This window comes from Sinorhizobium mexicanum (assembly GCF_013488225.1).
In the GTDB taxonomy this organism is placed as follows: domain Bacteria; phylum Pseudomonadota; class Alphaproteobacteria; order Rhizobiales; family Rhizobiaceae; genus Sinorhizobium; species Sinorhizobium mexicanum.
Genome location: NZ_CP041241.1, coordinates 620,756 through 677,448, shown reverse-complemented (window position 1 = coordinate 677,448; position 56,693 = coordinate 620,756). Strand labels below are relative to the sequence as shown.

Genomic DNA, 56,693 nt, shown 5'->3' with positions numbered 1-56,693 from the left:
AAACCGGCTGCATGAGCGTCCTCCCGGTATGGCTTTGTCAGTAATGGCTGGATTGCGAAAAGGTGCGTGCGAGTTCGGCCTGGCCTGCGGTGAGCCCGCAATCGACCGGCAGGCAGACGCCGGATATGGCGCTGGCCAGAGGACCTGCCAGGAACTGGACGGCATTGGCGACGTCTTCCGGATTGACGATGCGCTGCAGCGGATACCAGCGCTTCGCCTCCTCGAAGACCTGCGGGTTGGCCGCCGCACGTGCTTCCCAGGCTTGAGTGCGCACAGTGCCCGGCGCCACCGCATTGGCGCGGATCCCGAATTTGCCGTACTCGACCGCGATCAGCCGGGTCAGATGCAGGAGACCGGCTTTGGCAGCGCTATAGGCCGGATGGCCGAAAACATTCATGCCGTTGACGGATGCGATGTTGACCACCGATCCCCGGCTCTCCTTCAGCATGTCCTCGACGGCGCGGAAACAAAGAAATGCCGCCTCGAGATTGAGCGCATTGTCCATGCGCCAGATCTCCGGCGTCGTGTCGTGCAGGCTGACGGCGCGGGCAGCACCTGCATTGTTGACGAGCGTGCGTACCGCTCCGAGCGATCCGGCCGTCGCCGCCATCGACGCAACGCTCGCGGCATCCGTGACATCGCAGGCTATGGCTACGAAGCACTCTTGCGCGCCGAGGTCACGCGCGACCGTCTCCGCCGCATCTCCGTCGATGTCCGCAAGCACGACCACCTCATGGTCATCGGCCAGGCGACCGGCGATCGCGCGACCGATATCGCCCGCTGCCCCGGTGACGATCGCGACGGACTTCTTCATACGGCGCTCCTGTGGCACATCAGTCTCCGAGAAGCTGGCGATCGTCGCCATCCCTGTGCGCCACCAATTGCTGCTTGATGCGCCTCAGCGTCGCCGTCGCCTGTGGCTGGACGCGGTAGGCGACGAGACTGGCGATGATATCAAGCAAGGCCAGATAGGCGATGCGCGTGGATGTCGGCCGATAGATGTTGTTGCCCTCCGGCAGGTCGACCGGAACAGTGATGTCTGCGGCAAGCGCGACGGGGCTGCCACTCTGGGTCAGCGCGATCGTCGGGACCCTGGCTTCGCGCGCGAGCGTGAAGGCACGCACGAGCTCCGCGTTGCGCCCCGACAACGAGGAACCGATCAGCACGTCCGTCGGCTTGGCCGCCGCGGCCATCATCAATTGCATGCTGTGGTCGGAACTCGAGGTGATGCGCAGGCCGAGCCGAAAGAGCCGGTTCTGCAGTTCGCTGGCAACCATCGACGAATTGCCGCCCGAACCGAAGGCGTAAATCATTTCCGCTTTGGCCAGCCGCCCGGCGGTCTCTTCGACCGCGGCGAGATCGAGCGAGCGGTGCAACAGGAAGAGGGCGTTCTGCGCCTTGGTTATGATGTCCTGCGCGACATCGGCCGGCTCCTGGCTCTTCGGCTCGGGCTTGAGGTAGCGCATGCCGATATAGGCCGTGCGGGCCAGTTGCACCTTGAAGTCGGAAAAGCTCTCGCAGCCGAGACGCCGGCAAAAACGGGTCACCGTCGGCGGCGACACATCGGCCTTGCCCGCAAGCTCGATGATCGAGGCGTTCACGGCAAATTCGAAGTCATTGAGCAGGATATCGGCAATGCGGCTCTCCGACTGAGACAGCCGCCCCTTTTCCTCCTGCAGTGTCGCGAAGATGTCCATCGAACGCCCACCCCTTATGATCAGGCGTCCTTCGGCTTGTAGGCGACGCAGTCGATCTCAACCTTGCAGTCGACCATCATCGAAGACTGCACGCAGGCGCGCGCAGGAGGATGAGCGCCGAAATACTCCTGATAGATCTTGTTGAAGCTCCAGAAATCACGCGGGTCATCCAGCCAGACGCCGACCCTGACCACGTGTTCGACACCGTAACCGGCCTCCCTCAAAATGGCCAGAAGATTGCCGATCGCCTTATGCGTCTGCGCGACGATGTTGCCGTCGATGATCTCGCCATTCTCCATGGCGACCTGACCGGAGACGTGCAGCCAGGCATCGGCCTCGACGGCTCGCGCGAACGGCAGCGGCTTGCCACCCGCTCCGACCTGCTCCGCGCCATAACGTTTGATGGACATAGGGACCTTCGTGCAAATTATTTTCTTTATCCGTTGACAAGTCACCACAGAATACGGAATTTGACCAGACAAAATCCGGGTTTATGAAAAGAATTTCAATCCAAGGCGAAACGATGCGGGATCCCTTCCAGAATCCGTTCCCCCTCTCCGATGTTGCCCGGCATCAAATCTGGGACATGCTGGTGACGCGGGATATCGACGCTTTCCTGGCTGCGGACTGGTCGCTGGTCGCGGAAGATTTCGTCGAGGACGGCTTTATCGGCATCGACGGAAGGCGCGAGGAGAGCCCGGACAATTGGCGTCTCTCCTTTCCCTCGCTTGCCGCCTATCGCGAGGAATGGCTGCGCCAGGCGAAGGACTTCGCCGGCCAATCCTTCGCCGAGGATCCGCGCGGGGCGATCTTCGCGACGACCACGCTGGAAGACATCGAGATCAACGGAGACCTGGCGCTGGCGCGCAAGAAGTTCGACGGCGGATTGAAGAAGGCCGATGGCAGCGTTGATGTCATGAAGTGGCAGACGGTCTATTATTGCCGGCTGCATCAAGGCCGCTGGAAGATCTGCGGGTTTACCGGCTACCTGCCCAACCCGATGGGATCGAACTAGGCGAAAAAGGCGACAGCATTGCGAATCTTCACGGCGGCCCTGGCGACCGAGACCAACACCTTCTCGCCGATCTGCATCGATAAGCGGGCCTTTGAGGCTTCGCTATATGCCCCGCCGGGCAGCCATCCGGAGACACCGACGCTTTGCACCGCACCGATCACCGTCGGTCGCCAAGTCGTGGCAGAAAAAGGCTGGCAGTTGATCGAGGGGACGGCCGCCTGGGCGGACCCGGCGGGTCTCGTAAACCGGCAGACCTATGAGTATCTGCGCGACGAGATCCTCGGTCAGTTGCACGCCGCCCTTCCGGTGGACGCCGTCGTCCTCGGCCTGCACGGCGCCATGGTTGCCGATGGCTACGAGGACACCGAGGGCGACCTGCTGACGCGTATCCGCGAACTCATCGGACCGGACGTGCTCCTCTGCTGCGAACTCGATCCGCACAGCCATCTGACCGAGAAGCGCGTCGCCGCGGCCGATTTCTTTGTTTTCTTCAAGGAGTTTCCGCACACCGATTTCGTCGATCGCGCCAAGGATCTGTGGCGGATCGCCGTCGATGCAATCGAGGGCCGCGTCAAGCCGGTCATGTCGGTCTTCGACTGCCGGATGATCGACGTGTTTCCGACATCCCGCGAACCCATGCGCAGCTTCGTCGACAAGCTGATGCGGATCGAGCGGGAGGACGCTGACGTGCTCTCGCTCTCGGTGGTGCACGGCTTCATGGCGGGCGACGTGCCGGAGATGGGCACGAAGATGATCGCGGTGACCGACGGAAACCGGGAGAAGGGCCAGGCGCTTGCCCGCGACCTCGGCATGGAACTCTTCGCCAGACGCGGCACGTTCCGAATGCCGGAGCTCGACGAGCGCCAAGCGGTCGCCGACGCGATCGCCGCGACCGCCGGTCCGGTGGTGATCGCCGACATGTGGGACAATCCCGGCGGCGGAACGGCGGGTGACGCAACCGTGGTGCTGGAAGAACTGCTCGCTAATGACGTCACCGACGCGGCCGTCGGCACGATCTGGGATCCGATGGCCGTGCAGATCTGCATGGCGGCAGGTGAAGGCGCAGAGATCCCGCTACGTTTCGGCGCAAAATCCGCGCCTGGTACCGGCAATCCAATTGACGGGACGGTCAAGGTCATAAGTCTGGTGCGAAATGCCGAAATGCGGTTCGGAGAAAGCTTCGCACCCTTCGGCGACGCCGCGCACATCCGACATCGCGGCATCGACATCGTCCTGAATTCCACGCGCGCGCAGAGCTTCGACCCGAGTCTGTTCTCCGTGATGGGAATTGATCCGCGATCAAAGAAGATCCTGGTCATCAAGTCGACGAACCATTTCTTCGCATCCTTCTCGAAGATTGCGTCGAAGATCCTCTATTGCTCGGCGGGAACGCCCTACCCCAACGATCCGGCGAAGACGCCCTACAGGCGTGCGCGGCGCGACATCTGGCCCATGATCACGGATCCCCACGCGCCGGAACGAGGCGCGGCCTGAACCGCCACCCCGAGGTCACCGGCCCCCTGTTTTCGCTCAGCGAGACCAGATTCACCCCATCCGCTCCGAGGCATAGCTTCCCGGGCTCGGCGGGAAGACGACGACGCGGTTGCCGTTGATGAAGCAGCGGTGGTGGATATGGGCGTGGACGGCACGCGCCAGCACCTGGCTTTCGACGTCGCGGCCGATCGAGACATAGTCCTCGGCACTTTGCGCATGAGTGATGCGGGCGATGTCCTGCTCGATGATCGGACCCTCGTCGAGGTCGGCGGTAACGTAATGCGCCGTCGCGCCGATCAGCTTCACGCCGCGCTCATAGGCCTGCTTGTAGGGGTTGGCGCCCTTGAAGCTCGGCAGGAACGAGTGATGAATGTTGATGATCTTCCCCGACATCTTCTTGCAGAGCGCATCGGACAGCACCTGCATGTAGCGGGCGAGCACGATCAGCTCGGCGCCAGTCTGCTCGACGAGTTCCATCAGCTGCGCTTCCGCCTTCGGCTTGTTCTCCTTCGTCACCTTGATGCAGTGGAACGGGATGTCGTGGTTGACGACCACCTTCTGGTAGTCGAAGTGGTTGGAGACGACGCCGACAATGTCGATCGGCAACGCGCCGATCTTCCAGCGGTAGAGCAGGTCGTTCAGGCAGTGGCCGAAACGCGACACCATTAAAAGCACCTTGGTACGTTCCGACTGGTCGTGAAGAGCCGTTTCCATTGCGAATTTCGCGGCTATCGGCTTCAGCCCTTCCTCAAGCGCCGCGCAGCCGACGCCTTCTTCCGAAATGAAGCTGATGCGCATGAAGAACAGGCCCGTTTCGAGGTCGTCGAACTGCGAGCTGTCGATGATGTTGCAGCCCTGTTCGGCGAGGTAGCCGGAAAGCGCAGCCACGATGCCGCGGGTGGATTTGCAGGATACTGTCAAAACGTAAGTGTGCATCATTCGTCCTTGCTGTCGCGTGTCTGCTGCATGATTCCTTAAGTCGGAATCGATTTAAGGAATCATGCAGCCATTCAAGGTGCTCCCAGCGACCTTTGCGCGTCCGATTGGGCGCGCGGCGCTGTAGGTCTTTGTTTTCACGCATGTCGTTGTTCCAAACCGCTGCACACTTTTTGGCGACATGCATTGGGCCCTACTGCGATGCTTCCCTGGGCGGGCCAATTAAAGGATAAAACCGAGTGCGATACCAAGTGCTGCAGCGACGTTTTTGCGTCTGAAAAGGCGCTCTCGCGGTCATCCTGCGCGCAAGGAAGTCCCCTCCTGCGCATCGAGCTTGCCGAGGAATTCCTCCAGCTCCTGCGGCTCGATCCCGACCATATGCGGATTTTGCGGATAGGCGCCGGAACGAACGTCCTCGGCATATTCGCGGAAGGCCGCGATGCGCTCCTGCTGCAGTCTCGCATATTCGGCGGCAAAATTGCGGTAGACCTTCGCGTGACGAGGGTAATGGCCGCGATTTTGGCCGAGCACGTCTTCCGCGAAAAGATATTGCGCATCGCATCCGGCGCCAGCGCCCATCGAAAGCATCAGCAGCGAGCTCCGCTTCGAGATCGCCGCAGCCACCTCTGCCGGGACGACCTCGATCTCGGCAGCGAATGCTCCCGCCTCTTCGAGCGCCCTCACCTGCCGCCAGATCTCAAGTGCGCTTTCCGCGGTCTTGCCGACCGCGCGGAAGCCGCCGGTCCAGGTCGCCTTCGAGGGGATGAGTCCGACATGGCCGCAAACGGGAATGCCCTCGTCGCGCATGCGTCGGACGATCGAAAGGCTCGCGGCGCAATAGACGGCATCACCGCCTGCTTTTAGCGCCTTGAAGGCCGCGCGGATATAGTCGTCGGCCGTGACATGGTCGCCATATTCGAGACCCGGGAAGGCGAAGACAGACGGTGCTGCCTCCCTGAATTCCGGGCCGAGCAGCGCGGGAGGGACCGAGACGAGATCGATGCGTGCCCTTTCGGCGGCTTCCGCCTCTTCAAGCGTCACGACCCGCAGCATGGTAAGCTGCCTCTGGCCCTTGATCGACAAAAGATCGGCAACAGTCGGGCGGCGGTGTCTCATCGAGATCTCCCTTGAGGAACGCAAGATTTGATTGTTGCGGCTTTCACGCCGCCAGCAGCTTCCTGAGCTTGGTGCCCGGAGAAGCGAGCGCCTCTGGGTCCGGGCGACTGCCGGCAGCGATCAGCATTTCGGCAAGGCGGATGTCGCGGGCAACGGCATTGCCGGGGCCGATGCCGCTTGCGGCGATCAGCCGGCCTTCGCCATCCAGATGAAAGAGAATGAAGGCCCCCTCCTCCATGTCGCGCCGAACCGTCGCCGCCGCGCCGTCGGCAAGGCCGGCGATCTGCAGCGTCAGGTCGTATTGATCCGACCAGAACCACGGCACACTGGAGACGGCATCTGACCCGCCGATCAGGTTGATGGCGACCAGAGTTCCCTGGTCCTGGGCGTTGCGCCACGCCTCGAGCCGCACCCGCCGCCCGCCGTAATGCGACAGCGGGAAGGAGCAGCAGTCGCCAGCAGCATAGATGTCGGGATCTGACGTCCGCAGCGTCTCGTCGACGGCAATGCCGTTGTCGATCGCAAGGCCCGCAGCTTCCGCCAGTTCCGTGTTGGGCACCGCACCAATGCCGACGATGACGAGATCGGCGGAGAGACCGCCGCCATCGGCAAAATGAATGCGCGCCTCGCGCTCGCCACCATCGAGCGCGGCAATCTTCGCGCCACAGATGATTTCGACGCCTTCATGCCGATGCCTTTCAGCGACGACGGTGGCTATCTCTTCCGGCACGCCGCGGGTCAGAAGACGCGGCTGACCCTCGACAAGCGTGACCTCGGCGCCCAGCTTGCGCGCCGTTGCGGCCAGTTCGAGGCCGATGAAGCCCCCGCCAATGATGGCGACCTTTCGGCCCGCCGCAAGCGCTGGCCGGATCGCGAGGGCATCGGCATGGGTTCTGAGGACCCGGATACGCGCGGAGTTTTCGGACGCGCCTGGAAACGCCCGCGGACGTGCGCCGGTTGCGAGCAGCAGCCGGTCATACTTGATCGATCGGCCGTCTCCGAGCCGCACAGCCTTGTCCTCACGGGCGACCCTCTCCACGACAGCATTTGTCAGCACGGTTATCCCGGCCTCCTCGTAGCGCTCGGCGCTCGCGACGTATTTCGGCCCCTCGGCGCCTGCAAGCCCGGCCTTCGAAAGCGGCGGCCGCTCATAGGGAAGATGCGGTTCGGCGCCGATCAATGTGATTTCGCCGTCGAAGCCTTTTTCCCGCAGCGCAAACCCCGCCCGCGCACCGCATTCGCCGGCGCCCACGATGACGATATGTGCCATGCCTTCTCCTCCCTCCGCCGGCTCGACGTTAAGGCAATTGTCGTCAGGAAATCGCGATGAAGACGCTGCCGGCCTCAACCTTTACCGGATAGGTCCGGAGGTTGACGCAGACGGGGGCGCCCCTGGCCTGGCCGGTCTTGTAGTTGAAGCGGCCGTTGTGCTTTGGACATTCGATGATGTCGTCCATCACCAGGCCATCGGCGAGATGAATGTGCTCGTGGGTGCAGAGCCCGTCGGTCGCGAAATATTCATCATCGGGGCTGCGATAGACGGCGAAGGTTCTCCCCTCGTGATCGAAACGGATGACGTCTTCTTCATCGATCTCGTCGGCCGCACAGACCTCGACCCAATTCGCGCTCATGGGTTTCCTCCATTCAATGCAAGGTTTTTGAAGGGTTGTCGTTTTCCACGCTCACTCGGCGGCGTTGATGACCCGATCGCTATGGAACTCTTCGCGATAGGGCTTTGCCGTCGGCGGCAATTCGCGCTTCAGGAAGTAGTCCTCGTTCTTGAGCTGCCTGAGGAAGGCCGGGATCATTTCCAGATAGCCGTGCAGCATGGACGGGTTTGCCGCCGGCAGGTCGTGCCTGATCATCGCGTGCAGCTTCGGCAAGGCGTGATAGGGCACCATCGGAAACATGTGATGTTCGACGTGGTAGTTCATGTTCCAATAGATGAAACGGCTCACCGGATTCATGTAGACCGTGCGGCTGTTCAGCCGGTGATCGGTGACGTTGTCAGCAAGCCCGCCGTGCTGCAACAGGCCCGTCAAGACATGATGCCAGGCGCCGTAAAGCCGCGGCAGGCCGATCAACATCAGCGGGAGAATGGAGCCGAGATAGACCGACAGGGCGATCGTCGCGACATAGATCGCCAGCCAGATGCGGGCGACCAGGATCGCCTTCGGCCGCTCCATTTCCGGAATGAAGGTCTTTTCCGCGGCGCTGATCACGCCGAAAGCGTTTCGCACCATGTCGACCATCGCGTGCCAGACGTCGATGATGCCGAAGAAGTTGAGAACGAGCCGGAGAAGGTCCGGCGGGCGCATGATCGCGATTTCCGGGTCGCGGCCGACGATGACCGTATCGGTGTGGTGGCGGGTATGGCTCCAGCGCCAGGTCACCGGATTGCGCATGATCATGAAACAGGCGATCTGATAGACCACATCATTCATCCACATCGTCTTGAACGCGGTGCCATGACCGCATTCGTGCCAGCGGCTGTCGGATGCCGAGCCGTAAAGGACACCGTAGGCGAGGAAAAGCGGCACGGCCGCCCAAGTATCCCAGAAGTGAATGCCGAGCCCGCCGAACAGCACCATGCTGCCGAGCCAGAGGAAGGTGTCGCAGATGGCCGGCCCATCCTCGCGTTTCATCAATTCCTTCATCTGCTTGCGCGGAATATCGGTGTGATACCACTCCGCCGCGGAAAGGCCCTTGGCGACCGCCGCCGTGGCATCGCGCCCGAGCAGGCTGTAATCTCTTTTCGTCGCGACCGTCGTCATCTCTTCCTCCCGAAGCGCACTCCCGCTTGCGCCCCAAATTCGATGAAGGGAGCGTATGTTGACTTTTGACAATTCTCAATGCAGTCATGATATATTCTCTCAAATTCCATCATAACGACAACCTCATGCTTGAGGGGATAATTTCAAGGAGGGACGCCATGACGAGGAGACCGACGATCGCGGATCTTGCGCAAGCCGCGGGCGTGAGCGTTGCCACGGTCGACCGGGTCTTGAACGGGCGTCATCCGGTACGCGAGGAAACCGCGCGACGGGTTTTTGATGCCGCCAAGGCGATCGGCTATCACGCCGTTGGCCTGCTTCGCCAACGCGTGTTCGAGGATCTTCCGCAATATCGTCTCGGCTTTCTCCTGCAAAAGCCGCAGCAATCTTTCTATCAGGCCCTTGCGAAGGAGATCGAGAACGCGTCGCTGTCGCTGACCCATGTCCGCGCCCTCCCTCATGTGGACTTCGTTCCCAACTCCACCCCGGCGGGCATCACTGAAAAGCTGAAGGCGATGGCGGCGCGCAACCAGGCGATAGCGCTTGTCGCACCGGACTATCCGGCCGTCACGGCAGTGATAGAGGAACTGAAGGAGCGAGGCATTCCGGTTTTCTCGCTGCTTTCCGATTTCGCAGCCGGAGTGCGTGAGGGTTATGTCGGCCTGAACAACCACAAGGTTGGGCGAACCGCGGCCTGGATGATCGCCAAGGCAGCGAACCGCCCCGGCAAAGTCGCAGCCTTCGTCGGCAGCCACCGTTTCCACGGGCACGAACTCCGCGAGATCGCCTTTCGCTCCTATTTTCGCGAGAACGCGCCCGAATTCGAAGTGCTCGACACGATGGTCAATCTCGATACCGCCGAAATCACCCACGAGGCGACCCTCGATCTTCTGCGGCGGCACCCGGACCTCATCGGTTTCTATGTCTGCGGCGGGGGGATGGAGGGCGCGATCTCGGCGATCCGAGAGGAAAAGCTCGAGCGCAAGCTGCTGGTGGTCGTCAACGAGCTCACACCGGAATCGCGCGCAGCTCTCGCCGACGAGGCAGTCACGATGGCGATCGCCACACCCGTTCCCGCACTCGTGCGGGAGACAATCACCCTGATGGTCGGGGCAATCGATCGAGGCGCGGCCGGTGTGCCGGGACAGACCTTCCTGCCTTTCGACATTTTTACGCCGGAGAATATCTGATCCTGTCGGCGGGGGCAGGTGAAGTTCAAGGACGAAGTATGACTTGCCAGAGCAAAGCTACTGTAGTCATGCGTGGGGCCGTTTGAATGCGACGCGCTTTAGTCGCTCGCTTCTATCCCGGTTTTGGCGGGATACGCGGCTTGCCCTCCATTTGAGTGTTCTCCAGGCTCGTTTGGTCTCCCCGTCAGATCATCAAGAAAATCCTGGCACCAGCGCGTAACGTCGTGTTCCAGCAAGTGATCCATCATCGTCTTCCAGCGCTGCTTCCGTTCTTCCAGCGGCATGCTCAGCGCTCGCGCCATGGCGTTCGCGGTACCCTCTATGTCGTACGGGTTGACGAGCAGCGCGCCGTGCAGCTTGCGAGCAGCTCCGGCGAAACGCGAAAGCAGAAGCACACCGGGATCGTCCGGGTCCTGCGCGGCCACATATTCCTTTGCAACGAGGTTCATCCCATCTCGAAGCGGGGTCACGAGGCCGACTTTGCCAAGCCGGTAAAGCCCAGCAAGAATGTGGCGGCCTATCGAGCGGTTGATATAGCGTATCGGGACCCAATCGACGGCACCGATCGCGCCGTTCACCCTGCCGGCCTGTTCGGCAACCATGCGCTGCATGGCTTCGTACTCCGGCACTTCGGAGCGGGACTTCGGCGTGATTTGTAGATAGGTCACATGCCCATGCTGGGCTGGATTGGCCAGGATAAAGCGCTCAAACGCGTCGATGCGCTGCGTGATCCCCTTGGAATAATCGAGGCGATCGACACCGATGATCAGGCTGCGATTTCCAATGCTCTCACGCGTTCTTTTAACCGTCTTGTTGGTCGATGCCTTCTTGGCGAATTCGGCAAAGGCGGCAGTCTCGATACCGATTGCATAGGCGTCGCCCTTGAATACGCGGCCATAGGCGCTGAAGCGACCTCCGCCGAGCTCATCGCCGATGCCCTCCCGCCTGAGACAGCCGGCGAAGTTCTCAAGGTCATGGTCGGTCTGAAAGCCGACGACGTCGTAGTGGGACAGGCCGCGCATGATCTGCTCATGAACCGGCATCGTGAAGAGCACGTCCGCGGGCGGCCAGGGAATGTGGAGGAAGAAACCGATGCGGTTCTTCAAGCCCATCTCGCGCAGCTCTGCCGCGAGAGGGATTAAGTGATAGTCGTGCACCCAAATGACGTCATCGGGTTTGACAAGCGGGGCAAGGCGGTGGGCGAAGAAGCGGTTGACGCGGAAATAGCCGGCCATTTCCTTGCGGCCGTACTCGGCGAGATCAAGCCGGTAGTGGCAGATCGGCCAAAGAACCCGGTTGGCAAAGCCCTGGTAATACTCCTCAAAATCCGTGTCGGTCAGATCCGTCAGTGCATAGGTAATGTTGCCCTGCTGCAGTTGTGCAAGCGGCTGCGGCTCGTGCTCACCGCTCGATTTCCCCGACCAGCCCATCCATATGCCGCCATGCTCTTCAAGGGCGACCTTCAGCGCAACCGCCAGCCCGCCGGCGGGCGCAATACCACCCTTGTCCGGAACGGGTACGCGATTGGAAACAACGACGAGACGGCCCATGCCGACCTCCTTTCGTGCAAGAAAATAGGTCAGGTGCTCAAATATTCAGGCGACCAACACATATTCAGGGAACCAATGCAGCGATGATGCCGCGCAGAGCTTCGGCAGAGGGAACGGTGCCGACCGCTTCGCTCGCAGGCGACGGCGGTCCGACACGGATCGAGTAGCCGCCGAGCCGGTTAACCGTGCGAAACATCGCTTCGTCGGTCACGTCATCCCCGACGGCGATTGCGCGCCTCCCGGCAAAAGGTGGCTGCGCGAGAAACGCCTCGACTGCGTCGCCTTTGTCGGCACGGGCCGGACGGATTTCGATCACCATCTTGCCATGCTGGATCGTCCAGTTTGGCCCTGCCCGGATCAACGCCCGCTCGATCAGCGGTTCAAGCTGGAGTTTTTTGTCCGGAGCAAGCCGGTAGTGCGCGGCGACCGCCGCTCCCTTGTCCTCGATCAGAACACCGGGCCAGTTAGCCGTATCGGCGACAAGATCGGCCTTCAACTGCTCAAATTCCGACGTATCGGCGGCTTTGTGCACCCGGCCGTCTGCATCGCGGCGTTCGGCACCATGAAGACCCGCGATCGGAAAGAGGAATGGCGAAAAAAGCTGCTCGGCATAGCCAAGGTCGCGACCGGTCACGAGTGCCAGGGCACCTCCGAGTTTTTTCGACAAGGCATCGAGGTTCGCAGGCAAAGAAGGCGGAACGACTACTGCGTCCGGCGTTGCGGCCAGGTCAAGCAACGTACCATCGATATCGAGGAACAGTGCCCAGCCTTGCAGATCCGTTGTGAGAGCGGCGAGAACGAAGTCCTCTGCTGAAGCCGCGTCGGGTTTCGAGGCTCTGAGAAACTGCTTCCTATGTGACATGACCCCATATTTAGGTCACAGTCCTCAATCGGCCAACCCTGAGTTTCCACAAAGCGGAAACTTGCTGTCTAAGTGGCGGGACGAGGCAACGCGGTGACTCGCCTGTGATCCAGGCTCTGCGTTCACCATCAATCGACCTCTTTCGAGACTTGGCGCCGCGACGTCGGAACATCGCCCGGCCGCTCACGTTTATCACTCACTCCGGTCTCGGATCAGTTCAGGTGAAGCGTCATACGGGAGGGTTGCGTGGGCAGATCCGCGAACGAGAAAGAAAACGGCGTCCTCCTCACGCATGGGGCCGACGATCTACCGTCGGTCATCGTCGATGACTACAATATCGAACTGCGAAGCTCCGACGGCTTCCTGGGGGACAAGGCCAACAAATATGCCTTTCAGGAAAAGCTCGATGCCTGGCGCAAGCGAGTACGCAACGGTGGCACCGATCCACTCGGGAAGACGCCAACCCGCGAGCTGTCGAAGAAACAGATCGATGCCCTTCTCGTTGGTGACGACAAGGAGGCAGCCGCCATCGTGATGGGAGCGGTTGACGATTTCGCCGGCGAGCTTGCCGATGTTCTCGACAAATTGCTGCACCAGAAGAGCTGGAAGAAAACTGAACGCGTCGTGGTGGGCGGCGGCTTCAGTGAGCGAATCGTAGGCGAACTCGCAATTGCCCGCGCGATGGTGCTGCTGAAGGCCAAGGGCATCAAGATAGAACTCAGTCCGATCGTCCACGATCCGGATGATGCGGGGCTTATCGGTGCGGCGCACCTCATCCCGCCCTGGATGCTCAAGGGGCACAAGGCGATCCTTGCCATCGATATCGGTGGCACCAATATTCGCGTGGGCGTAGTCGAGATGCGCGAGAAGGAAGGCTCTGACCTTTCAAAGGCCAAGGTCTGGAAGTCGGATATTTGGCGACATGCGGACGACAAGCCCAGTCGGACCACGGCGATTGAACGTCTCATCTCCATGCTCGAAAAGCTTATCGCCAAAGCGGACAAGGCAGATCTTGTCCCGGCCCCCGTGATTGGCGTCGCCTGTCCCGGCGTGATCGACGCCGATGGATCGATCGCGCGCGGCGGTCAGAACCTGCCAGGCGGTAATTGGGAAAGCGAGCACTTCAATCTGCCCGCCGAGATCAAGGAGGCCATTCCGCAAATCGGGGACCACGAGACCTTCGTGATCATGCACAACGACGCCGTCGTCCAGGGCCTTTCGCAGATGTCTTTCATGCAGGACGTCTCCGGTTGGGGAATTCTGACGATTGGCACGGGCTTGGGCAACGCCCACTTCACCAACAAGGGCGAACGCGATGCTGATTGAGCCACCCCTGCAACAAATCGCGCGTTCGACCCGAGGCAGTAGTGTCTCGACTGGCGAGAGCGTACACCGATCATAGGAAGGATGGCACTGATGAACCGAAGTGGGCTCTATCTCATTATCGCTGTTCTTGCCGTCGTTGCGATCGGGCTCGGCATCTACGTCTACCGCGAAGAAAACAGGGCGGGCATCGAGATCCGGATTGGCCAGGATGGTGTCTCGGTGGAAGAGAACTGACGGCGTTTCCAGTGTTTGACGGACCGGCGACAGTCATGGGCGGCGAGCAGCCTCAATTTCAGCGACAAGGAAATCGATCGCCGCGAACACGTCCATCGGCTGCCAGTTTGCCGGATTGCGGTAAGTCGGATAGAGCCCGAGCGTTGCGGCCGTGAGTTGATCGACCGAGGGTCTCGCCGAGGCGCGCCGCGTCAAGGCAGCCTCAGCCGCGCCGCTCGCCCGATCATCCGTCAACCCCCACCCCGCATAGAACGGTACCGCGTAGCAGCGCACGGGTATCTTGCGCAGCAAAGCGTCGAAGCCGACCTGGCTCGAAACAGTCCAGACCTCGTCGACAACGTCGAGAATCGAAGCAACCGACACGTGGTCAGCCAGGAGAACGACGCCAGCCGTCCTCGCAGCCCGCTCCGTCATATAGCCCTTCCGGTAACCGGCCATCACGTCCGGATGTGTACGCACGATGCATTGAGCGCCGCTTGCCAAGGCATCGTCGAGCATCCTGTCGAAGGAGTGTCGGCTCCCGAGCGCACGCTCCACCGAGACGTCACCGAAGACCTGGTCGACAAGCAGAATGCGTCTCCTGGTGCTCTGTTCGATCGACGGTGCTTTGTGCGGCAGGTTGTTGTATTTCGACAGCCTGTGTTCGGTCATCCGCTCGCGGATGCTTTCTCCAAGGCTGTCCCAGCCGCCTCCGGCCGTAGCGGCGATCAGCAGTTCCAAGCGCGACGCTTTTCCCCCGTCGACGGGAAGCGCCCGGTCGTCCACGATGATCGAGACCGGCGCCGCTCCCTCCTTGCCAAGGCCGACCGAGCGCAGGAAGCCATCTTCGAGATGCCAATGCGGCAGTCGCCGCAGGCGGGCAACCGCCATCGCACTTTTCGCCGGAGTGCGTCCGCCCCAGGAGACTATTCCCTCGATCCCGGGCGCGAGTGTGGAGCCGAGCGGCATTCCGCCGAAATAGTGGTCGAGCCATGGAAACGCGCTGCGGACAAAGAACGTCGCGCCGAGCCTGGTCCCCTCCGGCGGATACCAGCTCTTGTCGGTCGCGCCAGACAAGCTGTCCATGGCTTTTAGCACAAGCACCTCATTTCATGGCGCCCCGGCGCCGATTGCGTCCTCATTTTCTGACCAAGAAACAGTTTAGACCTAACAATGCAATGGCCGAGCGAGCGCCAGTTGCGGCGGAAGAAGCATTTTTTCGGCCTTTCCGACCGACTCGATTTTCCGGTTCAAATCAACGGCAGGGCTCGGCACGCCAGCGTTCAGGCTTCTCGCATGTTCGATCTCAGTCCCACGCGTTGAAGTATCAGACCATAGTCCCATGCGTCTCAGACTTAGTGCCGATACCCAGTTTTCAGCGCTGCGGTAGTTTCTGCAAATCATGAAAAGGGTGTGGAGTTTCTGTTTTGACTAAGATCTTTGTCGTGGCGATGTCGCTGGTAATGGTTGGCTTCTGGGGTTCCGTCGGCGTTCTGATTTACTCTCTGCTCACGTGATCCGATTAACGAGTATGTCTTATTTTGTAGCGGAACCGGCCGCGGCCCCCTATAGTTTCCCCTGGTAATGGAGGTTGCCAGAGGAGGATCACATGAGCGACACCACTTTCGGGTTCCTGTTAGCGGCTGAATTGTCAGCGTTATTTTGGGCCGCGGTGCTCATGACGGCCTTCTCGGCCTGGTGATCGCCCTCTCAGTTTCATCACTTCGTCGATGACCTCTGTCGCGACACCCACCCGTTCGTGCACGGAGGTCTCTTGCTCCGACGTTTTGCCGCACTCCACGGCGGCGAGAAACTCGCCGGCGAGACCGGCGTGTTACCTTGGAGACTCGACCGTCCAACTCCAATGATGTTTTCATATCACGAGAACTGTTCTTGGAATGCAGCCAGAGGCTGAGAGACAATGGCTTACGATCGGCATGAGAGGCGTTCGCGCCGCATTCAGATGATCAGGTTTTTCGGTGCGCTGTTGCTGCCGGTCATTTTGCTCGGCTCGGCAATCGCCGCGGCCGAGTGGATGGGAAGCACGCTGTAGAGTTGTCGGCGCGCAGCGCGTTCGCCCGTCGGATTGGCCACCGAAACGCGGCGCATCCATTTGGGTGCCATAGCTCGCACATCGGTGGTAAGCCGTTTTGGCGAATGGCAGCTTTCCCGCTCTGGTGGTAAATTTCCATCCAGCCGTTTGGAAAAGCTGACGGTCAGAGGCCTGCGCCGTCGATCTTGAATCGCTGCAGGCCTCGCCCAACCCTTCCCCGTGGTCACCATTCGACATGAGCGTCATCCCGCCTATCGTGGACGTGGACCGACTTCAGCAAAACCCCATCGTCCGCAGGCGGGGTACGCGCACCCGATGCTATCTCCGTTTCGCCAGCATGGTACGGAACACCATAACCGCGAGACCGACCAGGATTGTCGCGGCGATGAAGAGGAACGCGGCGGCAGCAATCGCCGGGCTGATGTTCTCCCGGATGCTCGAAAACATCTGTCGGGCAAGTGTGCGCTGATTGGGACCTGCGACGAAGAGCGTCAGCACGACTTCATCCAATGAGGTGGCGAAGGCGAGCACCGCCCCCGAAAGCACGCCCGGCATGGCAAGCGGCAGGGTGACATGACGGAAGACCGTGGCAGGCGACGCGCCGAGGCTTTCAGCCGCGAGTTCCACACGTTCGTCAATGCCGGCGAGCGCCCCCGTGACGCTGACCAGCACGAAGGGCACGGCGACGACGGTGTGGGCGATGATCACGCCTGCATAGCTGTTGGTCAGGCCAAACCGGGCGAGCAGCACCTGCATGCCGACCCCGAGCACGACAGCCGGCACGACCATCGGCAGCAGGAAAAGCGTGCGGACTGACCCGCGAAACAACAGCAAGCGGCTTCGCAAGCCCAGCGAGGCGGCCGTGCCGAGCACGGTCGCAAGGAGCGTCGTGCCGCTTCCGACAACCAGGCTGTTGATGATCGCCCGACGCCAGGCGTCCGCCGTGAACAACTCCTCGAACCAGCGCAGCGACCAGGACGGGATCGGATAGGTCAGGATGACGCTCGAGGTGAAAGCGAGCGGCAGGATAGCGATGAGCGGCGCGACGAGAAACAGGATCGCAAGCGACGCGAAGGTGAATTTGGCGAGCTTCATCGGCATGGTCAGCGCCTCCCCGGCTCGTCCGCGGAAAACCGGGCATAGACGCTGTAGAGCAGCAGCGTGGCGACAAGAAGCACGATGCCGAGCGCTCCGGCCATGCCCCAGTTGGCCGAGCCCGTGGCGTAGAAGGCAATGATCGACGAGATCATCTGGTCGCCGGGACCGCCGATCAGGGCCGGCGTGATGTAGTAGCCGATCGCCGAGATGAAGACGAGCAGGCCGCCGGAGGCGACGCCGCGCAGGCTCAGGGGCAAGAGCACGCGGAGAAACGCCCGCCAGGGCGGCGCTCCGAGCGAGGCGGCGGCGGGCATCAGGTTCACCGGAATGGTGATGAGCACCGAGTAGATCGGCAGCACCATGAAGGGCAAGAGCACATGGGTCATGGCGATGACGACTCCGGTGCGGTTGAAGATCAGCGCCAGCGGCGCATCGATCAGGCCGAGGCCTCGCAGCAGATCGTTGATGAGGCCCTGTTCTTGCAGCAGGATGAACCAGGCGGCGGTGCGGACAAGCAGCGAGGTCCACAGTGGCAAAAGCACGGCGCCTAGCATCAGGTCGCGCTTCCACCCGGAAAGTGAAGCGGCGATGATCGCGTAGGGAAAACCGATGCAGGTGCAGGCGAAGGTAACCAGCGCGGCGATCCAGAAGGTGCGAACCAGAATGACTCGGTTGACGGACTGGTCGGCAGGCAGATGTTCGATCTGTCCGCTGGCGTTGCGGCCTAGGTCGACGGCGGCAAGCAGGTTACGGTCAGTGAGCGGCGAGAGCGCGTCGGCGATGGCCTGCCAGAATTCCGGCTTTTCCCAGCGCTTGTCGATGGAGACGAGGTCAGCCGGCGGATTGGCCGTATCCTGCAGCGCGCTCGTCGTCTTCGACATCAGCGTGCGGAAGCCGGAGCGGGCGCTGTTGAGACGGCGCACCATGTCGCCGAGCGCCTGATCGTCGCCGACGGCTTTCAGATCGTCAGTCAAGGCTGTCTGCATCGCGATGCTCGGCGGCGACTTGCGGTCCCAATCGCCAATCACCTCGGCGGTCTTCGGCAGAAGGCGCAGCACGGCAGGATCCGAGATGGCCTGCGACATCATGCTGAACAGCGGCCAGACGAAAAAGCCGATGAGGAAAAGAAGCAGCGGCGCCACCAGAAGCAGCGACCGGCCGGTACGCGACCGAGCACTCATGGCGCGATAACCCGGCAATCGCCAGCGGAAAAGGCCGCAAAAACCTTCGTTCCCGGCGGAAATTCGCGCGAGCGGCGGCCGAGCTTGGCGATGAGCGGATGAGCCGCGGTCTCCAACTGCACGCGCAGGTGGTCGCCCTGATAGACGGAGTCGGTGACTTCCATTTCGAGTACGTTGCGCGCATCACCGCGCGTCTCGCTGAGATCGACCCGTTCCGGACGGATAGAGAGATAGACCGGCTGCCCCGACGCGACGGCGCCAGAAAGAGCGGAAACGATATGGGCACCGGAGGCCAGCCGCACGGTCGCCTCCTGCCCCTGTACCGTCTCGACGACGCCTTCGACCAGATTGGTCTCGCCGATGAACTCCGCGACGAAGCGCGTCGCCGGTTCGTCATAGACTTGCCGTGGAGTGCCTATTTGTTCGATTTTGCCCTTGTTGAAGACTGCGACGCGGTCCGACATGGTCAGCGCTTCCGACTGGTCATGGGTGACGAAGACGATCGTCAGGCCGAGCCGACGGTGCAGATCGCGGATGTCGAGCTGCATCTGTTCGCGTAGTTGCTTGTCGAGCGCGCCCAGCGGTTCGTCCATTAACACCACGCGCGGCTCGAAGACGAGCGCGCGGGCTAACGCCACGCGTTGCTGCTGGCCGCCGGAAAGCTGGGAGGGGCGGCGGTCCGCAAACGCCGAGAGCTGCACCATGTCCAGCGCCCGCTTGACACGCTCGGCGATCTCCGCCTTGCTGATACCGCGCATCTGCAGCGGAAAGGAGATGTTTTCGCCGACCGACATGTGCGGAAACAGCGCATAACTCTGGAACACTACGCCCATATCGCGCTTATGGGTCGGCACGCCGTTGATCGCCGTCCCGTCAAGCAGGATCGCCCCCGAAGTCGGTTGCTCGAACCCCGCGAGCATCATCAAGAGCGTCGTCTTGCCGGACCCGGAAGGCCCGAGCAGGCTGACAAACTCGCCTTTTCCAATGCCGAGGTCGAGATTTTCGACCACGCAAAGCGGGCCGTAGAATTTGGTGATGCGGTCAAATCGAATGAATTCGGCCACGGAAGACTCCATGCTAAAGGCGAGGGATGCGTGATGCGGAACGCACCCGGCCATGCAGGAAGAGCGCCCCCGGGGCGCTCTTCGCCACGGATGTTCTTACTGGGCCAGCCAGGCGTTGAAGCGCTGCGTCAGCGTTTCTGCGTTGTCGATCCAGAAATCGACATTGAGTGGAATCGAGTCCGTCATGTTCGCCGGATCGGTCGGCAGGTCCTTGGCGAATTCCGCGGGAACCTTGGCCGCCGCTTCCTTGTTCGGCAGACCATAAGCGACGAATTCCGGCAGCTTGGCCTGGTTCTCGGGTAGGCTGGCGAAGGCGATGAAGTCCTGCGCGACATCCTTGTTTTCCGCGTCCTTGAGCACGACCCAGCTGTCGACGGCGTAGATGCTGCCCGGGAATACGACCTTGAAGTTCTTGCCTTCGGAGCGGTTGATGCCGGTGATGCGGCCGTTGTAGGCCGAGGTCATCGCCACTTCCCCAGAGGCGAGGAACTGCAGCGGCTGCGCGCCAGATTCCCACCAGACGATGTTCGGCTTCAGTTCGTCAAGCTTCTTGAAGGCGCGCGCCACGCCCTCTTCCGTGGAGAGCACGTCATAGAGTTCGTCCTTGGAGACGCCGTCGGCCAGAAGCGCGAATTCGAGCGTGTACTTCGGACCCTTGCGCAAGGAGCGCTTGCCTGGGAACTTCTCGACGTTCCAGAAGTCGGCCCAGGAGGCCGGGCCTTCCTTCAGCTTGTCGCCGTCATAGGCGATCGCAGTCGACCAGACGATGGCGCCGACGCCGCAGTCATTGACGGCGGAATCAAGGAACTTGTCCTTGCCTCCCATCTTGTCCCAGTCGATCTTTTCGTAGAGGCCGTCGGCACAGCCGAGCGCCAGCTCTTCCGCTTCGACCTGCACGGCGTCCCAGTTCGGCGCACCGGCCTTGACCTTCGACTGGATGACGCCGATGCCGCCGTCCCAGGCTTCGTCGAGCACCGGCTTGCCGGCCTTCTCGGAGAAGGGCTTGAAATAGATGTTGCGCTGCGCGTCCTGATAGTTGCCGCCCCAGGAGACGATCGTCAGGTCACGCGCGAACGCCGGCGCGGTAAGGCTTGCGGACAAGACGACGGCGGCTGCCGCCAGAATTCCGGATTTCAGGATTGTCTTCATTGCATTCCCCTTTTCATTGTTTGCAAGGATCGGCTTGAACCGATCCCCGATGACGATCTGATACGGACCTTGAACCTTCGCCCTCGCCTTCGGCGCACGTGGCGATCGCTTTTGGTTTCTCCGGTCGTACGCCGTTTCCCCTGGGCGTCGGCCGAATGATGCTTTGCGATGACTGGCCGTCAACGGGATTCTTCCCGTGATTGACAGCTGTCAAACGTGTTGCCCTCCATTGATGTGGATTTCCGCGCCGTTGATGTAGGACGACGGATCCGTGCAGAGGAAGTAGATGGTTTCCGCGACTTCGCGCGGTTCGCCCAGCCTTTCCATCGGCACTTCCGCTGCCACTAGCTTGTCCGTTCCCGGCGAAAGGATCGAGGTATGGATTTCCCCGGGCGCAATCGCATTCGCTCGGACGCCGCGGCGTCCGAATTCATACGCCATTTCACGTGTCAGCGCGGCAAGGGCCGCCTTGGAGGCGGCATAGGCGACGCCCGCGAACGGATGGACGCGCGATCCGGCAATCGAGGTGACGTTAACGATCGATCCCTTCGCCGCTTCCAGTTCCGGCATGAGCGCACGCGCAATCAGCGCTGTGGAGACGAGATTGACGTTGAGCACCTGCGTCCAGACGTCGGCATCCGTATCGAGCACGCCGAGACGGCCCCTGCCCGGCCCCTTCGGCGAGATGCCGGCATTGTTGACCAGCGCATGCAGTCTGCCGTTTGGAAGGCGCTCACGCACGGTCGCGGCAAGGCGATCGATCTGCGTCAGGTCCGCAAGATCGGCCTGGATGTGGCTTTCGCGGGCAGACGGCCAGGCGCATTCCTCGGAAAATGGCTGGCGTGAAACGGTGAGAATACGCCAGCCCTTCGACTGGAAGAGCTTGACTGTCGCATGGCCGATGCCGCGGCTTGCCCCCGTCAGCAACATGTAGCGGCGTTCTTCGGTCATGCGAGCGTTTCCCCGTTGCTGCTTGATACATCGTAATGAGCGAGTGGTGAAATGCAAGCCTCCTTCGCGCGGATTACGCCCGTCGCACCTCGCGCTTCTCGCCGCGAAGGATCCTCTCGAGGACGGGCTTGCCGCCGAGCAGGATGTCGTCGACGATCGCCATGGAGGCGGCAGCGGAATCGTGCCGCTTCAAGGCCTCGATGACGGGATAGTGGTAATCGATCATTGCCCGCCCGCCGGGCAGGTAGGCATCGGAGATGGACGGTCCCATCTGCAGCCAGAGCCGCCGCAAAATGCCATTGAGGACCGGCATTCCGGCAATCTGCGGCAGCATGAAATGGAAGGCCTGGTTCAGTTCCGTCCCCTTCATGCGGTCGCCTGCTGCAATCGCCTGCTCGTTTTCACGCACAATTCGCTCGAGAATCTCGATCTCGGCGCTCGTCGCTACCTGCGCGGCCGTTTCGGCCGCCAGCCCCTCCAGCTTAACGCGAATGGAGCGAATCTCGCGATAGCGGCTCTCGCTCATGAGCGGGATACGGATGTCGCGCGGCGAGCGAAAAACGATCGCCTCGTCATTGACGAGACGCAGGATCGCATCCCGGATTGGCGTGACACTGGTGCCGAACTGTTCCGCGAGATCGCGGATCTTCAGCCGGTCTCCAGGCTGGAACCGCCCTTGCATCAGCGCATCGCACAGAGCGCCATAGACGGCGCTGTTGAGGTTTTCATGTTCCAGTGTCGTAAATTCAGGCATGGACGGATCCAGGAAATCCAGTAATAAGATACTTGATGCATCTTTTTTGACGTGTTTCAAGTTCGCACCGCCTTCGGCACGCCTGTTCCGCCGAGCGAGGCATTCTTCGGGCCATCCCTGCTTCCACCCGTAACTAGCCCTGGCGAAACGGAAACAGTCGATCGGACGCAGCAAGCAGAGCGCAACGGAGCAAGAATGAAGCAGCAATCGTCGCCCCCGAAAACGGACGCCATGTCGGCCACCTGGGTCGCGACGTCACTCGCCGTCGCCGAGTCTACGGTTGCCGAGATTTACGGCCTGACGGGAACGGCGAAGCAGCTTTCCAGCGAGCGCGACGAAACCTTCCTCTTCACCGGCGAGAACGGGACTGGATACGTCCTCAAGATCGCAAATGCGGCCGAAGATCCGGCGGCGCTCGAATTCCAGAACGGCGCGCTCTTGCATCTGGAGATCGCCGCGCCCGAGGTGCCCGTGCCACGGCTGGTGCGCACCAAGGACGGCGGGCAAAGCCACACGCTCGCAACCGTCGACGGCCCGCGCATCATGCGCCTTTTGAGCTACCTGCCCGGGGAATTGCAGTATCGAACGCTGCCCACAGAGGCACAGAGCCGTAATGTCGGCCGGGCGCTGGCGGAACTCGGGCTGGGGCTCAAGGATTACCGTGGCCACCCGCCGGACGGCAAGCTGATGTGGGACATCTCCCACACGCTGGACCTCGCCGCCGTGGTCGACTACGTCGCGCCCGAGCGCCGCGCGCGGGCCGAAGCGGTTCTGGCGGAATGCGACCGCGCTCTCCCGGCGATCACGGCGCTCACGCGGCGGCAGATCATCCACAACGATTTCAACCCGCACAATATTCTGCTCGATCGGGCGGAACCGACCAAGGTCGTCGGGATCATCGATTTTGGCGACATGGTGCATGCGCCATTGATCAACGACCTCGCCGTCGGCCTCTCCTATCATCTTGCGACGGACAACTGGACGGCGCGCGCGGGCGCCTTCCTCGAAGGGTTTCTTTCCGCACGCAGCCTGGAGCGCGCCGAAATCGAGCTTCTGCCGCTTCTCGCCCGCTGCCGCCTGGCGATGTCCGTCATCATCGCCGAATGGCGGTCCGCGTGCTTCCCGGAGAACCGGGACTACATCATGCGCAACCACACCACCGCTTGGCGGGGTCTCTGCAATATATCCGATCTGACACCGGCCGGGCTGAAACGGCTCGCGCCCAAACTTTCCGAGGACTGAATCGTGTCGATGGTGAATGCTTTCTCGCGCGAAGATTTCGAACGGCTGGACGAGACTGAAAAGGCGCTGATCGCCCGGCGGGAGAAGGTGCTCGGCCCCGCCTACCGTCTGTTCTATGAAAAGCCGCTGCATATCGTGCGCGGCGAAGGCGTCTTTCTTTATGACGCGGCCGGCGAACGGTACCTTGATGCCTACAACAACGTCGCCTCGCTCGGCCATTGCCATCCGCGCGTAGTCGAGGCGATAACCAGGCAGACGGCGCTACTCAACACGCACACGCGCTACCTGCACGAAGGCATCGTCGACTATGCGGAGACGCTGACGGCCACCTTTCCCAAGGCGCTTAGCCAGGTCATGCTTACGTGCACGGGAAGCGAGGCGAACGACCTCGCCGTGCGCATCGCCCGTTACGTCACCGGGGGTACCGGCATCATCGCGACGGAGCTCGCCTATCACGGACTGACGGGCGCGGTAGCCGAGTTCTCGCCCTCACTGGGTGAATCCGTGACACTGGGCCCGCATGTCCGCACAGTACCGGCGCCCGACAGCTACCGGCACTCCCCCGAGGAGATGATGGAAAAATTCGGCCGCGACGTGCGCGCGGCCATCACCGATCTCAAGCGTCACGGGATCAAGCCCGCCATGCTAATCACCGACACGATCTTCTCCAGCGACGGCATTTTCGATGGACCCAAGGGCTTCCTGAAGCCTGCGGTCGATGCGATACACGAAGCGGGCGGCCTGTTTGTTGCAGACGAGGTCCAGCCTGGTTTCGGACGGACCGGCGAAGCCATGTGGGGCTTCGAGCGCCATGGCGTTTTGCCCGACATGGTGACGATCGGCAAGCCGATGGGTAACGGCTACCCAATGGCTGGAATTGTCCTCCGTCCGGAAGTGATTGCCGAATTCGGCACGCGTGCGCGCTATTTCAACACGTTCGGCGGAAATCCGGTTGCGGCCGCGGCTGGAAAGGCCGTGCTCGATACGATTCGCATTGAAGGCCTGCAGCAGAATGCGCTGGAGGTCGGTCGCTACCTGATGAACGGACTTAAGAACCTTTCGGGCACCTATCCGGCAGTCGGCGACGTTCGCGGCTCTGGCCTGTTCATTGGCGTTGAAATCGTGGGCGACCCGGTGGCAAAGCAGCCGGATGCGGCGCTGACGACGCGCATCGTCAATGGGCTGCGAGAGCGCCGCATCCTCATCAGCGCCTCCGGCCCCAACGCCAATGTACTAAAGATCCGCCCACCCCTTGTGTTCTCCCGAGAGAATGCGGACGCGCTGGTGGATGCGCTGGGAGATGTGATGAGAGCGCTTCAGGGGGCCTGAGATGGTCAAACCATCATCACCTACACCGATCGCTTTCCGTGCAGGTCATCGGTAACAAGAGGGGTGATTTATGAAGATTCTACACCCGTGATTCCAATCCGCGCCACCGATATACCCGGCCAGCAGAAGCGGACGTTACCGGAGGTGACCGATCGCCTCAGAGAGAAGCCTTTATCCCAGGCCACAATCGGAAGATCGAGTGCTCGGACACACAGTTTGTGCGGACCAACACTGTGAAGGATGAAGCCCAAACTCTGGTTAAGGGGCATCCATAATGCGTGCGGCAGTGATCGTGTGAGCGGCCCCCTACTCCTTCACCGCGCCCGTCATGGACGAAACGTAGTAATCGACAAAGAAGGAGTAGAGGATGACGACCGGCAGTGAGCCGAAAAGCGCACCCGCCATCAGTGCACCCCATTCGAAGACGTCGCCACGCACGAGCTCGGTCAACACGCCAACGGGGACGGTCTTGTTCTCCGACGACTGGATGAATGTCAGCGCATAGATGAATTCGTTCCAGGAAAGCGTAAAGGCGAAGATGCCCGCCGAGATCAGCCCGGGCACGGCAAGCGGCAAGATGATCTTGACGAGGATTTGCCAGCGCGTCGCGCCGTCGACCAGCGCGCTCTCTTCCAGCTCGAACGGAATCGAGCGGAAATAGCCCATCAGCAGCCAAGTGCAGAAGGGGATGAGGAAGGTCGGATAGGTGAATACCAGCGCCAGCCTGGAATCATAGATCCCGAACTTGAAGACGATGAAGGCGAGCGGGATGAACAGGATCGACGGTGGCACCAGATAGGCGAGGAAGATCATCAGTCCGACCGGCCGCGAGCCGGTGAAGCGCACGCGCTCGATCGCGTAAGCCGCGAACACCGAGGCCGCGAGCGACAGGACCGTGGCGCCGACGGCGACGAGCATCGTGTTCCACAGCCAGCCCGGATAGGACGTCTCGAAAAACAGATACTTGATGTGGTCGAGCGTCGGTCCGACGACCCAGAACGGGCTGTAATTGGTGTAGTCCGTCAGCTGCGCATTCGGCTTCACCGCGGTGATTGCCATCCAGTAGAACGGAAACAGCAGCACGAAGACGAAGACTGCCAACGGCAGGTAGAGCAAGGCGATCCGGCGCGGCAGCCGGTTAAGATAGCTCATGCCCTCCGCATGGTCGGTGAGGACATCGTCCGGGATTTTCGCGGTTGTGTTCAAGGCAAATCTCCTAATCCTGGCCGCCCTGCTGCCATTTGCGGCGCTGCAGTCCGAAGAAGCTGAACATGATCGCGGCAAGCAGGAAGGGGATCATGGCAACGGCGATCGCCGCCCCTTCGCCAAGCTGGCCGCCCGGGATGCCGCGCTGGAAGGAAAGCGTCGCCATCAGATGGGTGGCGTTCACCGGTCCGCCCTTGGTCAGCACGTAGATCAGCTGAAAATCGGTGAACGTGAAGAGCACCGAGAAGGTCATCACGACCGCAATGATCGGCGTCAGCATCGGCAGGGTCACATAGCGGAAGCGCTGCCAGTTGGTCGCGCCGTCGAGCGAGGCCGCCTCCTGCAGCGAAGCGGGGATCGTCTGCAGGCCGGCGAGCAGCGAGATGGCGACGAAGGGAATGCCGCGCCAGACATTGGCGACGATCACCGAAATCCGCGCATTGGTCGGATCGCCGAGGAAGTTGATTGGTCCGTCGATGAGCCCGAGTTCCATCAGCGACCAGGAGATGATCGAGAACTGCGAATCGTAGATCCACCAGAAGGCAAGTGCCGAAAGCACGGTCGGCACGACCCAGGGCAGCAGCACGATCGCCCGGAAGAAAGACTTGAACGGCAGGTTTTCGTTGAGCAGCAGGGCAAGCCACAGACCGAGGATGAACTTCAGGACCGATGCGACCGAGGTGTAGAGCAGCGTGTTGAAGACCGAGAGCCAGAAGACCGCGTCCTCGGCAAGGAAGATATAGTTCTCAAGACCGATGAAGACGCCGTCGCGGCCGATCCGCGTGTCGGTGAATCCGAGCCAGACACCGAGCCCGAGCGGATAGGTGAGGAAGCAGACGAGGAACACCGCGGCCGGCAGCATGAACAGGAAGCCGAGCACATTGTTGTTCTGCATGAGCGAAGCCATGAAGGATGGCGGCCTTCCGGACGGTACAGTGGGCATCGAACTTCTCCGCGGATGATCTCGCAGTTTACGCCGGCAAGAGTCGCCGGCGTCGTTCCGGCTTCGGGCGGCTCGCTCAAGAGCCGCCCGAAACTGGCTAGACGCGATAGTAACGGTTTGCCCGCCGTTCGGCCTCGGTGACGGCGTCTTCCGGCGTCATCTGCCCCGTCACGGCAGTGGCAAACATGTCGACCAGCACGTAGTCCGCCATGACGCCTGCCGAAGCATAGCCGAGCGGTCCGGCATAACCGTTCGGACGCAACGTTTCCGACGCGCGCGCATAGGGCGCGTGGATCGGATCGGAAGTCCAAACCGGGTTGTTGGCGAAGGCCTTCAGCGGCTGGCAGCAATAGGCACTCGACCCCTCGATCCAGGCGTTCATCTGGTCGCCTTCCATCATGAACTTGATGTAGGCCTTGGCCGCTTCCGGATACTTGGTGTGGTTGAAAAGCAGCAGCGAACTCGTCTGATGCAACTCGACGCTCTGGCCGACTGGACCGATCGGGAAGTTGGTGGTGCGGATGTCGGCTGCCAGTTCAGCAAGCGCCGGATCCTTCTTGGCCGCGTAATAGAGCGAAACGCCGTTGGCCGTCAGAGACACCTGGCCCGCCAGGAAGGCGCGGTTGTTGTTGATGTCGAGCCAGCTTTCCGTACCCGGAATGAAAGTCTCGTAAAGTGCCTTGGCATAGTTGATTGCGGCCAGCGTCTCGGGGCTGTTGATGGTGACCTTGCCGCTCTCGTCGACCATCTTGCCGCCGTGGCTCCAGAGCAGCCAGTGGGCATAGTTGTTGCCGTCGCCGACAGCCTTGCCGTGCGGGAAGCCGGCCGGCGTCCCCTTGGCCTTCATGGCCTTGCAGAGTTCGAGGAAGCCTGCCGTGTCCTTCGGGAATTCGCTGAAGCCTGCGGCCTTCATATGGCTGTCGCGATAGCAGATGGCGTTGCCGATCGCCGTCAGCGGCATGGCGATGAACTGGTCGCCGTGGCTCGCATAGCCCTTCACGCCGTCATACCAGCCGCCATATTTGCCGCCGAGATAGTTCGCCAGCTCCGTCAGGTCGACGAGCTTGTCGGGATATTGATGTGCATCGTCGAACCAGCACATCACCATGTCGGGACCCGAACCGACATTCGCCGCAACCGCGGCCTTCGGCCGGATATCTTCCCAGCTTTCCTTGTCGATACGAACCTGAACACCGGTTGCCTCGGTGAACTTCGCGGTATTGGCAAGCCAGGCGTCCTCGTCGCCCTTGACGAAAGGCGTCCAGCGCAGAAGTCGCAGGCTTGCGCCCTCCTCCGGCTTGTAGCTCGGCTCGGCGGCCTGCGCGAAGGTCGGGCGGATGCCGAGCGGCGAAAGGCCCGCCATGCCGGCAAGGGCAGCCGAGGCTGCGAGGAAGTCACGTCTCTTTATTGGCATAATACTCCTCCTTGAAAAGCGGGAGCACATCCTTCCGGCATTCACCGTCCCGCTTGGCGAATGCGGCGGCAGTGATGCCCAGCCCCTGCCGGACATCTCCGCGCGACGGCTACCGAAGGCTCCTCTTTCCCTCGGCGGCCTCTCCGTGCGGCATCAACCGAACAAGCGTTGTCCGCTCTCGGAGTCGAACAGGTGAACATGGGCGGCATCGATCGACAGGCGGATCGTGTCGCCCGGTTTCGCGTTCACTCTTTCGCGGAAAACACAGGTGACGTCGCTGCCTCCGAGCCGGACGATCATCTGCGTCTCGTAGCCGGTCGGCTCTATCACCGCGATCTCGGCGGGCAGTCCGCTCGGATCCAGGGCCATGTATTCAGGCCGAAGCCCGTAGACCAGTTCCCGTCCGTTGGCTGCCGCGGCGGGGCGCGCCACCGGGAGCGCCGTGCCGTCCGCCGTCACGAACGCATCGCCGTCGGCCGGATCGAGCCTGCCCTTGATCATGTTCATCGCCGGCGAGCCGATAAAGCCGGCGACGAACAGATTGGCCGGGTTGTCATAGAGATCGAGCGGGGCGCCGATCTGTTCGACGATGCCGTCATGCATCACGACGATCTTGTCGGCCATGGTCATCGCTTCGATCTGGTCGTGGGTGACATAGACGGTGGTCGTCTTGAGGCGCTGATGCAGTTCCTTGATCTCGGCGCGCATGGCCACGCGCAGCTTTGCATCGAGGTTCGAGAGCGGCTCGTCGAAGAGAAATACCTGCGGGTCGCGCACGATCGCCCGCCCCATGGCGACGCGCTGGCGTTGGCCGCCTGAGAGCTGGCGTGGGTAGCGGTCGAGCAGCTTCGACAGACCGAGGATTTCCGCCGCCCCGCCGACGCGCTTGTCGATATCCGCTTTGGGCGAACCGGCGAGCATCAGCGAGAAGGCCATGTTGTCGGCAACCGTCATATGCGGATAGAGCGCATAGTTCTGGAACACCATGGCAATGTCGCGGTCCTTCGGCGGCAGCGAATTGACCACGCGGTTGCCGATGCGGATTTCGCCCGCGGAGATGTTTTCAAGTCCCGCCAGCATCCGCAGAAGCGTCGATTTTCCGCAACCGGAAGGGCCGACGAGGATGACGAACTCACCGTCCTCGATCTCGATATTCACGCCTTTGATGACGGGAAAGGCACCGAACGATTTCCTGACATCGACGAAGTCCACGGCTGCCATATGCGTTCCTCCCAATATCTGCCATGCTGGTCGCTTGCGTCCGGTCATCCCCTGCCCGTCCGCGAGCGACCTTTGGAATTTCTCCTATCCGCGTCCGACCAGCGGCATCTTCGTCGCCATGACGGTCATGGTCAGCACATTGGCCGTCAGCGGCAGGCTCGCCATGTAGACGACGGCCTCGGCGATGTGCGCGACGGGAATGGTCGGCTCAGGCGCGACTTCTCCATTGGCCTGCAGCACGCCCGTGCTCATCTTCTCGGTCATGTCGGTCGCCGCGTTGCCGATGTCGATCTGGCCGCAGGCAATGTCGTGGGCCCGCCCGTCGAGCGCGGTGGATTTCGTCAGCCCCGTGATCGCGTGTTTGGTCGCTGTGTAAGGGGCGGAATTCGGCCTCGGCGTCGTCGCGGAGATGGAGCCGTTGTTGATAATCCGTCCGCCGCGCGGGTCCTGGGTCTTCATCAGCCGGAAAGCATGCTGGGTGCAAAGGAAGGCGCCGGTCAGGTTCGCCGCGACGATGTCGCTCCACTGCTCGAACGTCACATCCTCGAGCGGCACCGGCGGCACGTTCGAGCCGGCATTGTTGACAAGCAGGTCGAGCCGACCGAACTCGTCCCGGATTGCCGCGAACAGGGCCGCGACCTGGGCCGGATTGCCGACGTCGCAGGTGATCGCCCGCACGGCGGCGCCGGTCTCCCGCGCAATTTCACCGGCCGCGCGTTCCAGCACGTCAGGCCGGCGGCCGGTGATGACGAGGGTGTAGCGCTCGATGCTCAAGGCCTTGGCTATCCCTCGACCGACGCCGGTGCCGCCGCCGGTCACGAGCGCGATCTTTCCTTCGCCCGACCTTTTCGCTTGCGCCATGTCAGATCCTCCCTCCGAGTTCGTCCTCGATATGGATCCGGATGATTTCGTCGAAATTGCTTTCCGCCGTAAAGCCGAGCTCGCTTGCACGGCGGGCATCGAAATCGGTGGCCCAGCCGGAGACGATCGAGGCGATGATCGGATCCGGTTCGCGGCGGATAAGGCGTACCGCCTTCTCGCCGGCAACCCGTCCGAGCGCGGCGATTTCCTCGCCCACCAGTGCCGACAGTCCCGGCATGGTCAGGTTGCGCCGCGGCCCGATGCTTGCGGTGTCCATGCGCGCCGCATGGACGAAAAAACCGACCGCCGAACGCGGGCTTGCGAACCAGTGGCGGACGTTCTCGTCCACCGGCAACACCGCCTCCTGCCCGACCAGCGGCTCGCGCAGAATGTTCGAGAAGAAGCCCGACGCCGCCTTGTTGGGCTTGCCGGGCCGGACGCAGATGGTCGGGAGACGGATGCCGATGCCGTCGAAGATGCCCCGACGCGTATAGTCGGCGAGCAGCAATTCGCAAATGGCCTTCTGCGTGCCGTAGCTCGTCAGCGGGGTCGTGAAAAATTCGTCCCCGATCTTTTCCGGGAAAGGCTGGCCGAAGACGGCAATCGACGAGGCAAAGACGAGACGCGGGAAGTAGGGTCCGTTGCGGTTTTCGTGGCGGATCGCCTCAAACAGCGAACGCGTGCCGTCGAGATTAACGCGGTAACCTTTGTCGAAATCGGCCTCGGCTTCGCCGGAAACGATCGCCGCCAGATGAAAAATAACGTCCGGCCGTGACGCAATGAGCCGTTCTGCGCCGCCCTCGGAAGAAAGATCGACTGCCGGCGCGGTCGAAGTCGCGGAAAGTGTCGCGGGTACGGGTGCCTCGACCACGTCCACCAACGTGAGCCGGGTGATCTCGTAGCCGAGGGCATCCGGCTCTGCGGCGAGTTTCTCGACCAGCTTGCGGCCGATCATTCCCGCTGCACCTATGACCATGACATGCATTCGCGTGAACCTCCGTATTCCGCCCGGGACATTCCGGGTTCAGCGTGTCTTTTCACCCTTGCCTGTCGGCTTTTCCGCTCGGCCGTGCTCGACGAGCAATTCCTTCGTCGTCTCGTAGATTCGCATGAGATGATGGCGAAACGCCGCGACGACGGCCTCACGGTCGCGCCGGGCAAGCGCTGCCACGATCTCGCTGTGATCCTTGTAGCTGGCGTCGATCGCGCCGGGCCGCGACATGGCACTGCGCCGGTAGTTCATCATGTAGGTGTAGAGATCAGTGACGAAGTCTGAGAGCAGCGGATTGCCGCAAGCCCGATAGATCGCCACATGGAACTCACGATCGCAGATCAGGAATCGCATGGCGTCGCCGCCGCCGAGCCGCTGCGCTTCGAGCAGGCTCTCCAGCTTGCGGAGCGTATCCTCGTCGATGTTTTCGGCGGCGTCACCTACGACCTTCAGCTCGATATGCAGCCTCGCGGCGTGAACCGCCTCGAGATCGTAGCTATCGATGGCGTTCGGCGAGGCGATCGTCACGGTCACGTCGCTGAGGTCGACATTGGCGACCCGGCTGCGGCTACCTTGGGAAACCTCGATGATGCCACGCGCGGCGAGCGTCTGGATGGCGCCGCGCACGGTCTCACGGCTGACATGGAGCACATTGGCGAGTTCGCGCTCGCCCGGAAGCTCGTCGCCGGGATGCAGCATGTTGGTCGCAACGAGAACCATCAGCTTGTCGGCAATCACGTCACGCGCGGTGCGACGTTCGAGGCTCCGCCCGATCTTCGGCATTTGCGTGAGTATGGGACTGCCATTCACTGCGTCTCACCTCCCAACTGATCCACTGGTTGGTCCACCGGATCAGTCATACAAATAGACCCCGCAAAGAAGGAGGCCGTCAAGCGCAGTTCGTCGCGGCAGCGCGTCAAAAATGCGCGGCTTCTTGTGCGGCGCACGCGGATTGCAAGACGTTTCTTGCGAGGAATGAATGCAGAGACACCTTGCCCGCTTATACGGCTAACGCACTGTTTCGCCGCCAGGTTCAGCCGTGATCGTGCCCTTCACGATCGCTGCGTGATGGGAGATCGAGCCCGAAGGTTTTCGCGAGGTCATCCACCTGCTGGGGGCTGAGATACCGCGGATTGAGATTGCGCAACAGCAGATAGAGCTTTGCCGTTTCCTCCAGCTCTTCGGTGGCGAACACAGCCGCCTCGAGGCTGTCGCCGGCCACGACCGGGCCGTGATTGGCAAGCAATACCGATGCATACCTGCCCGCAAGTCCACGGATCGCATCGGCAACCGCCGGGTCGCCGGGGCGATAGTAGGGTACAAGGGCCGTTTCACCGGCACGCATCAGATAATAGGGCGTCATCGGCGGCAGCGCTGCGCGCGGATCGATCTCCGGCAACATGGTGAGCGCCACCGCATGGGTGGAATGCAGGTGGACGATGGCGCGGGCGCTGCCGCGCGTCTCGTAGAGAGCAGCGTGAAGCGGGATTTCCTTGGTCGGCTTATCGCCCGAGATGAGTTGGCCCGCGGCGTCGAGCCGCGATATTCGGGCGGGATCGAGAAAGCCGAGCGAAGCGTTGGTCGGCGTCACCAGCCAGCCGCCATCGTCGAGTCTCAGCGATATGTTGCCCGACGATCCGGGCGTCAGGCCCCGCTCGAAGAGCGATCGCCCATAACGGCAGATTTCCTCACGCAGACGGTTCTCGGACATGACAATCCCTTTCCTGTCAGGCGGTCGCCCCTTCGATCAGCTCAAAACCGAGGTCGACGACCTGCGACGGCGCATCCGTGACGACAAGTTCCGCAGCCACTCGCCCTGTTGCAACCCGGGGCGTTCGGATTGTCGAGAGCGGCTGCGGCGTCACCCGGCCGATGTCGAGGCCGTTGTGGCCGAAAAGTGCCAGGCGTTCGGGCACCTGAATGCCGCGCGCCAGACAATGGAAATAGCCGCCAAGCGCCATGTCGTCGTTCGAGAAATAGACCGCATCGAGGCCCGGCATTCTTGTGAGCAGCCGCTCCAGCGCCAATCGTCCGCCCTCCACCGACGAGGCGCCGGCGTGAATTTCACTATCGACGAGCGGAAAGCCGGCGGCACCCAGCGTCTCGCGGAAACCTGCGAAGCGTTTTGCCGCGCGGGTGTCGCGGTCGAGATCGTGACCGACATAGCCGATCTTGCGATAGCCGCGCTTCAGGAGAAAATCGGCCGCGACGGATCCTGCCGCGCGATTGGAGAAACCGACCGCCAGGTCCTGTGCAGCGCCATCCAGATCTAGCAGTTCCACGACGCGGCACCCGCTCGCGCGCAGCATCTTCACTGTGCCGTTGGAGTGCTCGAAGCCCGCCAACATCACCGCTGTCGGCCGCCAGGCGAGCATTGCGGCGACGAGCGCTTCCTCCTTCTCCGGCTCATATTCGGTCACGGAGAAAACTGCCTGGTGCTGGTTCTCCTCTAGAATGCCGCTCGCCCCGCGCAGCACATCGGCAAACACGATGTTCGTGAGCGACGGAATGACCATCGCAACGAGGCGCGAGCCAGCGGAAGCCAGCGTGCCTGCGATCCGGTTCGGCACATAGCCGAGCCGCTCGACCGCCTCCATCACCCGGTCCTTCGTCTTGCGGGAAAACGAACCGTGATTTCGAAGAACGCGCGAAACCGTGCTCTCGCCGACGCCGGCCGCTTCGGCGACCTTCGCAAGCGTCACCATCGTGTGGTGCCTGGCATCCAAGTTCACGTCCAACCCTGTTTTCTTACAGACCGCCGCTTCGCAACTGCCTGATAGATTCAATAGCAAGATATTTTGGCAGCGCTACCAATTTCAAATTGGCAGCGCTGCCAAAACCCACTAGAAAGAACTGCAGACGCCGAAACAGGCACAGGACTATCATCGCTTCCTCCCTCGATTGGAGCATGTCGCATGTCGTCTCAGTTGGAAAATGCAGGCGGTACTGTCCTCGCCGCTGTGATCGGCCTCGGCTCGATGGGGTTCGGCATGGCGCGGTCGATGAAACGCGCAGGTCTCGACGTCGTCGGCTACGACATCGCACCCGCAGCGGTCGGCCGTTTCGTTGAAGAAGGTGGACGAGGTGCAGCTACGGCCGCCGACGCGGCGCGCGGAGCAGACATCATCGTCTCCGTCGTCGTGAATGGCGCACAGACTGAAGGGATACTGTTCGGCCCAGACGGCATCGCTGGCGTGATCAAACCCGGCGCGGTGTTCGTCTCCTCGGCGACGATGGATCCCGCCGTCGCTAGAGATCTGTCGCAGCGGGCAGAGGTCCTCGGTTTCCACTACCTCGACGCACCGATTTCCGGGGGTGCAGCGAAAGCCGCCAGCGGCGAACTGACGATCATGGCGTCCGGTTCGAAGGCGGCGTTCGAAGGCGCCCGCCCGGCTCTCGATGCAATGGCCGCCAAGATCTACGAACTCGGCGATACGGCGGGAACCGGCGCGGCCTTCAAGATGATCAACCAGCTTCTGGCCGGTGTCCACATAGCGGCCGCCTGCGAAGCGATAAGCTTTGCCGCCAAGCAGGGGCTCGAGCTCGGAAAGGTCTACGAGGTGATCACTGCTTCGGCCGGCAGTTCCTGGATGTTTGAAAACCGGGTGCCGCATGTGCTTGCCGGCGATTACACGCCGCGCAGCGCCATCGAGATCTTCGTCAAGGATCTCGGCATCGTCCAGGACATGGCCCGGTCCGAGCGCTATCCCGTGCCGCTCGCGGCAGCGGCGCTGCAGATGTATCTCGCCGCCGCGGGCGCCGGCATGGGCCGCGACGACGATTCCTCGCTTGCCCGGCTCTATGCCCAGCTTTCCGGCGCAACGCTACCTGGCACCAACTCGAAGAAAGAATAGGACGCGACAATGCCGGCCTTCGCCGCCAACCTGACGACGATGTTCAACGAGTGGTCGTTCCTCGACCGCTTCGACGCGGCGGCGGACGCCGGATTCGCCGCCGTCGAATATCTGTTTCCCTATGAAGTCGCGCCGGACGTCATTGCCGAACGGCTTGCCCGCAACGACCTCAAGCAGGCGCTGTTCAATCTGCCACCAGGCGACTGGGGAGCCGGTGAACGCGGCATCGCGGCGCTCCCCGGCCGTTTCGACGAGCTGAGGTCGAGCGTGGAACGGGCGCTCGACTATGCGGCCGCGACAGGCGTAAAAAGGCTGCACCTGATGGCGGGTCTCGCCGATCGCGACGACGAAGAGGCCGCATCCTCCTATCGGCGGTCCATCGCTTACGCGGCCGAACGTCTGGCGGAGAGCGGCATCGACCTGCTCATCGAGCCGATCAACGGACGAAACATGCCGGGCTACTTCCTCAACGACTTCGGTGCGGCCGAGCGCCTTGTCGCCGAACTGGACCTGGCGAACCTCAAGCTTCAATTCGACATCTATCACCGCCAGATCCTGCACGGCGACATCGTCATGGCGCTGCGTCGCCTGTTGCCGATGATCGGCCACATCCAGATCGCGAGCGTCCCTTCCCGCCATGAACCCGATAGCGAAGAGCTGAACTATCGATATCTCTTCGAGGAAATCGACCGCCTCGGATATGATGGTTTCGTCGGTTGCGAATATATCCCGCGTGGCCGGACGCTCGACGGCCTCGACTGGTACAAGCCTTTTGCCCGGAGTTGAGCGATGACCATCCTGCTCGGATCGATTGCTGACGACTACACCGGCGCCTCCGACCTCGCCAATACGCTGACAAAGAACGGGCTCCGCACGGTGCAGACGGTCGGCATTCCTGATCCGTCGCTGCCGTTGCCCGATGTCGACGCGGTGGTGGTTTCGCTGAAGATCCGCTCGGTCGCCGCGCAGGAAGCCGTGGCCGCCGCGGGCACGGCCGAACGCTGGCTGCGCGGGCGCGGAGCGATGCATGTGCTTTACAAGATCTGCTCGACCTTCGATTCGACCGACCAGGGCAATATCGGCCCGGTGACGGAGGCGCTTGCGGAGGCCGCGGGCGGCGGCACGGTGCTCGTCACCCCAGCCTTTCCGGAAACCGGACGCACCGTTTATCTCGGCCACCTTTTCGTCAACGGCCAGCCGCTCGACGAAAGCCCGCTCAAGGATCATCCGCTCAATCCCATGCACGACGCCAATCTGGTGCGGGTCATGGCCAGCCAGTCGCGGGGCGCGATCGGCCTCATCGACCTGCCAGCCGTGGCGGGCGGACCCGATGCCGTGAAGGCGCGGCTCGATGCGCTGCGTGCCGAGGGCGCCGGCGCGGCGATAGCCGATGCGGTCTTCGAAAGCGATCTGGAGACACTCGGCGAGGTCGCGCTTCGGACACCGGTATCGATCGGCGCCTCCGGTCTCGGTCTTGGCCTCGCACGCGCACTCGTGCGTTCCGGCCGTGTGCCGTCGACGGTCAATACCACGGCCGACGCCATCCGTCCCGTCGGCGGGCATGCGGCCGTCATCGCCGGCAGCTGCTCCAGCGCCACTCTTCGCCAGATTGCCATCGCCGAACAGGCAATGCCGGTCCTGAGGCTCGATCCCGAAAGATTGCTCACCGCCGCCTCGGACGAAATCTCAGCCGCACTTTCCTGGGCAGGGGAGCGAATGGAAGCAGGGCCGATCGTCATTGCCGCCAGCACCACGCCCGAGGCCGTTTCCGACCTGCAGTCGCGCTATGGACGCGAAATATCCGGGCGCGCCATCGAGGCCGCTACCTCGGCGATCGCCGCCGAGTTGGTGGCAAGAGGCGTGCGGCGTCTCGTCGTCGCCGGCGGGGAAACCTCCGGCGCGACCGTCGACATGCTGGGAATTCCGGCGTTCCTGATCGGCCCGGAGATCGCGCCCGGCGTGCCAATGCTCCGGACGATCGGCAATTCACAGGGCGAGATGCTTGTGACGCTCAAATCCGGCAATTTCGGAGGCGACGACTTCTTCGCCACGGCGCTGGCGATGATGCGCTAAAAGGGGCGGCGGGTGCCCCCTCGTCCACCCCCGCCGCCCGCTGGCGCATGCTTCTCTCCGATTGAAGGACGAAGACATGCAGCCATTCGAAGTGCCCAAAAGCGCTTCACGCTTTTGGGCAGCAAGAACTGGCACGACAACCCCGGCTGATTGGATCGTTCCGGCTCCGAGTTTGTCCGGGCGCCCCTCTGTCCTGCCGGGCACCTCCCCCACAAGAGGGGAGATTGAGCGCGCACGGGCACGAAGGAATTACAGGCCGTTGTCCTTCATGATCTGGCCGGCGTTCTCCTTAGTCACCTTCATCGTGTCGAGCGTCACGGTCTTCTCGACCTTTTCCCCATTCAGGAACTTGAGCGCCTGACGGAGTCCCTCGGCACCGGGTGTGGCATAGAGGAAGGTCGCGGTGAGTTCACCGTTGTTGACCCAGGTCACGCCTTCACCCGGCAGGGCATCGATGCCGATGAACTTGATATCCTTCTCACGGCCGGCGTCCTTCGCCGCGAGATATGCACCGTAGGCCATCGGATCGTTGTGGCCATAGACGAGATCGATCTTCTCATTGTTGCGGAGCGCCGTCGCCATGATGTTATAGGCCTGGTCCTGCTTCCAGTCGCCCGACTGCTGGTCGAGCAGTTGCTTGATGCCCGGTTCCTTGTCGGTAAATTCGTGGAAGCCATCGTGCCGGTCGTGCGCCGGCTGCGTGCCCATGCCGCCCCAGATCTCGACGACATTGCCCTGAGCCTTGCCTTTGCCGCCAAGAAGCTCGACCGCATATTCGCCCGCCGCCCGGCCGATCAGCTTGTTGTCGCCGCCGACGAACTGGGTGTATTGGTCGGTCTCGACGTTGCGGTCGAGGACGAAGACGGGGATCTTCGCGTCGATCGCCTGCTGGACGACGCCGGTCAGGCCGGCCGATTCCTTTGGCGAAATGAGCAGCGCATTGACTTCCTGGCGGATCAGGTTCTCGACGTCGGCGACCTGTTTCTCCGTCTTGTCCTCGCCATCCGTGACGATGAGTTCGACTTCCGGATGTTTCGCGGCTTCGGCGATGATGTCCTTGTTGAACTGCGCGCGCCATGGCTCGATGGTGGTCGCCTGGCTGAAGCCGATGCGCCATTTCTTGTCCTGGGCCATCGCATCCTTGCCCGGCAAGAGGGCGGTGGTGGCCGCCAGGACGGCCGCAAAGGCCGCCAGTCTCATGATGTCACGACGTTTCATTCTTCCTTTCCTCCCATAGTTAGAGACAAGGTCTCTCTTGACGACCGCTCCTCCGCGGCCGTTTCCCGTTGCGCCGGGCGGCGGCTTGTCAGCCGCAAATGGGCGAGCACATCGTAGGCGTTGCGCTCCTGGACGAGCACAGTGCCGATGATGATCACGCCCTTCAGCACCAGCTGAAGATTAGAATTGATGTTGTGGAGCTGCAGGATGTTGGAGAGCAGACCGAAGATCAGAACGCCGCAGAACGTGCCGGCGAGACTTCCGCGCCCACCCATGAGGCTCGTGCCGCCGATCACCACGGCCGCGATCGCGTCGAGCTCCAGTCCCGCGCCGGCATCCGGCTTGCCTTGCCGGTATTGTGCCACGTAGAGAACCGCGGCGATGCCGGCGAGCAGCCCGGAGATCGCGTAGGTGACGATCTTCACCCGTCCAGCATTGATGCCGGAGAGCCGCGCCGCCTCCTCGTTGCCCCCGATGGCGTAGACGTAGCGGCCGAAGGGCGTGAAGCGCAGAACGACGCTGTAAAGGATGATCGCGGCGATGAAGAAGATGCCCGGCATCGGTACGATGCCGAAGACGAGCTGGCGAAGCACGTCGAAATCCGCGGTGGCGTTGCTGCCGGTATAGACGGGAAGGACCGCATTGTTCTGGCCGGCCGTCAGCCGGGCGATGCCAAGTGCCGTCACCATCATCGCGAGCGTGACGATGAACGGCTGCAGCCTGCCGACAACGATGATCGCGCCGTTGATCGCACCGAAGAGCAAGCCCACGGCGGGCGCAACCAGAAGGACGCCCAGCACGCCGAACTTCGTCTGCACCTGCGGCAGCAGGAAGCTCAAGACGAGGGCGCACAAAATGACACCGCCAACTGCGGGCAGCAGCGTGCCGCGCATCCGGTCGAGTTGCACGTCCCTGATATTGGCGATGCCGCTTCGCGTCTTTTCGATATTGACGAAAATGAAGCGAACGACGACCGCACCGACAAGAAGCGACGCCAGTCCGACAGCCGGCATCCCCAGAAAAACGGCAGGCGTTTCGCCGGGCACTGTCAGCAGCATGGCGCAAACGACGCTGCAGATCGCCATCAGCGAACCGACGGAAAGATCTATTCCGCCGGTGAGAATGACGGCCGTCATGCCGGTGGCAACAAGACCCGTCGTCGAAACTTGCCGCAAAACGTCGAGAAGGTTGCCGGAAGAAAGAAAGATGTTTCTGCCAGACGAGGTCACCGGCGAGGAGAGAACGCCAATCAGGAAGATGGCGATCAGGCCCCAATAGAGTTTCGTCTGGGATAAAAGTCTCAAGAATGTCATGCAACGGCCCTTCCAAGCGCACCGCTCCGTGGGGCGGCGAGCTGCATGAGGCGCTCCTCATTCGCCTCTTCCCGGGAGATAAGTCCCGTCTGGCGGCCTTCCGCCATCACCAGGATACGATCTGCAAGGTGCAGGAGCTCCGGCAATTCGGAGCTCACGACCACGATTGCCAGCCCCTCCCCCGCGAGCGCGAAGATGAGGTCGTAGATCTCGCGCTTCGCGCCGACGTCGATGCCGCGTGTCGGCTCATCGAGCAGAAGCACGCGCGGCCCGGTAGCAAGCCACTTGCCGATCACCACCTTCTGCTGATTGCCGCCCGAAAGCGTCCCGGCGATCTGGTCGATGCTGCCGCAGCGCACGCCGAGAGTCTGGACGGCCTTCCTGCTCAGCGAACTTTCCGCATCGAACGAGCGCAAACCGAAACGCGCCAGCCGACCCACCAGCGGCAGAGCCACGTTGTCCGTAATCGAGTCGTGGAGATGCAGCCCTTGGGTTTTCCGGTCTTCCGTGACCAGCGCAATACCGAGGCGGCGGGCATCGAGCGGGGAACGGATGTCGACCGGTAAGCCATCGAGGCGGATCTCGCCGCCGCGCCGACCTTCGCTCGAACCGAAGATCGTTTCCAGGATCTCGGTGCGCCCGGCACCGAGCAGCCCGCCGATGCCGAGGACTTCGCCCGCGCGCACATCGAAGTTCACACCCTTCAGCACATCGCGCCAGCCGTGCCGGCTATATGTCGAAAGCGAAAGGCCACGCACGGACAACACCGGATCGCCGTGCGTCGACCGGTCGACACGCTCCGCCTCAAGCAGGCTGCGCCCGACCATGGCGGCGATGACCGTGTCTTCATCGAGGTCGGCCCTCGGCCGGGTCCAGACATGGCGGCCATCGCGAAAGACGGTGATGCGGTCACTCAGATGCATCACTTCGTCGATGCGATGGGAAATATAGATGATGCCGACGCCATCGGCAGCGAGCTGCCGCATGATCTTGAAAAGCCGCTGGCACTCGCCGGGCGACAGCGCCGAGGTCGGCTCGTCCATGATGAGAATCCGCGCCTCAAGCGAGAGAGCCTTGGCAATCTCGACAAGCTGCTGCTCGCCTACTCTAAGCTGTCCGACGCGCGCCTCGGGATCGAGTTCGATGCCAAGACGCCGCAGCAGCACGCGCGACGCGTCGAGGCTTGCCTTGCGGTCAACGAAGAGGCCGGCGATCACGCGCTCGCGGCCGAGAAAGATATTGTCGGCGACGCGGAGCTCCGGAACGAGGTTCAACTCCTGATGGATGATGGCGATCCCGGCCGCTTCGGCGTCCCTGACTGTCGAGAAGCGTACCGGCGCGCCATCGACACGCACGAGACCGTCATAATCGGGATAGACGCCGGAAAGGATCTTCATAAGCGTCGATTTGCCGGCGCCGTTTTCGCCCATGAGAGCATGGATCTCGCCGGCGCGCAGATCGAAGCGCACATCCTTGAGCGCAGCAACGCCCCCGAAGGATTTGGAAACGCCTTCGGCGGTCAGAACGACGCGCCGGGCATCGCCGTGCGGATCAGAATGAGGCGAGATCGCATTATCATCGCGCATGACATTGGCGGCCTCCCCACCACCGATATCTGACGACCATTTTCACATGTTTCCTGCAGCCTATTCTAAACGTTTCGAGCGTGTCAAGCGGCTAAAAATTCAATCGGATCGGACCTATTGCACAAATTCTCCGGCTCACATAAGGTTCTCCCAGCCGTATTTCTAAACGTTTTGATCTAAAGATGCAGCGCCGTCGTTCACGAAAATCCACCGCACCCACGATGCTCGACGTCGCGAAGGCCGCGAGCGTCTCGGTGGCGACGGTTTCCGCAGTGATCAACGGGTCCGCTCCCGTCAGCCCCGAACTGCGCGCCCGCATCGAAGAGGCGATCCAGGTCATCGGCTACAAGCGCAATGCGATCGCCCGCAGTCTCAAGCTGGGTACAACGCGCACCATCGGACTGATGGTCGCCGACATCACCAACCCGTTCTTCACCGACGTCGTCGCGGTGATCCAAGATGTCCTCCATCGCGCCGGCTACGCGGTGATGCTCTGCTGCAACGACGAGGACGTCGAAATGCAGGACGAACAGATCGAGCTCTTGATCGATCGCAGCGTGGACGGCCTGATCATAGCGCCGGCGGGAGACGACGAAACCCTGAAGCGCATCCTGGCCGGGGCCAATCTTCCAACCGTGCTGATCGACCGGCTCTGCGACGGGATCGACACAGACGCCGTCGTGCTCGACAACCGCCGCGCCGTCCGGGACGCAACCGCCTATATGCTCGGCCTCGGTCATCGCCGCATCGGCTATATTTCGGGCTCGCTCGAGACGTCGACGGGACGAGAGCGCCTGGCCGGCTACGAGGCCGCATTGGAAGCGGCCAAGCTGCCGTACGAGGAGGATCTCGTGCGGATCGGCAACTTCCGCGAAAAGGATGCCTACACGGCGACGATGCAACTGCTCACGAGCGCCGAGAGACCGACCGCGATCTTCTCCGCCAACAACCTGATGGTCATCGGCGTGATGAAGGCGATCCGCGACATCGGTCTCAAGTGCCCGGAAGACGTTTCCGTCGCGAGCTTCGACGATTTCCCCTGGGCCGACGTTTTCCAACCGCATCTGACGACGATCGCCCAGCCCGTTCAGGCGATCGGTGAGCAGGCGGCACAACTCATCCTCGACCGTCTTTCGGGCAAGAGCTCGGAAACACCGCGCCGGCTCGTGCTGCAGGGCCGCCTGATGATCCGCGAATCCTGCCGACCGGTCAGCCTGACGCCGAGAGCGATCGCGTAACGCCCAAAGGCGCAGCGGTTTCAAGCACCACCGCATGCCCAATAATCTGACACATGAAGTGCATTCGCGTTGACGCCATCAATCCTCATGCAGCGCACGAGCAATCGGCGGGCCGACCGTGAAATCGCGAAAACTCGCCTCGAAGCCTGCGCGTTCCGGAGAGCAGGCCATGACGCCGATCTCCGCATCTGCCGCTGAAAACGGGCAAAGCCGCGCCATCTGCCAGAGTGCGTCGCCAAAGCGGAACTGCACCCGGACCGCGTCGCCATGGCGCGTCAGCCGCACCTCGACCGCGTCGGAAGGCGTCGCGTCGTGAAGAGGGATCACCGACCAGTCCGAAACGCCGCGCGTGACGACGACGCTGAAATGCATCAGCCCGTCAGTATATTCGATGCCGCACTTGATCCAGTTCTCCTCGTCGAGCCGCAACATCAGCCCGGCCTGGTCGTAGAGTTGCTCGTAGGCGCCCATTACCGTGGCGGATGCGGTGAAATCGCCGGAAACCGGTTGGAGATAGGCGTGGCCGCTGTCGCGAACGAACCCATAGAAGGTCTCACGCCAGAAATCCGTATTGCCGTCCGTCTTGAGCGACAGCGCCTGTTCGCTGCCGTGCCAGCTTGCCGGTACATTCAACCAGCGATGGTTTTCTCCCATTTTTGCCTTCGCCTCCCTTGAGGTTGCGCGGCTCTTCCGCGTCGACGTCAACGTCATATTGCGGGTTTGCCCTATAAGCCATAGCGTATGGAGCATGGCGACGTCGAAGCTACAGGTCTATCGCAAGAAAAGGGACTTTTCGAAAACGTCGGAGCCGCCCGGCAGCCTTGCCGGCGAGAGCGGCAACCGCTTTGTCGTTCACAAACACCACGCGACCGCCGACCACTACGACCTGAGGCTGCAGCTGGGAGACGTGCTCAAGAGCTGGGCCGTCCCGAAGGGGCCATCGCTCAATCCGGCGGACAAGCGGCTCGCGGTCGAGACCGAGGATCACCCGTTGGAATATATCGACTTCGAGGGTGTCATCCCCGAGGACGAGTATGGCGGCGGCCCGATGATCGTCTGGGACACGGGCGTGTGGGCGCCGATGGACGACATCGAGAAGAGCCTGCGCACCGGCGCCTTCAAGTTCCGCCTTGCCGGCGAAAAGCTCAACGGCGGCTGGATGCTGGCGCGGTTGAAACCCAAGCCCGGCGAGGAAGACCAGCGAAACTGGCTCCTGTTCAAGGAACACGACCTCGCCGCCGACGCGACCATCGACATTCTCACCGCGCGCCCCGAAAGCGTCAAATCCGGGCGGCTGATCGAAGAACTGGTGGAGAAGCCGAAACCGCCGGCCAGGCCGGTCAAGCCGGTTAAGCTCAATCCGGGCGCACTACCGGGCGCCGTGAAGGGCGCTGCGCCCGCGCGCATCGAACCGCAGCTTGCGACGCCTGCTGACAGGCCGCCGGGTGGCGCCACCGAGCGCGACGACTGGCTGCATGAGATCAAGTTCGACGGCTACCGAACAATGGCGCACATCTCGGACGGCGACGTGCGTCTCATCACCCGTGGCGGCCTCGACTGGACGAAGCGTTACGGCGACCTGCCGGAAGCCTTTCGCCGGCTGCCATGTCGCGAGGCCATTATCGACGGCGAAATCATCGTCCCCGACGATCAAGGAATCAGCCGCTTCGCGCTGTTGCAGGAGGCACTTTCGAGTGGCGCAGGCAACAAGCTTGTGTTCTATGCCTTCGATCTTCTGCATCTCGATGGCTGGAACCTCCTCGCCGTTCCGCTCGAAAAGCGCAAGGCGCTGCTGGCGCAATTGCTGTTCGCACATGTATCGACGCGCTCAGCCATCCAGGTCAGCGACCATGTCCCTGGCGACGGGCGAGCGCTTTACGACCGGGCGTCGGAAATGGGGCTTGAGGGCATCGTCTCCAAGCGGGCCTCGGCGTCCTACCAGAGCGGCCGGTCGAAAACCTGGACCAAGACCAAGGCGCTGCAGCCGGACGACTTCGTGATCGCCGGATACACCACCTCCGAGGCGGCGGAGGGACTTGCGGCGCTTGCTCTCGGTGAATGGGTCGAGGGCGAACTGCAGTATCGCGGCAAGGTTGGAACCGGCTTCGACGCGCAGACGGCGCAAGAATTACTCGCGCGGCTGGAGCCCCTTCGCGCCGGTGCGGCAAAGCTCGACGGTGCGCCAAAGGAGATCGTCTGGGTCCGGCCCGTGTTGTGGGCGCATATCCACTATGGCAACCGCACGGCCGACAATGTGCTCCGCCATGCCGTATTCAAGGGGCTTCGCGAAATCGAACTGTCGACGCCCGCCGCGCCGCAGCGAAAGCGGCTGATTTCGGACGCCGATCTCGCCAGCATCTCGATCACCAATCCCACGCGTCGCCTGTTCGGGAAGTCCGGGCCGACCAAACTCGACATCGCGGTCTACTACGCGCTCGTCGGCGATTTCATGCTGCCGCATATTCTCAACCGCCCGGTCTCGCTGGTACGCTGCCCGACCGGAAAGCCGCAGGATTGCTTTTTCCAGCGCCATCCTTTCACCGGCATGCCTAATTCGGTGGAAACCTTTCAATCAACCAACTCGGAAGGCGAGACGAAATCCTATCTTTCGGTGGGAGACGCCAAGGGATACCTCGCGCTCGCGCAGTTTGGCGTTGTCGAATTTCACACCTGGGGGACCGTTAGCAAGCAGCTTGAAAAGGCCGACCGCGTCGTCTTCGACCTCGACCCCGGCGAAGGCATCACCTGGCGCGAGGTGGTAGAGGCCGCGATCCACATACGCGGCGAACTCGAGGCACTCGGTCTTGTTCCCTTCGTCAAGACATCGGGTGGCAAGGGCGTACACGTCGTCGTGCCGATCGCGCCGAAGCACAACTGGAAAAAGGTGCATCAGGCGACAGGCACGATTGCCACACGCCTGGCCGCAACCGCGCCGGAGGTCTTTACGACGACGATGGGCAAGGACAAGCGCGTAAAGCGGATTTTCATTGACTTCCATCGCAACGCACGCGGCCACACGGCGGCAGCCCCCTACTCGCTTCGCGCCAGGACAAATCTGCCGGCTTCCACCCCGGTAAGCTGGAGCGATCTTGAATCTATCGACGCTCCGGAGGATTTGAACTATTCTTCGCTGCCTGGCCTCCTGGTCACGTCCGGCGATCCATGGGCGGAAATAGATGCTTTCGCCAGGGATCTGCCGCTGTTGTCCGAGGCGGGGAAGTAGTTCGTGTTACCGCGCAGGAGACGATCATGGCGCCCAGGGCAAGTTGGAAAGGTTATCTCAGACTTAGTCTCGTAAGTTGTCCCGTCAGGCTCTACCCAGCCACCAGTTCAAGCGAGCGCATCAGCTTCAACCAGCTTCACAAGGACACCCACAACCGGATCAACATGAAGCCGGTGGACCCGGAACTGGGGCTGGTGGAACGGTCCGATCTGGTGAAGGGCTACGAGTACGAGGACAAGAAATACATCATTATCGAGGACGCCGATCTCGAGAGCGTCAAGATCGAATCCAACCACACGATGAACATCGAAGCCTTCGTCGATGAAGGATCGGTGGACGTCATCTACCAGGATGCGCCCTATTATCTCGCACCGGACGGCGCAATGGCGGAGGAAACCTTCATCGTGCTGCGCGAGGCGCTGCGCAAGACCGGCAAGCTTGCGATCGCGCGCCTCGTGCTCTCCAGCCGAGAGCGGGTGATCACAATCGGTCCGCGCGAGAGCGGCATGTTCGTCTGCACGCTCAGGAACCCGAACGAAGTGCGCGGCACCGCGGAGTATTTCGGCAACATTCCGGTCGGAAACCCGGATCCCGAAATGCTGCAACTGGCTGAAGCGCTGATCGAGCAGAAACTGACAACCTTCGATCCCAAGAACTACGAGGATCGCTACGAGATCGCGCTGATGCAGATGATCCGCGAGAAGCTCAAGGGCCACAAGCCGATCATCGCGGCCGCGCCCGAGCGCGGCAACGTCATCAATCTCATGGACGCTTTGAAGGCGAGCCTCTCGCAATCGAAGCCACCGGCCAAGAGCAAGCCCAAGGCCGAGCCGGCGGCCAAACGCACCGCGAAGGCGGCAACCACCAGCGGCAAGCCGGCGGCCAAGAAAAAAGTCTGATGGCGGTCGCAGGGCAGACATTCGGCATCGTCGGCGCACTTGCCGCGTTTCCCCGCCGATTGGCGGCGCGCGAGGTCGAGCGTCAGCTCGGCCATCTGAGGCGCGGCATCACGCGCCAGACCTCGCATCTCGTCTTCGGCCGCAGCCTGCTTTCACGGGCGAACGAGGCGGAAATCGAAACACGGTTCGACGCGGAGCTACGCCAGAACAGACGCCCTCTCAGCGAGAACGGCTTTCTTCGGCTGCTGGGACTGATGACGGCGCCGAAAGCATCGGCCTTGACGCGGCAGTCGCTGCTCGATCAGTCGCGGCTTGCGGCTCGCACCTTCGATCTTCTTTCGCTGTTCGACGCCTTCGAGCATGACAGCGAACCCTATTCCTTCCGGGACCTGATCCTTGCCCGGAAGTATGCCGGCCTGATCGACAGCGGGGCCACCTGGAGTGCGATAGCGCGATCGGTTCACCGGTCGGGATCCGTGGCGTCGCTCACCGCGCTCTCGCTCCATCACCAAGGGACGGACACGATCTACGCCCGCCTCGCCGAGGGCCTCAGCGAACTCGACGGGCAATTGCTGTTCGACCTTGGAGCCTCCACTGATGCGGAGCTTGAAGAGCTTTTCGTCCATGCGGAAGCCGCGGAGGAGGACGGCTTCTACGAGGAAGCGGCGGCATTCTACCAACGCTGCCTCGCCATAGACCCGACGGACTCCGTCGCCGCGTTCAACCGCGCGAACTGCCTGAAGGCAGCAAGCCGGCAGGTGGAAGCGGCGCATGATTATATACGCGCCCTCAAGCTCGACCCGAGCTTCGTCGAGGCCTGGTTCAACCTCGCCGGATTGATGAGCGAACGCGGGCGGCTCGATGCCGCGCGCAGATACCTCGCGAAAGCTATCGAACTCGACGGCGATTATGCGGACGCTGTCTTCAACCTTGCGAAACTCGAATTCGACGCTGAAAATCTCGCCGAGGCGCGACGCTGGTGGAGGCGCTATCTCGAGCTCGACGAGGATTCGGAGTGGGCACGGGCTGCCGAACGCGGCGTGCAGTTCGTCGATCTCCACCTCCTTCCACGGACGGCCGGCTGAGATGGGCGAGAAATTTCTGTTCGACGGACCGGACGATGCCCCCGTCACCATTCTCCTCGCGCACGGCGCCGGCGCACCGATGGACTCGGCGTCAATGACCGCGGCTGCAAAGGCCCTTGCCGACGCCGGCTTTCGCGTCGCGCGCTTTGAGTTCGGTTATATGGCGGCGCGTCGGACCTCCGAAGGCCGCAAGCCCCCGCCCCGCGCCGAGACCCTGAAGCCCGAATACGAGACCGCCGTCGCCGCGCTGGGCGCGACCGGCCCGCTCGTCATCGGCGGCAAGTCGATGGGAGGCCGGGTCGCCAGCATGATCGCCGACGACCTTCACCCGGGCGGAAAAATCACCGGGCTGCTCTGTCTCGGCTACCCATTTCATCCACCCGCCAAGCCGGAGCAGCTTCGTACGAAACACCTCGCCGAATTGAAGACGCCGACGTTGATCTGCCAAGGGACACGCGACGAGTTCGGCACCCGCGAGGAAGTTGCCGGCTACACGCTCTCCGGCGCGGTCGAAATCTTGTGGCTCGAGGACGGCGATCACGACCTTAAACCGCGCAAGAGCGTGTCGGGCTTTTCGGCCGCCGACCATCTGAAGACGGTGGCCGAGACGGTTTGCGCCTGGACCGGCCGGCTGGTCCGCTGAGAGCATGAAGATCGCAACCTTCAACATCAATGGCATTAACCGGCGGCTCGAAAACCTGCTTGCCTGGCTCGCAACGGCCGAACCTGACGTCGTCTGTCTGCAGGAACTCAAGGCCACCGACGCCCAATTCCCGAGGGAGGCGATCGAGGCGGCCGGCTATGGCGCCGTCTGGCGCGGACAGGCGGCGTGGAACGGCGTTGCGATCCTGGCGCGCGACAGCGAGCCGATCCTGACCCGGGCCGAGTTGCCCGGCGATGCGTCCGACACGCAAAGCCGATACATCGAAGCGGCGGTGAATGGCGTTCTCATCACCTCGCTCTATGCCCCGAACGGCAACCCGCAACCCGGACCGAAGTTCGACTACAAACTGGCTTGGCATGAACGCCTTAGACTGCATGCGGCTGAACTGTTGGAGACCGGACTGCCGGTGGTGCTCGCCGGCGACTACAACGTGGTCCCCGAGCCGCGCGACATCTATCCGACCCGCTCCTATGACGACAACGCCCTCGTCCAACCCGAAAGCCGCGCCGCCTTCCGGCACCTTCTCGACCAGGGCTGGCTGGACGCGCTGCGCACAATTCATCCGGAGGAGCAGCTCTTCACCTTCTGGGACTACCGCCGGAACCGCTGGCAGCGCAATGCGGGGCTGCGTCTCGACCATGTTCTCCTGAGCCGGAAGCTCACACGCCGACTGAGTGCTGCGGGTATCGACCGAGACGTGCGCGGCGTCGAAGGCGCGAGCGACCACGCACCGGTGTGGATCAGTTTGCGCGACTAACAGTGAACCTTCGGTGCCTGCGGCTCTCGCACGACGCGGCACCACGCCAAGCCAGCTATCGGTGGGAGCAGATCGGCGTTTGCGGCCGGCCCATGGTCTGGCCAGCTCGAGCTGACCTGCCAGCCGGAACAATGTCTCCTCATCCCCGAAACGCCCCACTAAATGAATGCCGATCGGCAATCCGTTCTCTGCCCAGCAGAGCGGGACGGACATGACGTGCCAGCTCGAGAGCGTCCAGATCGTCGTATTCAGAAATCACCAGCCATCCCCCATCCCCAGCAGTGCTCAACCTTGCAGAACAGAACTTAAGACGAAGGCCATCGCGCGTTGATCATTTCGTCCGCGACCGAGGCGTGCACGAGGAGGATCCGTTTGTTTAACGTTGATGGTGGCGCGCGAATGCCTCACAGCGATCCCCGACACCTCGATCTCCGGACGTCGCATCGCGCGCGAAGTGACAGCCGGAACGAGACCGGAGATTTGGAGAAGCCGGCTCGATCGTGCAGGATAATGACTTGATATGTGCAAGGCAGGAGGCAACCAATGACGAAGGCGAGTGTGGGTTTCATCGGGCTCGGGCTGATGGGTCAGGGCATGGCGACAAATATCGTGAGAAAAGGTTGGCCGCTCGCCGTGATGGCGCATCGCAACCGGGCGCCGGTCGAGGCGCTGCTCGCCGAGGGCGCGAAGGAAGTCAAAACGCCGCGCGAGATGGCAGAACGATGCGACATCATCGTCCTGTGCATCACCGGCTCCCCGGAGGTGCTGTCGGTCGTGGAGGGCGCGGACGGCATTGCGGCGGCCGGCAAGCCGCTCACCATCGTCGACTGCTCGACCTCCGATCCCTCCGTCACCCTGAAACTCGCCGAGGACCTGGCCGGAAAAGGCATCACGCTCCTCGACGCGCCGCTCAGCCGCACGCCGGCCGATGCCGCCGCCGGCACGCTCGATGTCATGGTCGGCGGCGCTGACGATGATGTCCGCCGCGTCTGGCCGGTGCTCGAATGCTTCGCCGGCCGCATCGTCCATACCGGGCCGACCGGCACCGGCCACACGATGAAGCTTCTCAACAACTTCCTGGCGATGGGTTATGCCGCGCTCTATTCCGAGGCCTTGATGCTTGGGCGGAAGGCCGGCCTCACCCCGCAGGTCTTCGACAGCGTCATCCGTGGCGGGCGAATGGATTGCCCGTTCTACCAGACCTTCTTCCGCTGGGTGCTCGAGCGAGACCCGAATGCGCACAAGTTCGCCATCCGCAACGCCTTCAAGGACATGAGCTATCTCGCGGCCTTCGCCAACGCGTCCGGCGCCGCCAACCCCATCGGCGCGGCCGTCCGCAACTCCTTCGCGCAAGCCGTCGGCACCGGCCACGGCGAAGACTATGTGCCGATGCTGTCCGATTTCATCGCCGAGGTGAACGGGATCAAGTAAACGCCGATGATCGCCTCGGCCAAGTGACGACGACAGGATGACAGGATTCCATCATTGGCAAAATGCAATCTTGCAGAAATGCAAGACGGCTCCCCGCCTATCGCTTTGACTGACGCCTCCCGAGTGATGAATGTGGCAACAGGTCTGAAATGGAACAAATGTTCCGATCAGGCGAAAGCCATTCCAAACATTCCTGGAGGATACACCTGCCATGACCACCCTTCCCTTCGCCCTCAATCACATGGCTACGCCCGGCCTGCCGCTTGATGCATTCTTCGCGCTCGCCAAGTCGCTTGGCATATCCGCGGTCGAGATTCGCAACGATCTTTCCCGCAACGCGATCCTTGACGGCACCCGCCCGGATGCGGTGAAGGCGCTTGCTGAAAAGCACGGACTGACGATCATCTCGATCAACGCGCTGCAACGCTTCAACGAATGGAACGACGAACGCGAGGCGGAAGCCCGCGCGCTGACCTCCTATGCGCGCGATTGCGGAGCCAAGGCACTGGTGCTGGTGCCGGTCAATGATGGCAGCGGCCAGAAGGACGGTGAACGCCAGGCAAACCTGAGAATCGCGCTGAAAGCCTTGAAGCCATTGCTGGAGACGGCGGGTGTTGCCGGACTCGTCGAGCCGCTCGGCTTCGAGATCTGCTCGCTGCGTTCCAAGACAGAGGCCGTGGAGGCTATCCGCGAGGTCGGCGGCGAAACGACATTCCGTCTCGTCCACGACACCTTCCACCATCATCTTGCCGGCGAAGAGGCCCTTTTCCCGGAGCTGACGGGGCTCGCGCATATTTCTGGCGTTAGCGACAAGGCGGTCACGGTCGCCGACATGCGCGATCCGCATCGCGTCCTCGTCGATCAGGAGGACCGGCTGGACAATGCCGGGCAAATCCGCCGCCTCACCGGTCAGGGATACAAGGGCCCGTTTTCCTTCGAGCCCTTCGCGCCTTCGGTACACGAGCTTGCCGATCCAGCAACGGCGCTTCAGGAAAGCATGGCTTATCTGCAAGCCAAGGCCTGATCACTTTCACCGAAAACGGCTCGGGCGCCGCTAGCAGGCTTGACGGCGCCCGGATAAAATGGAATACATATTCCGTAATTGCAATTTACTGGTTCGTTTATTCCGTTTTGACCGAAAGAGCAGCGGGAGTGCGGCTTTCGGTTCGGGATGGGTTCGACCTGCGAAAAGGTCGTGCTTCCGGCTGGAGAAGGTGTCGCCGGGCACCGAATGTGGAGGAGAGAGAAATGAAGAAATTTGTGCTGGGGGCCGCCATGGCCGTCATGATGTCGACGGCTGCACATGCCGAGACCATCGGTGTGTCGATGGCGCTGTTCGACGACAACTTCCTGACGGTTCTGCGCAACGGCATGTCCGACTATGCCAAGACGCTCAACGGCGTCGAACTGCAGATCGAAGACGCTCAGAACGACGTCGCAAAGCAGCAGAGCCAGATCCAGAACTTCATCGCCGCCGGTGTCGATGCGATCATCGTCAACCCGGTCGACACAGACGCGACCGCGGCCATGTCGAAGATCGCCGCCGACGCCGGTGTCGCGCTGGTCTATGTCAACCGCGAGCCGGTCAACGTCGACACGCTGCCGGACAAGCAGGCCTTCGTCGCTTCGAACGAGCAGGAGTCCGGCACGCTGGAAACCCAGGAGATCTGCAAGATCCTCGGCGGCAAAGGCAAGGCCGTCGTCATGATGGGCGAGCTTTCCAACCAGGCTGCCCGCATGCGCACGAAGGATGTGCATGACGTGCTTGCCACCGAACAGTGCAAAGGCATCGAGATCGTCGAAGAGCAGACGGCCAACTGGTCGCGCACCCAGGGCGCCGACCTCGTAACCAACTGGCTCTCCGCCGGGGTCGAGTTCGACGCCGTCATTTCGAACAACGACGAAATGGCGATCGGTGCCATCCAGGCGCTGAAGGCTGCCGGCCGTTCGATGGACTCGGTCGTCATCGGCGGCGTCGATGCCACCCAGGATGCGCTCGCCGCCATGGCTGCCGGCGACCTCGACGTGACGGTATTCCAGAATGCCGCCGGCCAGGGCCAGGGTTCGGTCGACGCTGCACTCAAGCTCGCCAAGGGCGAGCCGGTCGAAAAGAAGGTCTACATCCCCTTCGAACTCGTGACGAAGGAAAACCTGGACAAATATCAGGCGAAGAACTGATCGTTCGCTTGGGAGCGCGGCAAGAGCCGCGCTCCCTCCTGAAATCAGGTCCCTGCACAAAGCCCTGAAGGTTGGGCTCAATAAGAAGGCGCATGCGCCCGCCGCGGGACTTTTCCGCCGGAGCCGGAAACCGGGAGGCTATGAGAATGACGCTCAGTCCCACAACCATGGCAGCCGTGCGTGCGAGTGGCGCCGTACCGAATGCCGAATATCTTCTTTCTGCGGAAGGCGTCCGCAAGGAATTTCCGGGCGTCGTGGCGCTCGATGACGTCGAGTTCAAGCTGAAGCGCGGCACCGTGCATGCGTTGATGGGCGAGAACGGCGCCGGCAAATCCACCCTGATGAAGATACTCGCCGGCATCTACCAGCCGGACCAGGGCGAAGTGAAGCTCAAGGGCGTCGACATCCGCCTGAAATCGCCGCTCGACGCGCTCGAAAACGGCATCGCCATGATCCATCAGGAACTGAACCTGATGCCGTTCATGACTGTCGCCGAAAACATCTGGATCCGCCGCGAACCGAAGAACCGGTTCGGCCTCGTCGATCACGGCGAAATGCGCCGCATGACCGCCAAGCTGTTCGAGCGGCTGAAGATCAATCTCGACCCGGAAATCGAAGTCCGTCACCTCTCCGTCGCCAACCGTCAGATGGTCGAAATCGCCAAGGCGGTTTCCTACGAATCCGACGTCCTGATCATGGACGAGCCGACATCGGCGCTGACCGAGCGCGAGGTCGCGCACCTCTTCGAGATCATCCGCGACCTGCGCTCGCAGGGCATCGGCATCGTCTACATCACCCACAAGATGAACGAGCTGTTCGAGATCGCCGACGAATTCTCGGTGTTCCGCGACGGCAAATATATCGGCACGCATGCCTCCAGTAACGTCACCCGCGACGACATCATCCGCATGATGGTCGGCCGTGAGATCACCCAGATGTTCCCGAAGGAGGAGGTGCCGATCGGCGACGTCGTGCTGTCGGTCAAGAACCTCACCCTTGACGAAGTGTTCCGCGAGGTTTCCTTCGATGTGCGCGCCGGTGAAATCCTTGGAGTCGCCGGGCTCGTCGGTTCCGGCCGCTCGAATGTCGCCGAGACGCTCTTCGGCGTCACACCGGCGAGTTCGGGCATGATCGCCATCGACGGCAAGGCTGTCGTGATCGACAACCCCAACACGGCGATCCGCCATCGCATGGCGTTCCTGACGGAGGACCGCAAGGACACCGGATGCCTGCTCATCCTCGACATCCTCGAGAACATGCAGATCGCGGTGCTGCAGGACAAGTTCGTCAAGCGCGGCTTCGTCAGCGAGAGGGCGATCGCCGCGGCTTGCGAAGAGATGAGCCGCAAGCTGCGCGTCAAGACGCCGAACCTGCAGGAACGCATCGAAAACCTGTCGGGAGGCAACCAGCAGAAGGTGCTGATCGGCCGCTGGCTTCTGACCAATCCACGCATTCTCATCCTTGATGAGCCGACACGCGGCATCGACGTCGGCGCCAAGGCGGAAATTCACCGTCTTGTCACCGAACTCGCGCGCAACGGCGTCGCCGTCATCATGATCTCGTCGGAAATGCCCGAGGTACTCGGCATGAGCGACCGGATCATGGTGATGCATGAGGGCCGCGTCACCGGCTTCCTCGACCGAGCCGAAGCGACCCAGATCAAGGTCATGGAACTTGCCGCGCGTTGAGCGCGCGATGCCGACCGCAGGGAGGACAAAAAATGGACACCAATGTCGCCGCACATGGCACGAGCACGACCCTTGTCGGGTCAAGGCGGCGTATGCCGCCCGAATTCAACATCTTTCTGGTGCTGCTCGGGATAGCTCTCGTCTACGAAGTTCTCGGCTGGATCTTCGTCGGCCAAAGCTTCCTAATGAATTCCCAGCGGCTGACGATCATGATTTTGCAGGTCTCGGTGATCGGCATCATCGCCGTCGGCGTGACGCAGGTGATCATCACCGGCGGCATCGACCTTTCTTCGGGATCGGTGGTCGGCATGACGGCGATGATCTCGGCGAGCGTCGCACAGGCCTCCACCTGGCCACGCGCGCTTTATCCATCGCTCACCGACCTTCCGGCCATCGTGCCGATTGGCCTTGGCGTCGGCATCGGCCTTGTCGCCGGCTACATCAACGGACAGCTCATCGCCAAGACCAAAATACCCCCCTTCATCGCCACGCTCGGCATGATGGTTTCGGCGCGTGGCGTCTCCAAGTGGTACACCAAGGGCCAGCCGGTCTCCGGTCTCACCGATCAGTTCAACTTCATCGGCACGGGCATCTGGCCGGTCATCGTCTTCCTCGTCGTTGCACTGATCTTCCACATCGCGCTGCGCTACACCCGCTACGGCAAGTTCACCTATGCGATCGGCGCCAACGTGCAGGCTGCGCGCGTTTCCGGCATCAATGTCGAGGCGCATCTGATCAAGGTCTATGCAATCGCCGGCATGCTGGCAGGCCTTGCAGGTGTTGTCACCGCAGCACGCGCCCAGACAGCGCAGGCCGGAATGGGCGTCATGTATGAACTCGACGCCATTGCAGCGACCGTCATCGGCGGCACGTCGCTGACCGGCGGCGTGGGTCGCGTCACCGGGACCGTCATCGGCACGGTGATCCTCGGCGTCATGACTTCCGGCTTCACGTTCCTGAGGGTCGATGCCTACTACCAGGAGATCGTCAAGGGCGTGATCATCGTCGCCGCTGTCGTCGTCGACGTCTATCGCCAGAAGGGCAGAAAGAAAACCTAAGCTTCAGAGAAGAAGACTAGTCCTCCCAAGGGAAATGACTGGCCGGAATGGCGCAAGCCGCTCGGGCCTTTCTTTGCCTGTATTACCAAGATCAAGCAATTTGTTCGTCCGTCGACATATGCTTGCCTTGCACGGCAGCCCCGTAGCCTTCGATCTAGCCAAGGCGCCGCCGATACACTAATACGGTCCAAGCTAAAACCATCGGAGATTTATCATGTTGTCGCAGCGCAAGCTTGCGAGCCAGTTCCAGCCGCGTTTCGTTCTCCAGCTTTGGAACGCGATGCTTCGGGTTCAGACCCGCGAAACAGCTTCCCTCTTCGGCCCCCGCGGCCGCTGACGCGTAATGCCCGTATTCCCTTCTGAACTGCCCTGACCAAAGGTGGCGTCAACGCCACGTGGCGGGCGGCCGTCGATTGCACCTCGGCGCCAAAGGGCGTCCAGCGCCGCTGAGGGCATGCTTGATAAGCAGCAATCGGCACGCGGCCATCGGCTGATGGGCGTCGCGGTGCAACCTCGTGCTGGTGCCCAAGCGTCCGCTCTGGGAAGCCGAAGTTCGGACGATTGCAGTCACTCCCTGTTCTGCGGCATCGCAATGTCGGATTGGGAAACATCGTACGAGTCGGAAGAGTTGCGACAAAAGTCGTTGCAGCGGAGCCGGTGCTCAGGTGCTCAACTTACTGCCGCCGCAGCCCTCAAGGACGGCTTGGGCGTGCTGAAGATCGAGCGTCCCGTGGCCGTTCGAGAAACAGCCGACGAGCGGCGCGAGCAGCTTGCAAGCCTGAGCTCTTAGACCCTGTG

General features: G+C 62.1%; 54 protein-coding genes (2 of these 54 running past the window's edge). 21 read left to right on the top strand and 33 right to left on the bottom strand.

The genetic code is table 11. The features are described from left to right. The 4 genes in view from FKV68_RS27410 to FKV68_RS27395 are tightly spaced (at most 24 nt apart) and all read right to left on the bottom strand, a layout consistent with a single transcriptional unit that may run on beyond the window. Positions 1-13, bottom strand: the 5' end (the start) of a protein-coding gene (locus tag FKV68_RS27410) for a beta-N-acetylhexosaminidase (RefSeq protein WP_180943661.1). Its footprint begins 1,907 nt before the window's first position; 13 of the gene's 1,920 nt are visible here — the first part of the coding sequence; its start codon is at positions 11-13; the stop codon falls past the left edge of the window. Between the two features lie 24 nt (positions 14-37). Further along, entirely contained in the window at positions 38-814 is a 777-nt protein-coding gene (locus tag FKV68_RS27405; RefSeq protein ID WP_180943660.1) for an SDR family oxidoreductase, read from the bottom strand. A 19-nt stretch (positions 815-833) separates the two neighbouring features. After that, positions 834-1,697 carry a MurR/RpiR family transcriptional regulator gene (locus FKV68_RS27400; RefSeq protein ID WP_180943659.1) on the bottom strand — a complete coding sequence of 288 codons (864 nt, stop codon included), beginning with the start codon at positions 1,695-1,697 and terminating at the stop codon, positions 834-836. A 20-nt stretch (positions 1,698-1,717) separates the two neighbouring features. Then, positions 1,718-2,107, bottom strand: a complete 390-nt coding sequence (locus FKV68_RS27395; protein WP_180943658.1) for a RidA family protein — start codon at positions 2,105-2,107, stop codon at positions 1,718-1,720. 113 nt (positions 2,108-2,220) lie between these two features. On the opposite strand from FKV68_RS27395, the gene FKV68_RS27390 reads away from it, so the two are divergent. Both FKV68_RS27390 and FKV68_RS27385 read left to right on the top strand, forming a co-directional pair. After that, entirely contained in the window at positions 2,221-2,712 is a 492-nt protein-coding gene (locus FKV68_RS27390) for a hypothetical protein (protein WP_180943657.1), read from the top strand. A gap of 18 nt (positions 2,713-2,730) precedes the next feature. Then, positions 2,731-4,206 (top strand): M81 family metallopeptidase, encoded by a 1,476-nt coding sequence (locus FKV68_RS27385; RefSeq protein WP_180943656.1) that lies wholly within the window; start codon positions 2,731-2,733, stop codon positions 4,204-4,206. A gap of 51 nt (positions 4,207-4,257) precedes the next feature. Here FKV68_RS27385 and purU read toward each other — a convergent pair whose 3' ends face one another. The 5 genes from purU to FKV68_RS27360 form a co-directional block, all read right to left on the bottom strand. Continuing rightward, positions 4,258-5,142 (bottom strand): formyltetrahydrofolate deformylase, encoded by an 885-nt coding sequence (purU, locus tag FKV68_RS27380; RefSeq protein ID WP_180943655.1) that lies wholly within the window; start codon positions 5,140-5,142, stop codon positions 4,258-4,260. Between the two features lie 294 nt (positions 5,143-5,436). Next, the gene (locus FKV68_RS27375) at positions 5,437-6,258 is read right to left on the bottom strand and encodes a 3-methyl-2-oxobutanoate hydroxymethyltransferase (RefSeq protein WP_180943654.1); all 822 of its coding nucleotides are present in this window, start codon (positions 6,256-6,258) and stop codon (positions 5,437-5,439) included. A gap of 43 nt (positions 6,259-6,301) precedes the next feature. Continuing rightward, on the bottom strand, positions 6,302-7,528 hold the full coding sequence (locus tag FKV68_RS27370; protein ID WP_180943653.1) for an NAD(P)/FAD-dependent oxidoreductase: 1,227 nt from the start codon (positions 7,526-7,528) through the stop codon (positions 6,302-6,304). Between the two features lie 43 nt (positions 7,529-7,571). Then, the gene (locus FKV68_RS27365; RefSeq protein WP_180943652.1) at positions 7,572-7,889 is read right to left on the bottom strand and encodes a MocE family 2Fe-2S type ferredoxin; all 318 of its coding nucleotides are present in this window, start codon (positions 7,887-7,889) and stop codon (positions 7,572-7,574) included. A gap of 51 nt (positions 7,890-7,940) precedes the next feature. Next, positions 7,941-9,032, bottom strand: a complete 1,092-nt coding sequence (locus FKV68_RS27360) for a fatty acid desaturase family protein (protein WP_180943651.1) — start codon at positions 9,030-9,032, stop codon at positions 7,941-7,943. A gap of 158 nt (positions 9,033-9,190) precedes the next feature. Between FKV68_RS27360 and FKV68_RS27355 the strand changes: the two genes are divergently transcribed. After that, the gene (locus tag FKV68_RS27355; protein WP_180943650.1) at positions 9,191-10,222 is read left to right on the top strand and encodes a LacI family DNA-binding transcriptional regulator; all 1,032 of its coding nucleotides are present in this window, start codon (positions 9,191-9,193) and stop codon (positions 10,220-10,222) included. Positions 10,223-10,320: 98 nt separating this feature from the next. Here FKV68_RS27355 and otsA read toward each other — a convergent pair whose 3' ends face one another. Together otsA and otsB are read right to left on the bottom strand one after the other, a co-directional pair. Continuing rightward, entirely contained in the window at positions 10,321-11,772 is a 1,452-nt protein-coding gene (gene otsA, locus FKV68_RS27350; protein WP_245181733.1) for an alpha,alpha-trehalose-phosphate synthase (UDP-forming), read from the bottom strand. 64 nt (positions 11,773-11,836) lie between these two features. After that, a complete protein-coding gene (gene otsB, locus FKV68_RS27345) occupies positions 11,837-12,634 on the bottom strand; it encodes a trehalose-phosphatase (protein ID WP_180943649.1) in 798 nt (265 codons plus the stop codon). 246 nt (positions 12,635-12,880) lie between these two features. Here otsB and FKV68_RS27340 point away from each other — a divergent pair, with 246 nt between their 5' ends. Further along, positions 12,881-13,960 (top strand): ROK family protein, encoded by a 1,080-nt coding sequence (locus FKV68_RS27340; RefSeq protein WP_180943648.1) that lies wholly within the window; start codon positions 12,881-12,883, stop codon positions 13,958-13,960. A gap of 90 nt (positions 13,961-14,050) precedes the next feature. Further along, complete coding sequence (locus FKV68_RS27335) at positions 14,051-14,194, top strand: hypothetical protein (protein ID WP_180943647.1); 144 nt, start codon at positions 14,051-14,053, stop codon at positions 14,192-14,194. 33 nt (positions 14,195-14,227) lie between these two features. On the opposite strand, the gene FKV68_RS27330 is transcribed toward FKV68_RS27335, so the two are convergent. The 8 genes from FKV68_RS27330 to FKV68_RS27295 all read right to left on the bottom strand — a co-directional run bounded on the left by FKV68_RS27330 (position 14,228) and on the right by FKV68_RS27295 (position 22,423). Further along, the gene (locus FKV68_RS27330; RefSeq protein ID WP_180943646.1) at positions 14,228-15,259 is read right to left on the bottom strand and encodes a capsular polysaccharide export protein, LipB/KpsS family; all 1,032 of its coding nucleotides are present in this window, start codon (positions 15,257-15,259) and stop codon (positions 14,228-14,230) included. A gap of 873 nt (positions 15,260-16,132) precedes the next feature. Beyond that, positions 16,133-16,456, bottom strand: coding sequence for a hypothetical protein (locus FKV68_RS27325; protein ID WP_180943645.1), 324 nt, complete (start codon positions 16,454-16,456; stop codon positions 16,133-16,135). Positions 16,457-16,544: 88 nt separating this feature from the next. Continuing rightward, positions 16,545-17,327: an ABC transporter permease gene (locus tag FKV68_RS27320; protein ID WP_180943644.1), complete on the bottom strand. Its 783-nt coding sequence runs from the start codon at positions 17,325-17,327 to the stop codon at positions 16,545-16,547. Between the two features lie 2 nt (positions 17,328-17,329). Beyond that, positions 17,330-18,505, bottom strand: coding sequence for an ABC transporter permease (locus FKV68_RS27315; RefSeq protein ID WP_180943643.1), 1,176 nt, complete (start codon positions 18,503-18,505; stop codon positions 17,330-17,332). Then, entirely contained in the window at positions 18,502-19,581 is a 1,080-nt protein-coding gene (locus FKV68_RS27310) for an ABC transporter ATP-binding protein (RefSeq protein WP_245181734.1), read from the bottom strand. The genes FKV68_RS27315 and FKV68_RS27310 overlap by 4 nt, the downstream gene beginning before the upstream one ends. A gap of 84 nt (positions 19,582-19,665) precedes the next feature. Continuing rightward, the gene (locus tag FKV68_RS27305) at positions 19,666-20,718 is read right to left on the bottom strand and encodes an ABC transporter substrate-binding protein (protein ID WP_180943641.1); all 1,053 of its coding nucleotides are present in this window, start codon (positions 20,716-20,718) and stop codon (positions 19,666-19,668) included. Between the two features lie 210 nt (positions 20,719-20,928). Continuing rightward, positions 20,929-21,669, bottom strand: coding sequence for an SDR family NAD(P)-dependent oxidoreductase (locus FKV68_RS27300; protein WP_180943640.1), 741 nt, complete (start codon positions 21,667-21,669; stop codon positions 20,929-20,931). A 73-nt stretch (positions 21,670-21,742) separates the two neighbouring features. Then, entirely contained in the window at positions 21,743-22,423 is a 681-nt protein-coding gene (locus FKV68_RS27295) for a GntR family transcriptional regulator (RefSeq protein ID WP_180943639.1), read from the bottom strand. A 195-nt stretch (positions 22,424-22,618) separates the two neighbouring features. Here FKV68_RS27295 and FKV68_RS27290 point away from each other — a divergent pair, with 195 nt between their 5' ends. Both FKV68_RS27290 and FKV68_RS27285 read left to right on the top strand, forming a co-directional pair. Next, entirely contained in the window at positions 22,619-23,665 is a 1,047-nt protein-coding gene (locus tag FKV68_RS27290) for a phosphotransferase (RefSeq protein ID WP_180943638.1), read from the top strand. A 3-nt stretch (positions 23,666-23,668) separates the two neighbouring features. Beyond that, positions 23,669-24,994, top strand: a complete 1,326-nt coding sequence (locus tag FKV68_RS27285; protein WP_180943637.1) for an aspartate aminotransferase family protein — start codon at positions 23,669-23,671, stop codon at positions 24,992-24,994. A 306-nt stretch (positions 24,995-25,300) separates the two neighbouring features. Here the strand turns inward: FKV68_RS27285 and FKV68_RS27280 are convergent, their stop codons facing one another. From FKV68_RS27280 to FKV68_RS27240, 9 genes are all read right to left on the bottom strand, one after another. Next, positions 25,301-26,146, bottom strand: coding sequence for a carbohydrate ABC transporter permease (locus FKV68_RS27280; protein ID WP_425347623.1), 846 nt, complete (start codon positions 26,144-26,146; stop codon positions 25,301-25,303). 64 nt (positions 26,147-26,210) lie between these two features. Next, a complete protein-coding gene (locus tag FKV68_RS27275) occupies positions 26,211-27,143 on the bottom strand; it encodes a carbohydrate ABC transporter permease (RefSeq protein WP_180943635.1) in 933 nt (310 codons plus the stop codon). A 97-nt stretch (positions 27,144-27,240) separates the two neighbouring features. Continuing rightward, entirely contained in the window at positions 27,241-28,557 is a 1,317-nt protein-coding gene (locus tag FKV68_RS27270) for an ABC transporter substrate-binding protein (RefSeq protein WP_180943634.1), read from the bottom strand. 153 nt (positions 28,558-28,710) lie between these two features. Next, positions 28,711-29,778, bottom strand: coding sequence for an ABC transporter ATP-binding protein (locus FKV68_RS27265; RefSeq protein WP_180943633.1), 1,068 nt, complete (start codon positions 29,776-29,778; stop codon positions 28,711-28,713). Positions 29,779-29,862: 84 nt separating this feature from the next. Continuing rightward, positions 29,863-30,639 carry an SDR family oxidoreductase gene (locus tag FKV68_RS27260; RefSeq protein ID WP_180943632.1) on the bottom strand — a complete coding sequence of 259 codons (777 nt, stop codon included), beginning with the start codon at positions 30,637-30,639 and terminating at the stop codon, positions 29,863-29,865. A 1-nt stretch (position 30,640) separates the two neighbouring features. Beyond that, positions 30,641-31,624, bottom strand: a complete 984-nt coding sequence (gene denD / locus FKV68_RS27255) for a D-erythronate dehydrogenase (protein WP_180943631.1) — start codon at positions 31,622-31,624, stop codon at positions 30,641-30,643. A 39-nt stretch (positions 31,625-31,663) separates the two neighbouring features. Beyond that, on the bottom strand, positions 31,664-32,440 hold the full coding sequence (locus FKV68_RS27250) for a FadR/GntR family transcriptional regulator (protein WP_180943630.1): 777 nt from the start codon (positions 32,438-32,440) through the stop codon (positions 31,664-31,666). Between the two features lie 223 nt (positions 32,441-32,663). Beyond that, entirely contained in the window at positions 32,664-33,341 is a 678-nt protein-coding gene (gene otnC / locus FKV68_RS27245) for a 3-oxo-tetronate 4-phosphate decarboxylase (RefSeq protein ID WP_180943629.1), read from the bottom strand. 16 nt (positions 33,342-33,357) lie between these two features. Continuing rightward, positions 33,358-34,335 (bottom strand): LacI family DNA-binding transcriptional regulator, encoded by a 978-nt coding sequence (locus FKV68_RS27240; RefSeq protein ID WP_180943918.1) that lies wholly within the window; start codon positions 34,333-34,335, stop codon positions 33,358-33,360. Between the two features lie 210 nt (positions 34,336-34,545). On the opposite strand from FKV68_RS27240, the gene ltnD reads away from it, so the two are divergent. From ltnD to otnK, 3 genes are read left to right on the top strand one after another with little or no spacing between them, the layout of a single operon-like run. Further along, positions 34,546-35,484, top strand: coding sequence for an L-threonate dehydrogenase (gene ltnD / locus FKV68_RS27235; protein ID WP_180943628.1), 939 nt, complete (start codon positions 34,546-34,548; stop codon positions 35,482-35,484). A 9-nt stretch (positions 35,485-35,493) separates the two neighbouring features. After that, positions 35,494-36,270 (top strand): 2-oxo-tetronate isomerase, encoded by a 777-nt coding sequence (gene otnI / locus FKV68_RS27230; protein WP_180943627.1) that lies wholly within the window; start codon positions 35,494-35,496, stop codon positions 36,268-36,270. A 3-nt stretch (positions 36,271-36,273) separates the two neighbouring features. Continuing rightward, positions 36,274-37,557 (top strand): 3-oxo-tetronate kinase, encoded by a 1,284-nt coding sequence (otnK, locus tag FKV68_RS27225; protein ID WP_180943626.1) that lies wholly within the window; start codon positions 36,274-36,276, stop codon positions 37,555-37,557. Positions 37,558-37,806: 249 nt separating this feature from the next. Here otnK and FKV68_RS27220 read toward each other — a convergent pair whose 3' ends face one another. Genes FKV68_RS27220 through FKV68_RS27210 form a run of 3 tightly spaced genes read right to left on the bottom strand, consistent with a single transcriptional unit; the run spans position 37,807 to position 41,674 of the window. Further along, complete coding sequence (locus FKV68_RS27220) at positions 37,807-38,775, bottom strand: substrate-binding domain-containing protein (protein WP_180943625.1); 969 nt, start codon at positions 38,773-38,775, stop codon at positions 37,807-37,809. Next, entirely contained in the window at positions 38,772-40,088 is a 1,317-nt protein-coding gene (locus tag FKV68_RS27215; protein WP_180943624.1) for an ABC transporter permease, read from the bottom strand. The genes FKV68_RS27220 and FKV68_RS27215 overlap by 4 nt, the downstream gene beginning before the upstream one ends. Further along, positions 40,085-41,674 (bottom strand): sugar ABC transporter ATP-binding protein, encoded by a 1,590-nt coding sequence (locus FKV68_RS27210; RefSeq protein ID WP_180943623.1) that lies wholly within the window; start codon positions 41,672-41,674, stop codon positions 40,085-40,087. Before FKV68_RS27210 ends, FKV68_RS27215 begins: the two co-directional genes overlap by 4 nt. A gap of 221 nt (positions 41,675-41,895) precedes the next feature. Here FKV68_RS27210 and FKV68_RS27205 point away from each other — a divergent pair, with 221 nt between their 5' ends. Beyond that, positions 41,896-42,912, top strand: coding sequence for a LacI family DNA-binding transcriptional regulator (locus FKV68_RS27205; RefSeq protein ID WP_180943917.1), 1,017 nt, complete (start codon positions 41,896-41,898; stop codon positions 42,910-42,912). Positions 42,913-42,990: 78 nt separating this feature from the next. On the opposite strand, the gene FKV68_RS27200 is transcribed toward FKV68_RS27205, so the two are convergent. Continuing rightward, on the bottom strand, positions 42,991-43,566 hold the full coding sequence (locus FKV68_RS27200) for a DUF1349 domain-containing protein (protein ID WP_180943622.1): 576 nt from the start codon (positions 43,564-43,566) through the stop codon (positions 42,991-42,993). Positions 43,567-43,660: 94 nt separating this feature from the next. Between FKV68_RS27200 and ligD the strand changes: the two genes are divergently transcribed. The 10 genes from ligD to FKV68_RS27150 all read left to right on the top strand — a co-directional run bounded on the left by ligD (position 43,661) and on the right by FKV68_RS27150 (position 55,895). After that, entirely contained in the window at positions 43,661-46,135 is a 2,475-nt protein-coding gene (ligD, locus tag FKV68_RS27195; RefSeq protein ID WP_180943621.1) for a DNA ligase D, read from the top strand. A 26-nt stretch (positions 46,136-46,161) separates the two neighbouring features. After that, positions 46,162-47,034 carry a non-homologous end joining protein Ku gene (gene ku, locus FKV68_RS27190; RefSeq protein ID WP_180943620.1) on the top strand — a complete coding sequence of 291 codons (873 nt, stop codon included), beginning with the start codon at positions 46,162-46,164 and terminating at the stop codon, positions 47,032-47,034. Further along, the gene (locus tag FKV68_RS27185) at positions 47,034-48,119 is read left to right on the top strand and encodes a tetratricopeptide repeat protein (RefSeq protein ID WP_180943619.1); all 1,086 of its coding nucleotides are present in this window, start codon (positions 47,034-47,036) and stop codon (positions 48,117-48,119) included. Before ku ends, FKV68_RS27185 begins: the two co-directional genes overlap by 1 nt. A 1-nt stretch (position 48,120) precedes the next feature. Then, entirely contained in the window at positions 48,121-48,762 is a 642-nt protein-coding gene (locus FKV68_RS27180) for an alpha/beta hydrolase family protein (protein WP_180943618.1), read from the top strand. 4 nt (positions 48,763-48,766) lie between these two features. Then, complete coding sequence (xth, locus tag FKV68_RS27175; protein ID WP_180943617.1) at positions 48,767-49,540, top strand: exodeoxyribonuclease III; 774 nt, start codon at positions 48,767-48,769, stop codon at positions 49,538-49,540. 543 nt (positions 49,541-50,083) lie between these two features. Beyond that, on the top strand, positions 50,084-50,971 hold the full coding sequence (locus FKV68_RS27170) for an NAD(P)-dependent oxidoreductase (RefSeq protein ID WP_180943616.1): 888 nt from the start codon (positions 50,084-50,086) through the stop codon (positions 50,969-50,971). 211 nt (positions 50,972-51,182) lie between these two features. Continuing rightward, complete coding sequence (locus tag FKV68_RS27165) at positions 51,183-51,995, top strand: TIM barrel protein (RefSeq protein WP_180943615.1); 813 nt, start codon at positions 51,183-51,185, stop codon at positions 51,993-51,995. Between the two features lie 224 nt (positions 51,996-52,219). Next, positions 52,220-53,149 carry a sugar ABC transporter substrate-binding protein gene (locus FKV68_RS27160; protein WP_180943614.1) on the top strand — a complete coding sequence of 310 codons (930 nt, stop codon included), beginning with the start codon at positions 52,220-52,222 and terminating at the stop codon, positions 53,147-53,149. A 146-nt stretch (positions 53,150-53,295) separates the two neighbouring features. After that, complete coding sequence (locus tag FKV68_RS27155) at positions 53,296-54,837, top strand: sugar ABC transporter ATP-binding protein (RefSeq protein WP_180943613.1); 1,542 nt, start codon at positions 53,296-53,298, stop codon at positions 54,835-54,837. A 32-nt stretch (positions 54,838-54,869) separates the two neighbouring features. Beyond that, a complete protein-coding gene (locus tag FKV68_RS27150; RefSeq protein ID WP_180943612.1) occupies positions 54,870-55,895 on the top strand; it encodes an ABC transporter permease in 1,026 nt (341 codons plus the stop codon). A 661-nt stretch (positions 55,896-56,556) separates the two neighbouring features. Here FKV68_RS27150 and FKV68_RS27145 read toward each other — a convergent pair. Further along, a protein-coding gene (locus tag FKV68_RS27145; RefSeq protein WP_180943611.1) for an adenylate/guanylate cyclase domain-containing protein crosses the window boundary here: on the bottom strand, positions 56,557-56,693 show its 3' portion. Its footprint extends 3,229 nt past the window's final position; only the last 137 of its 3,366 coding nucleotides appear in the window; its start codon lies beyond the right edge, outside the window — the gene reads right to left on this strand; it ends in the stop codon at positions 56,557-56,559.

What these genes read in the sequence shown, in the direction of transcription:
- FKV68_RS27200 (WP_180943622.1), bottom strand. Translation starts at nt 43,566, where the DNA reads ATGGGAGAAAACCATCGCTGGTTGAATGTACCGGCAAGCTGGCACGGC.
- otnC (WP_180943629.1), bottom strand. Translation starts at nt 33,341, where the DNA reads ATGTCCGAGAACCGTCTGCGTGAGGAAATCTGCCGTTATGGGCGATCG.
- FKV68_RS27315 (WP_180943643.1), bottom strand. Translation starts at nt 18,505, where the DNA reads ATGAGTGCTCGGTCGCGTACCGGCCGGTCGCTGCTTCTGGTGGCGCCG.
- FKV68_RS27150 (WP_180943612.1), top strand. Translation starts at nt 54,870, where the DNA reads ATGGACACCAATGTCGCCGCACATGGCACGAGCACGACCCTTGTCGGG.
- FKV68_RS27305 (WP_180943641.1), bottom strand. Translation starts at nt 20,718, where the DNA reads ATGAAGACAATCCTGAAATCCGGAATTCTGGCGGCAGCCGCCGTCGTC.
- FKV68_RS27205 (WP_180943917.1), top strand. Translation starts at nt 41,896, where the DNA reads ATGCTCGACGTCGCGAAGGCCGCGAGCGTCTCGGTGGCGACGGTTTCC.
- FKV68_RS27240 (WP_180943918.1), bottom strand. Translation starts at nt 34,335, where the DNA reads ATGGTGACGCTTGCGAAGGTCGCCGAAGCGGCCGGCGTCGGCGAGAGC.
- FKV68_RS27215 (WP_180943624.1), bottom strand. Translation starts at nt 40,088, where the DNA reads ATGACATTCTTGAGACTTTTATCCCAGACGAAACTCTATTGGGGCCTG.
- ligD (WP_180943621.1), top strand. Translation starts at nt 43,661, where the DNA reads ATGGCGACGTCGAAGCTACAGGTCTATCGCAAGAAAAGGGACTTTTCG.
- FKV68_RS27325 (WP_180943645.1), bottom strand. Translation starts at nt 16,456, where the DNA reads ATGGTGACCACGGGGAAGGGTTGGGCGAGGCCTGCAGCGATTCAAGAT.
- FKV68_RS27335 (WP_180943647.1), top strand. Translation starts at nt 14,051, where the DNA reads ATGAACCGAAGTGGGCTCTATCTCATTATCGCTGTTCTTGCCGTCGTT.
- xth (WP_180943617.1), top strand. Translation starts at nt 48,767, where the DNA reads ATGAAGATCGCAACCTTCAACATCAATGGCATTAACCGGCGGCTCGAA.
- otnI (WP_180943627.1), top strand. Translation starts at nt 35,494, where the DNA reads ATGCCGGCCTTCGCCGCCAACCTGACGACGATGTTCAACGAGTGGTCG.
- FKV68_RS27375 (WP_180943654.1), bottom strand. Translation starts at nt 6,258, where the DNA reads ATGAGACACCGCCGCCCGACTGTTGCCGATCTTTTGTCGATCAAGGGC.
- ltnD (WP_180943628.1), top strand. Translation starts at nt 34,546, where the DNA reads ATGTCGTCTCAGTTGGAAAATGCAGGCGGTACTGTCCTCGCCGCTGTG.
- FKV68_RS27355 (WP_180943650.1), top strand. Translation starts at nt 9,191, where the DNA reads ATGACGAGGAGACCGACGATCGCGGATCTTGCGCAAGCCGCGGGCGTG.
- purU (WP_180943655.1), bottom strand. Translation starts at nt 5,142, where the DNA reads ATGCACACTTACGTTTTGACAGTATCCTGCAAATCCACCCGCGGCATC.
- otsA (WP_245181733.1), bottom strand. Translation starts at nt 11,772, where the DNA reads ATGGGCCGTCTCGTCGTTGTTTCCAATCGCGTACCCGTTCCGGACAAG.
- FKV68_RS27185 (WP_180943619.1), top strand. Translation starts at nt 47,034, where the DNA reads ATGGCGGTCGCAGGGCAGACATTCGGCATCGTCGGCGCACTTGCCGCG.
- FKV68_RS27260 (WP_180943632.1), bottom strand. Translation starts at nt 30,639, where the DNA reads ATGGCGCAAGCGAAAAGGTCGGGCGAAGGAAAGATCGCGCTCGTGACC.
- FKV68_RS27170 (WP_180943616.1), top strand. Translation starts at nt 50,084, where the DNA reads ATGACGAAGGCGAGTGTGGGTTTCATCGGGCTCGGGCTGATGGGTCAG.
- FKV68_RS27400 (WP_180943659.1), bottom strand. Translation starts at nt 1,697, where the DNA reads ATGGACATCTTCGCGACACTGCAGGAGGAAAAGGGGCGGCTGTCTCAG.
- FKV68_RS27365 (WP_180943652.1), bottom strand. Translation starts at nt 7,889, where the DNA reads ATGAGCGCGAATTGGGTCGAGGTCTGTGCGGCCGACGAGATCGATGAA.
- FKV68_RS27155 (WP_180943613.1), top strand. Translation starts at nt 53,296, where the DNA reads ATGACGCTCAGTCCCACAACCATGGCAGCCGTGCGTGCGAGTGGCGCC.
- FKV68_RS27210 (WP_180943623.1), bottom strand. Translation starts at nt 41,674, where the DNA reads ATGCGCGATGATAATGCGATCTCGCCTCATTCTGATCCGCACGGCGAT.
- FKV68_RS27165 (WP_180943615.1), top strand. Translation starts at nt 51,183, where the DNA reads ATGACCACCCTTCCCTTCGCCCTCAATCACATGGCTACGCCCGGCCTG.
- FKV68_RS27300 (WP_180943640.1), bottom strand. Translation starts at nt 21,669, where the DNA reads ATGACCGAAGAACGCCGCTACATGTTGCTGACGGGGGCAAGCCGCGGC.
- ku (WP_180943620.1), top strand. Translation starts at nt 46,162, where the DNA reads ATGGCGCCCAGGGCAAGTTGGAAAGGTTATCTCAGACTTAGTCTCGTA.
- FKV68_RS27395 (WP_180943658.1), bottom strand. Translation starts at nt 2,107, where the DNA reads ATGTCCATCAAACGTTATGGCGCGGAGCAGGTCGGAGCGGGTGGCAAG.
- FKV68_RS27180 (WP_180943618.1), top strand. Translation starts at nt 48,121, where the DNA reads ATGGGCGAGAAATTTCTGTTCGACGGACCGGACGATGCCCCCGTCACC.
- FKV68_RS27330 (WP_180943646.1), bottom strand. Translation starts at nt 15,259, where the DNA reads ATGGACAGCTTGTCTGGCGCGACCGACAAGAGCTGGTATCCGCCGGAG.
- FKV68_RS27280 (WP_425347623.1), bottom strand. Translation starts at nt 26,146, where the DNA reads ATGAGCTATCTTAACCGGCTGCCGCGCCGGATCGCCTTGCTCTACCTG.
- denD (WP_180943631.1), bottom strand. Translation starts at nt 31,624, where the DNA reads ATGCATGTCATGGTCATAGGTGCAGCGGGAATGATCGGCCGCAAGCTG.
- FKV68_RS27160 (WP_180943614.1), top strand. Translation starts at nt 52,220, where the DNA reads ATGAAGAAATTTGTGCTGGGGGCCGCCATGGCCGTCATGATGTCGACG.
- otsB (WP_180943649.1), bottom strand. Translation starts at nt 12,634, where the DNA reads ATGTCACATAGGAAGCAGTTTCTCAGAGCCTCGAAACCCGACGCGGCT.
- FKV68_RS27310 (WP_245181734.1), bottom strand. Translation starts at nt 19,581, where the DNA reads ATGGAGTCTTCCGTGGCCGAATTCATTCGATTTGACCGCATCACCAAA.
- FKV68_RS27370 (WP_180943653.1), bottom strand. Translation starts at nt 7,528, where the DNA reads ATGGCACATATCGTCATCGTGGGCGCCGGCGAATGCGGTGCGCGGGCG.
- FKV68_RS27265 (WP_180943633.1), bottom strand. Translation starts at nt 29,778, where the DNA reads ATGGCAGCCGTGGACTTCGTCGATGTCAGGAAATCGTTCGGTGCCTTT.
- otnK (WP_180943626.1), top strand. Translation starts at nt 36,274, where the DNA reads ATGACCATCCTGCTCGGATCGATTGCTGACGACTACACCGGCGCCTCC.
- FKV68_RS27360 (WP_180943651.1), bottom strand. Translation starts at nt 9,032, where the DNA reads ATGACGACGGTCGCGACGAAAAGAGATTACAGCCTGCTCGGGCGCGAT.
- FKV68_RS27275 (WP_180943635.1), bottom strand. Translation starts at nt 27,143, where the DNA reads ATGCCCACTGTACCGTCCGGAAGGCCGCCATCCTTCATGGCTTCGCTC.
- FKV68_RS27295 (WP_180943639.1), bottom strand. Translation starts at nt 22,423, where the DNA reads ATGCCTGAATTTACGACACTGGAACATGAAAACCTCAACAGCGCCGTC.
- FKV68_RS27220 (WP_180943625.1), bottom strand. Translation starts at nt 38,775, where the DNA reads ATGAAACGTCGTGACATCATGAGACTGGCGGCCTTTGCGGCCGTCCTG.
- FKV68_RS27405 (WP_180943660.1), bottom strand. Translation starts at nt 814, where the DNA reads ATGAAGAAGTCCGTCGCGATCGTCACCGGGGCAGCGGGCGATATCGGT.
- FKV68_RS27270 (WP_180943634.1), bottom strand. Translation starts at nt 28,557, where the DNA reads ATGCCAATAAAGAGACGTGACTTCCTCGCAGCCTCGGCTGCCCTTGCC.
- FKV68_RS27320 (WP_180943644.1), bottom strand. Translation starts at nt 17,327, where the DNA reads ATGCCGATGAAGCTCGCCAAATTCACCTTCGCGTCGCTTGCGATCCTG.
- FKV68_RS27290 (WP_180943638.1), top strand. Translation starts at nt 22,619, where the DNA reads ATGAAGCAGCAATCGTCGCCCCCGAAAACGGACGCCATGTCGGCCACC.
- FKV68_RS27390 (WP_180943657.1), top strand. Translation starts at nt 2,221, where the DNA reads ATGCGGGATCCCTTCCAGAATCCGTTCCCCCTCTCCGATGTTGCCCGG.